This window comes from Rahnella sp. CFA14(1/10) (assembly GCF_004195095.1).
Taxonomy (GTDB): Bacteria; Pseudomonadota; Gammaproteobacteria; order Enterobacterales; family Enterobacteriaceae; genus Rahnella; species Rahnella perminowiae.
Genome location: NZ_SEWS01000018.1, coordinates 1 through 44,431, shown reverse-complemented (window position 1 = coordinate 44,431; position 44,431 = coordinate 1). Strand labels below are relative to the sequence as shown.

General features: G+C 47.9%; 27 protein-coding genes and 4 pseudogenes. 7 read left to right on the top strand and 24 right to left on the bottom strand.

The features are described from left to right. Positions 1 to 100: 100 nt before the first annotated feature. A pseudogene (locus EVX52_RS24535) lies at positions 101 to 600 on the bottom strand (transposase); the annotation flags it as partial. A gap of 78 nt (positions 601 to 678) precedes the next feature. Continuing rightward, positions 679 to 780, bottom strand: a pseudogene (locus EVX52_RS24530) (transposase); the annotation flags it as partial. A 233-nt stretch (positions 781 to 1,013) separates the two neighbouring features. Here EVX52_RS24530 and EVX52_RS25640 point away from each other — a divergent pair. Continuing rightward, positions 1,014 to 1,159, top strand: a pseudogene (locus EVX52_RS25640) (restriction endonuclease subunit M); the annotation flags it as partial. 343 nt (positions 1,160 to 1,502) lie between these two features. On the opposite strand, the gene EVX52_RS24525 reads toward EVX52_RS25640, so the two are convergent. The 10 genes from EVX52_RS24525 to EVX52_RS24480 form a co-directional block, all read right to left on the bottom strand. Then, on the bottom strand, positions 1,503 to 2,468 hold the full coding sequence (locus EVX52_RS24525; protein ID WP_129992321.1) for a hypothetical protein: 966 nt from the start codon (positions 2,466 to 2,468) through the stop codon (positions 1,503 to 1,505). Then, positions 2,459 to 3,265 (bottom strand): hypothetical protein, encoded by an 807-nt coding sequence (locus EVX52_RS24520; protein WP_129992320.1) that lies wholly within the window; start codon positions 3,263 to 3,265, stop codon positions 2,459 to 2,461. The genes EVX52_RS24525 and EVX52_RS24520 overlap by 10 nt, the downstream gene beginning before the upstream one ends. Positions 3,266 to 3,324: 59 nt before the next feature. Then, a complete protein-coding gene (locus EVX52_RS24515) occupies positions 3,325 to 4,398 on the bottom strand; it encodes a patatin-like phospholipase family protein (protein ID WP_129992319.1) in 1,074 nt (357 codons plus the stop codon). Next, positions 4,395 to 5,297, bottom strand: a complete 903-nt coding sequence (locus EVX52_RS24510; RefSeq protein WP_129992318.1) for a diguanylate cyclase regulator RdcB family protein — start codon at positions 5,295 to 5,297, stop codon at positions 4,395 to 4,397. Before EVX52_RS24510 ends, EVX52_RS24515 begins: the two co-directional genes overlap by 4 nt. Further along, positions 5,297 to 7,663 (bottom strand): dynamin family protein, encoded by a 2,367-nt coding sequence (locus EVX52_RS24505; protein WP_129992317.1) that lies wholly within the window; start codon positions 7,661 to 7,663, stop codon positions 5,297 to 5,299. Before EVX52_RS24505 ends, EVX52_RS24510 begins: the two co-directional genes overlap by 1 nt. Positions 7,664 to 7,804: 141 nt before the next feature. Next, positions 7,805 to 10,381: a DEAD/DEAH box helicase gene (locus EVX52_RS24500; RefSeq protein WP_129992316.1), complete on the bottom strand. Its 2,577-nt coding sequence runs from the start codon at positions 10,379 to 10,381 to the stop codon at positions 7,805 to 7,807. After that, on the bottom strand, positions 10,378 to 12,348 hold the full coding sequence (locus EVX52_RS24495; RefSeq protein WP_129992315.1) for a hypothetical protein: 1,971 nt from the start codon (positions 12,346 to 12,348) through the stop codon (positions 10,378 to 10,380). The genes EVX52_RS24500 and EVX52_RS24495 overlap by 4 nt, the downstream gene beginning before the upstream one ends. Further along, positions 12,341 to 13,432 (bottom strand): hypothetical protein, encoded by a 1,092-nt coding sequence (locus EVX52_RS24490; RefSeq protein ID WP_238485821.1) that lies wholly within the window; start codon positions 13,430 to 13,432, stop codon positions 12,341 to 12,343. Before EVX52_RS24490 ends, EVX52_RS24495 begins: the two co-directional genes overlap by 8 nt. A 149-nt stretch (positions 13,433 to 13,581) precedes the next feature. Then, on the bottom strand, positions 13,582 to 14,562 hold the full coding sequence (locus tag EVX52_RS24485; protein WP_129992314.1) for a YafY family protein: 981 nt from the start codon (positions 14,560 to 14,562) through the stop codon (positions 13,582 to 13,584). 32 nt (positions 14,563 to 14,594) lie between these two features. After that, positions 14,595 to 16,679, bottom strand: a complete 2,085-nt coding sequence (locus EVX52_RS24480) for an ATP-binding protein (RefSeq protein ID WP_129992313.1) — start codon at positions 16,677 to 16,679, stop codon at positions 14,595 to 14,597. Between the two features lie 595 nt (positions 16,680 to 17,274). On the opposite strand from EVX52_RS24480, the pseudogene EVX52_RS25635 reads away from it, so the two are divergent. Together EVX52_RS25635 and EVX52_RS25630 are read left to right on the top strand one after the other, a co-directional pair. Then, positions 17,275 to 17,785 (top strand): annotated as a pseudogene (locus EVX52_RS25635) (DUF4942 domain-containing protein); the annotation flags it as partial. Continuing rightward, positions 17,761 to 18,153, top strand: a complete 393-nt coding sequence (locus EVX52_RS25630) for a tyrosine-type recombinase/integrase (protein ID WP_370278372.1) — start codon at positions 17,761 to 17,763, stop codon at positions 18,151 to 18,153. The pseudogene EVX52_RS25635 and the gene EVX52_RS25630, both read left to right, overlap by 25 nt. Positions 18,154 to 18,177: 24 nt before the next feature. Here EVX52_RS25630 and EVX52_RS24470 read toward each other — a convergent pair whose 3' ends face one another. From EVX52_RS24470 to EVX52_RS24450, 5 genes are all read right to left on the bottom strand, one after another. Continuing rightward, a complete protein-coding gene (locus EVX52_RS24470) occupies positions 18,178 to 19,137 on the bottom strand; it encodes a 5'-nucleotidase (protein WP_119822454.1) in 960 nt (319 codons plus the stop codon). Between the two features lie 300 nt (positions 19,138 to 19,437). Further along, positions 19,438 to 22,566: a DEAD/DEAH box helicase gene (locus EVX52_RS24465; protein WP_129992312.1), complete on the bottom strand. Its 3,129-nt coding sequence runs from the start codon at positions 22,564 to 22,566 to the stop codon at positions 19,438 to 19,440. Beyond that, the gene (locus EVX52_RS24460; protein ID WP_129992311.1) at positions 22,563 to 23,891 is read right to left on the bottom strand and encodes an EH signature domain-containing protein; all 1,329 of its coding nucleotides are present in this window, start codon (positions 23,889 to 23,891) and stop codon (positions 22,563 to 22,565) included. The genes EVX52_RS24465 and EVX52_RS24460 overlap by 4 nt, the downstream gene beginning before the upstream one ends. Next, positions 23,888 to 24,751 (bottom strand): OmpA family protein, encoded by an 864-nt coding sequence (locus tag EVX52_RS24455; protein WP_129992310.1) that lies wholly within the window; start codon positions 24,749 to 24,751, stop codon positions 23,888 to 23,890. Before EVX52_RS24455 ends, EVX52_RS24460 begins: the two co-directional genes overlap by 4 nt. After that, on the bottom strand, positions 24,748 to 26,784 hold the full coding sequence (locus tag EVX52_RS24450; RefSeq protein ID WP_129992309.1) for a hypothetical protein: 2,037 nt from the start codon (positions 26,782 to 26,784) through the stop codon (positions 24,748 to 24,750). The genes EVX52_RS24455 and EVX52_RS24450 overlap by 4 nt, the downstream gene beginning before the upstream one ends. A gap of 367 nt (positions 26,785 to 27,151) precedes the next feature. Here EVX52_RS24450 and EVX52_RS24445 point away from each other — a divergent pair, with 367 nt between their 5' ends. From EVX52_RS24445 to EVX52_RS24430, 4 genes are all read left to right on the top strand, one after another. Then, positions 27,152 to 29,515, top strand: coding sequence for a class I SAM-dependent DNA methyltransferase (locus tag EVX52_RS24445; protein WP_129992308.1), 2,364 nt, complete (start codon positions 27,152 to 27,154; stop codon positions 29,513 to 29,515). Then, a complete protein-coding gene (locus EVX52_RS24440) occupies positions 29,515 to 30,810 on the top strand; it encodes a restriction endonuclease subunit S (RefSeq protein WP_129992307.1) in 1,296 nt (431 codons plus the stop codon). The genes EVX52_RS24445 and EVX52_RS24440 overlap by 1 nt, the downstream gene beginning before the upstream one ends. After that, complete coding sequence (locus tag EVX52_RS24435; protein WP_129992306.1) at positions 30,807 to 34,055, top strand: type I restriction endonuclease subunit R; 3,249 nt, start codon at positions 30,807 to 30,809, stop codon at positions 34,053 to 34,055. Before EVX52_RS24440 ends, EVX52_RS24435 begins: the two co-directional genes overlap by 4 nt. Positions 34,056 to 34,194: 139 nt before the next feature. Beyond that, positions 34,195 to 36,282 carry a DUF262 domain-containing protein gene (locus tag EVX52_RS24430; protein ID WP_129992305.1) on the top strand — a complete coding sequence of 696 codons (2,088 nt, stop codon included), beginning with the start codon at positions 34,195 to 34,197 and terminating at the stop codon, positions 36,280 to 36,282. A gap of 151 nt (positions 36,283 to 36,433) precedes the next feature. Here the strand turns inward: EVX52_RS24430 and EVX52_RS24425 are convergent, their stop codons facing one another. The 7 genes from EVX52_RS24425 to EVX52_RS24395 all read right to left on the bottom strand — a co-directional run. Further along, positions 36,434 to 36,952 (bottom strand): type VI secretion system baseplate subunit TssG, encoded by a 519-nt coding sequence (locus tag EVX52_RS24425; RefSeq protein ID WP_240783498.1) that lies wholly within the window; start codon positions 36,950 to 36,952, stop codon positions 36,434 to 36,436. A gap of 28 nt (positions 36,953 to 36,980) precedes the next feature. Beyond that, positions 36,981 to 37,496 (bottom strand): ImcF-related family protein, encoded by a 516-nt coding sequence (locus tag EVX52_RS24420; RefSeq protein ID WP_165385202.1) that lies wholly within the window; start codon positions 37,494 to 37,496, stop codon positions 36,981 to 36,983. A 1,197-nt stretch (positions 37,497 to 38,693) separates the two neighbouring features. Beyond that, positions 38,694 to 40,133 carry a hypothetical protein gene (locus EVX52_RS24415; protein WP_129992303.1) on the bottom strand — a complete coding sequence of 480 codons (1,440 nt, stop codon included), beginning with the start codon at positions 40,131 to 40,133 and terminating at the stop codon, positions 38,694 to 38,696. Then, positions 40,133 to 40,393 carry a PAAR domain-containing protein gene (locus EVX52_RS24410; RefSeq protein WP_129992302.1) on the bottom strand — a complete coding sequence of 87 codons (261 nt, stop codon included), beginning with the start codon at positions 40,391 to 40,393 and terminating at the stop codon, positions 40,133 to 40,135. Before EVX52_RS24410 ends, EVX52_RS24415 begins: the two co-directional genes overlap by 1 nt. Positions 40,394 to 40,405: 12 nt before the next feature. Further along, entirely contained in the window at positions 40,406 to 42,310 is a 1,905-nt protein-coding gene (locus tag EVX52_RS24405) for a hypothetical protein (protein ID WP_129992301.1), read from the bottom strand. Continuing rightward, entirely contained in the window at positions 42,303 to 43,070 is a 768-nt protein-coding gene (locus EVX52_RS24400; RefSeq protein ID WP_129992300.1) for a hypothetical protein, read from the bottom strand. Before EVX52_RS24400 ends, EVX52_RS24405 begins: the two co-directional genes overlap by 8 nt. Before the next feature lie 10 nt (positions 43,071 to 43,080). Beyond that, positions 43,081 to 44,431: type VI secretion system Vgr family protein (locus EVX52_RS24395; protein WP_129992299.1), on the bottom strand; the 1,351-nt coding region annotated here is incomplete at its 5' end.

The window sequence follows — 44,431 nt, the reverse complement described above, 5'->3', positions numbered from 1 at the left end:
CAGATGCTTGTTTTCTTCTGGGAAACATCAAGTCCAACGAAAGTTTTCATGGCAATCACCTCAGATATCACAGACTGGGATCGTATTAAGATTACAGCATGTGGTTCCAGACGTGCCCCTGCCTGCGAAGTACCTGAAAAAGCTTCTTAAAACCGTAGCGGGGATAGCGCTCAGCGACCTCGGTCAGCCTCTGGATCACCGCTTCATCACGTCGCGTATCCGGTTGATAACGAAACACCGTCCTGCTTAGCGATAACGTCCTGCATGCCTGGCGTATGCTCATCGTAAATTGCGTGGTCAGATAGTTGACGAGCTCACGCTTTATCGCTGGTTTTAAAGCTTTTTTTCGATGACGTCTTTCAGCGCCCGGCATTCCAAACTCAGATCGGCAAACATTTGCTTCAGACGACGATTCTCGTCCTCAAGGTCTTTGATTTTTTTGATATCAGCGGCTTCCATCCCGCCATATTTTGCTTTCCAGTTGTAATAGCTGGCTTCAGAAATAGCAGCCTCGCGGCACACATCTTTGACGGTCCTGCCAGCCTCGACTGATTTCAGGACGGCGATGATCTGGTGCTCAGTGAATCGGATCTTACGCATAGCGATCTCCTCAGGGGACATAATCAGTATGTCGGAAGATCTCTAAAAATGAATGGGCCGTTTTGGTGGGATACTTACAATATCAAGACGTGTTGCAACGCTGGAAACAGAATAACCACGATCAACAACCTGTTTGACTGCTTCAATTTTAAACTCTTCGGGATAATGCTTACCGCTCATGGGCACCTCTCTTTAAGTCATTTTAAATGACTCTGAGGTGTCTGTTAAACCTGTGGCGATTCAATCCATAGGAGCAAAGGCGAATAATTACCCGTAAATATTGAAGCGAAATAAATTTATTGAATCGAGCGAGAGGCTTCACGGCCTCTCGTTTTTTATTAGTTGCCATAAATGAATTTCATCCGAGTGCCTTATTGGTTTAACTCGTTTGCCTAAAGATACGGAAAAAAATTATGCGAATAGAACCTGAAGTACTAACTGACCATACTGAACTTATCTGCTCGACCAATATCGAGCGGATCGTGAGGGCCGTGATGCAGCACTTAAGCAAATTGGCACGTGGATTGAACAGATAAATCATATTTCAGTAGGGACCGCACATCTTGCATTCAAGCGACCTGAGAATAATATCATTACAAGGCATTATCCGGGTATGCTAGGCCAGTGATAATGGTCTGTATTTTCTAACAAATTTATCTGTTGGTATAAATGTTGGTACAAATTTTATCGAATACCTGTTTCTCCACGAAAAACATACTGATAACAATCACGCCCGAAATCTATAGAGACCAAACTCATATCAAGATATGTCGATTAACGTATTTTTATGCCTGTAATTCAATGAAGTAGCTTTCTTCCAAGCCTTCACATTCTACGGGAGTCTACCGACATCAACCTACATCAAGTGCTTTTTGTTGGTGTAATGGCTTTCATCTTATTTCCTATGCCGCCAATAACAGAATGTCATCGCTTTCCGCATTGATTACTTTGGTCAGTTCTGGCCGCTTCTCTGCTAGCATCAACAAGTTTGTCTGATACTCAATACCTGAAATACGCTCTTTTCGGTAATCGAGGAAAGAACGTATGCTTCCGGCATTGTGTTGAGTCAGTGCATGTATCGTCTCTGGCGATGAAGTTAATGTTTCAACGATAGTTTCATTAATTTCCAGCCAGTCGTGTTGCATTTTTTGCATTGTCTCTATGGCGTATTTTGGCGCATTGATTTTTTGCTGAATATAGCTCAGGCACATTCCGAGATGCATAAAGCGTTCCTGAAGCAGGGATAATTCAGGTAATGAAGTGAAGAAGGTCGGATCGTTTGCTGAACGAGCGCAATTTTTTAAAATCAGGCTGGTAAATTCGTACTGCTCATTGAAAGGACGTATCAGTGTTTTAAGCTGCTCGTAGTCATTCATCTCAACAAATTGTCGGGCAGTGGTGATTACAGCATTAAAACGGGCGGTCTGCTGGAATGAGGCCTTTAGTTGGGCATCTAAGGCTAATGAAAGTAGCGTGTCAAGTTTCTCAGTATGCTTATGCAGAATGGACTCGATATTATTAAGTTTCTTACAGACGATGGCGAAGCCAGCAGCTGATACGGCCAGGTTAAGTCCGGCAAGTGCAATATTGGCATACTGAAGATTTTGCAATGTCCCGAGAGAATTTTGCAAGGTGTCAATGCCGCCCTGGATATTGGAAAGTGAATATTTTAATTTCTCTATACTTTCTGCCGTTTGCTCTGCATTACCTGGAAATTTCAAATGAGCAATAATACTTCCCGCCTTGTCATTCCCTTTTGTAATGCGAATAACACCACCATAAATAGCATAAAGCCCGGTCTTGAGGCCTTCCAAAATTTCTGGTGATTGTTGGAACGTACGGTAAAGAACTTCTGGAATCACAGACATTTTTTAAGCTCCTGGCAAAATTTATCAGTTTCCTGCCTGATATAGGCCTGACGGATACACGCAATGCGTATCACCGCGGGAAGGGTGATACGAAAGGCGGGACCTGTGAGATCATAAGTGACCCAGGCAGCCGAAATGACTGCTGCTATTGGGTTCATCATCGCAGGAGCGCGGATCGCAATCGCTTTTCCAATCAGGGGGATCCCCGCTTTCGCTGCCACATTGAGTGCCGGAACCATCGCCGAGTTGACCAGCCGGGAAAGTGTATAGGGTCCGCAAGTGGAGTAAAGCCAGGAGACTAAATCAGCTGTCTTCCCCTTTTTCAATAATTGTTCAAGTTGCTGGTCATCAAACTTACAATTATGCGCATTAAATAACGCCTCGATTTCTTCCTTACTCTTTCCTTTAAAAGAGGTAGTCAGAATTTGTTTGATAATTAACTCCTCAATATCGCAGACTGAAGCATTTTTGGGAACTTTCACCCGCATTTTTTTGGCGACATCCGTGGCGACAGCAAGGTAAGAAGGTTGAGATGTTGAACGGAATGCATTAACCACGGTGTTTCCGCCAAACGCACAAATTTCACGCGCTAAATCCGCGCTAATAATGTGAAGTGCTCTGCGTCTCTGGTGTGCCAGAATATTTTTCTTACTGTTTTCAGTCAGTGCCAGACGACCTTTTCCTGAGTCAGTAATGATATCAGCCAGTTCAGAAAGTTGTGCAGGTGAAGCATAACGCAACAACTTATCAAGTGAGAGTGTCTTATTAATCAGAGGCATAGATTGTTCTGAACTCACTTTACTCTTCTCCCTAAAAAATGAAGTGACGTGATACTTCGTGTTTTTTTAAACTGACCTTATTTAAGCCGCGCCATGGCGCTCTGGAGCAGGGCATTACTCTTAGCATGATGTGACTCACTGTTTTCAAGCATTGATACCGATGTATTTAAAGCCTGTCGCGACTGTATTGGGGCTTTAATACGTTCCATCACGGCAACCGTGTCACGATATCCCTGGTCAATCCATGAGTCGATGTTTTCAGCCGTGAATCCCAGCAGGTCCTTCATTCCTCCGAGTACGCCTTCGTTACGGCTTAGTGAAGTTTGTGGCCGTATTTCCAGGACTGTGGTATCTGGAAAATGATGGCGATCCCATAATGAACCGTCGCTCAAATGCGTGACGATCACCATATTACAACCGGCATCAACCAGCGGGGTGACCGGCGTATTACCCTGCAGGGTTGCCCATCCACCCATCCCACCATCACTGTAGTGCTTGCCGTTAATTTCGCGGGATTGAAACAGCAGCGGCAGTGCAGCTGAGGCCAACAGGGCTTCTCTTTGCAGGGTTTGAGGTAAGGCCTGAATAAGTTGGAACTCCGAATCTTGTGTTTTACCTACACCAAATTCAGCCAGTGCGCAGCTTATAATATCGGAGAAGCCTCCCTCTGTGGGATAGAGCGAAGCATATAACGGTGTTCCGCTGGCTAATGCATCGGGATCCAAAAACTGGTTCATCAATTCTATTAACGGTTGGTCAGATAAAAGAGATTCATCGTCCTGCAGAGCAGAAAATGATCTTATTCCCAGACCGTTTATCAGAGCGCCCAGTAATGTTCCGGATTTACTAAGCAAGGGCGAAAGCCCCATTGCGAGGCCATATTGCGTCAGTATCCGCAGATAAGCCGATTTATTGAATTTAAGCACCTCATTAGTGCCCAGATGGTGCCATATCTCACCCATTCGGGCTGCACCTTGTTCCAGCGAAGCGGAGGATGAAAGAATGGCGCCATTCAGGGCACCGATGCTGGCACCAGCTATGCAGTGAATTTCCGTGCCGGACTCTGCAAGCGCCCTGATAACCCCAACCTGATAAGCGCCAATAGCTCCGCCGCCAGACAGCGCCAGGCCCACTTTTATGGGTTGATTCATTTTAGGTCCTCGCTAAACACTTCGTCGACCATCGCGTCTGCAATGCGTTCTGCTGAACAAATTCGGGGCATCCTGATGGGCAGCGTTTCATAGGATTGAGTAACGGCCCAGCTAATCGGATGACTCTCTTCCTTACACCAGTTAGCCATCCAGTTAATGACCGCAGGCCAGGCTGTGTCTTGTACTGCGCCAGCCTGCCAGGCCAACCAGTTACGGACGTCGTGACGCGCATTGGGTTTTGTCCCGTAATCCAGAGCCATCTGGGTCAGCGCCCTGTTTTTCAACATCTCAATAAACTGTTCAGCCTGTTTTACTTCAGCCTGTCGGATAACATCGCCAAAAGCTCCCCAGCGCAATTCTTCAAGTGCCACGTAGCAACGCCCGGCCAGCGGAAGCGCGGCATAACGTCCTGCACTCCAGTTAGAGAAAATACGGTCTAGATGCAACTGACCCTGTTGAAGGCTATCGACGCGCTGGAGCTGCTCTTCCAATTTGCCTACGCGTTGGTTAACGTGGCTGGCAAGCTCACGTAACTGTTCACGTGTGTCGGCGGAATATTTCGCAATTTTCGCCGTATCCTGCAACAACGCATTAACGCGTTCGTTGACCCGCGACACGGCTAAATTGGTGCCTGCCAGTGATGACGTCAGCTCGGTGAGCCAGGTAAGGGATGCCTGTATTCCGTCGTTAAAAGAAGCGTTTATCGCCTGTTGTCTTGCAGCTGATTGTCCACTCATGCCCTCTTTAATTCGCTGAAAGAATGACCGGTTTTGCGAGCTGCGCAGATGATCGTTTACAACATCAATACCGTTAGCAAAATCGACAACGAATTTTTCAGGAATACACTCAAGTACCTGGCAGGCTTCAATATCAGCAAAAGTCTCTTTAAAAAGTGTCATCAGAGCAGCGCCTCCAGTTCTTCTTTCAGCGCTTTACCGTCGAGTATCATTTCCGGCGTCAGCTTCTGCAATTCATGTAAACGTTCTGTGAGCTGTTCCTGCTGCTGCTTGTCACTTTTGTGATCTTCTGTACTTTGGATCAGAGTATTGCGGAGTTGCTCAACTTTACTTTTAAACTGCTGAAAGAACAGGTCGATCTCAGCAACGATGGGGTCTTTGATTTCTTCCTGAATAATTTTATTGAGTTGTTCGAAATGTTCCTTCCTCTGAACTTCTACTGCTGCTTTTATTTTATTGATATCAACCACTGATTTGACAACCTCCACACTGTAGTCCTCCCAACCCCAGTCGTTGGTGCTAAACCATTTGCATACAGATCCCCACATACTACTGGAGCGGCGATAATGCGTTTCTTTGAACGATTTTTCTTCTAGCAATGTGGTCATACGACTTCTGACAGACAAAGGAGCCTGCAGGTTTTTAACCTGGGGGAACGAGATCTTAATTGAGAATCCACCCTCTTCCAGGCGTGAATTGATCTGGTTAGCAATATTATCTATCGCTCTTAGCGCGTTACCGTGGAAACTCTCTTCAATCCCGGCAACAATATCCGTCAGGGTCGGCTTGATGTCCCCCTCGATTTCATCCAGAAGTGACATGACTGAATTTTCAATTTTAGCTACAAAGGCTTCCGCTGCAGCACGCTCTGCAAATGTCACTACTGGATTATCAGGATCAAAGTCCCTCGTTACCGGTTTGGATCTTTTCGCCAATACCCTGGGAAATTTGCCCAGTGAAGATTCACGTTTTTTTAGCTGCGAAGATTCAATCTCTTCTTTTTCCTGACGTTTACCGTCACGGAAATAATGTTCCATTTGCCCATCCAGTTTTAACTGAACCTGTGTCATTAAAACTTCAGATTCCTGTTTGACCCGCAGCATGGAAGCAGTGACTTCTTTATCTACCGATTTCTGGCAGCAATTGACATTTTCGATATCAGTAAGCAGATCATTAATCTGTTGCTGCAATGTAGTAATACTCGCCCTGAGTCCCTGATGGCGCACAGACAGGTATTCTTGGGCGTTTTCAGCGTTTTGCACCAGTTTTGATGCAGCAGAATCCACGGCTAAGGCAGCTGCTTTAGCATGCGCTGCATGAATGACTTCAGTGATCAACTTATCAAACAGCGAATGGCGCCAGATCTTTTCAGCACGGTTCAGGCTCTGGACTTTATCCTGCAGGTCGCTTTCATCCCACATTTGTCCATAAGCCAGTTGGGCAAAATCCTTTACCCATTCTTCACTCATTGGTAGCGCATCAGAATGGCTAAGGACGTTTCGGGCCCGGTTGGCGAGGTATGCGTGGCGGGAAGAGCCCGGATAAACCTGCTCTGCCGTCAGAACGTCACCATCGAGCATTGCCGGAACGTTTTGCTTAACCGTCGGTGCGTCATCGCTGTTACGATCTTTCTGATCGAACTTATTCACCAGAATAAACAGGCGTCCGGCAGCCACTTCGGCAATTGCATTAAGTTCTTTACGCACATTCTGGTCGGCCAGAGAATTTAACTGGGTGTAATCGAGAACGGCCAGAACCGCGGAAGCTTTCTGCAGTTGATCTCGCATCATCGCCTGCAAATGTGGCTGGCCTGCTTCGTTTGGCCCCGGGGTATCGAGCAGGGTTAACGTGCCCTGGCTGTCATCCATACTGGTCAGGTGGCTAAATTCCACTTCAATAACCGGGAGTTCATGGAATTCATCATAGGCATCAAAAGGGAATTCGACTTCAAGTTCGCTGGCAAGGCGCACAAGGTCGTTAAGATGGGTCAGGCAGGAGAAAATTTCTACCTCATCAAGATAGGTATCTTTCAACCATTCAACATTGCGGGTGATGGCCAGTAATTTTTTCTTCTCACTGTCCTTTTCCAACTGACGAACAAGATGTTTACCTTCTGGTGTGCTGATTTTCTTATTTAAATCAATCAGAAGGTTATGCAGGGCGTCAGTATTATTTAGCTGTAAATCCGGGATAAGCTTACCCGGCACATGGCGAATCAATGTCGGTATTGACGTCATCGGACGATTACGATTGGGCAGAATCTCTTTACCAACAATGGCATTAATGGTGGTGGATTTTCCCGCTTTCATGGTACCGACGACGGCAAGCACGATCTCTTTACGGGCGATTTTTAACCGCTCACCCTCAAGTTCTTCAACTCTTTTCTCTGCCTTATGCCGGGCAAATAACTGCCCCTGGTCATTGGCTAACACTTTCGGTTCGTTAATCATCTTGTGCAGCAATTCAATATTTAACTGCAATAGCCGTCCGGCTTCATCACAGAGTAAAGCAACATTGTTCTCGTGCATGATCATCCTTATTAAAATGTAGAAAGTTCGGTCCCTGACGTCTGGCATTGGTGTTAACTCACAAGGTCTAAACGGCAGAAGAAAAATTTACAATTTGATTATTAGTAACGGCACATGCCTGAAAACCTTCAGGCTAATTTATCAGTCAGATAATGACGGCCTTCTGTTTTGGTTCAGGGGAGAAAAGTTCGGTGCAGCATCAATCACTGACTGCATATTTTCCCGGTTCCCGACATTGTCCTGAAGCGTGTTGACTGAAAAGGGATTGCCATGTAATTGCGCACGAAGGTTATCCCAACGCTGGTTCAGAACTTGCCAGTTCCGCTCGTCGTAAGTGCCTTTGAAGATAACCGGCATAAAATCGATGGTCGGTAACGCATCGCCGCGTTCTCCAGCGTTCAGTGCTTCCTCAAGTTTTTTCTGCCAGAGGCTGTTCAACCGATCGACCCGGCCAATCTGTTGCTCTACCACGCCAGGGTTCCATTCCGGATGCAGCATGATTACCGTTTTGCAGGCCAGATGCAGGTTCAGTCCCTCTCTGGCGACCAGCGATTGAGCGACAAGAACAGAAGGGCGGCTGTATTGGCGGTTGAAGGCCAGGTTAATCAAGTTGCGACTGGCTGCCGAGGTTTGTCCATTCATTAGGCGTGCATAGTCACTTTCGCGACGGCTGTACTCTTCATGGAGCCAGTCCACAACAACTTGCCAGCGTTGCTCCGCAAATTGACTCTCCCCGTCGACTTCTTCGTCACTGTCGGGGTTATCACGATCACGCGTGGCATTAACGATATCGGTAAAAACGTCTGCCAGGCGCGCAGGGGAGCGTCGTTCTTCAGCTGTCCCGGTCAGCGAGTAAATAGCCCTGGCAACGATGACCAAATCTTCATTACCATCGCGACGAGGGGCACGTTGCTTAAAGACGTTAAACAGTGTTTTCACACTGTGGCTTTCGCAGGTCGATAATCCCTCATCAAGCCGTAAAATCAGGCTATTGCGAAATGCGATACGGCTGTTATCTAGCTCTTTGTATTGACTGGCAAGTTGTGCATTGATGTCCTTCTGGCTGGCCTCGCCGTCATATAACTGACGCCAGGCGCATTGAACGGCAGGCCACTCGGACACTGGCAACTGTTCATGTGGCCAGTAATTTTGTTTTGACTCCAGCGTTCGCAACATTTCGCGTGCATTAAGTAACTGTACCAGTGCGGTCATTGGTCGGGTAAGCCGGCCAAAAACCAACACTTTTTCATCGCGAGAGCAAACCTCCTCTACGGCTTCAACCGCAGCCAGGATTGCAGGATGGGTAAAGAGGGGGGTTTCTTCACCCGTACTTAGAATGGGGGTGAGTTGGCTCTGCCACCATTTGGCACGTTGCTGGCGCTTATCCGCGTGCGCCCTGGTTCCCGGTTCAGTGACTTCTTGCTGATCCGTTTCGAACGGAGGCATAACGTTTTCCTCCGGAGCATTCAACAGCGTGGCGATACCATGCCCGTTGCCAACCGTCAGTCTAAGTCGTTGCGCTGCGCTGTCTTCGTGCATCCGGGAAACAAACGACAGCGCTTCAGCGGCGCAGATCGCCTGTCTCCAACTCATCGGCAGTGAGAAGGTATCCACCACGATCTCTTTCTTACGACGATAGGGACGGGTTGAGTGCTGATGGAATTTTTGTACGGACTCGTCTTCGCGTTTGTCACGACGCAACAGATACGGCGAAAGTGCCTGCTCAAACGCAGCGGAAGCCTGGTAATACTTCTGTTGTGAAAGGCTGTTGGCATAGTTTTCCCTGATGTCTGCGACGGCGGCCTGGTAATGTTCTATGGCCTGAATAGCTTCGGGAGAACTGACCTCAATCCGGGCCAGCATTTGTGTCCATTGCTGGCTGTCGAGTTCAATGGGCGTAGCGCTGACGGCCAGTCGTCGGGTTTCACTGGCAGGCTGAATGATATTTTCCAGCAAACGATTCAGGCTGCTGCTTTGTCCCCGGCTTTTGTGCGCTTCATCGACGATAACAAGTTCAAACGTCCCGAGCCCAAGACCCACACTGGTTTCAAGATGTTCGCGTTGTGTTGAATACACGCCAAAATCTTTATCCGACAGAGCTTTATCCCAGTCGATTTTACGCGTCAGCGATTTGATCTGTTTTCTGGCTGGATGTGCGGCGGGCAGACGACGTATCGCCGCGCTGATTTTTTTAGCAGCAAGCTTGAGATGAGGCTCGGTTAATGAAGGGCAATCACATTTTTCAGACCACCGCCAGCAGAGTTCCGGGAGCAATCCCCAGCGCTGCGGATTATTATTTTTTTCGCCCAGTCGCCAGTTCGCCATGGAGTGGGAAACAATCAGACAATTTTCCTCAAACCAGGGGGCGGATGGTATGTCCGTTTCCCACACACTCATATATTGCTTAAGACTAAGCAGCGGTGCGGAAGGGGTGACACCTACCGTTTTTAGCTCCTCCCGCCAGTTGGCCGCCAGTCCACCCGGAATCAAAACGGCGACTCTGCCGCCTGCCGCAATGACGCAACGGGAAAGTGCTGCGGCGATGCGGGTTTTTCCCATACCCACTTCGTCCGCCAGGATAATGCCATGATGTTCAATGCGATCGGCAATTGCCAGCAAGGCTGCTTTTTGCCCGGCATTAAGCTCTACCTGTTCCTGCGTAACCAGTTCGCGTAATAACTCAGTGACGACTGGCCAGCCCTGAAAGTTATTCTTCATTTACACTCTCCGAAATTGCGCAGGGAATCAACACCCCATGCTTGTTCAATACGCATCAGCATCTGCAGATAATCCTGTCCCTTATCACTCTGATCGTCTTCGGCATACACTGGCCGGAAAGGTGCTTCTCTCAGCGGACTGAGTGGATTGATACCAAGATCCATAAAGCGGGTGATATCTCCATTGTCGCTTGCCTGAATCAGTGCCTGTTCGAGACTACGGCACCAGTAAAGCCACTGGCTTTCAGGAAGCGTGGTCTGGCGCTCGGCAATACCTTCGATTAACGCCATTACCTGTCTGACCGGCTGAAAGGAGACCGGCTGGTCGTCAGAATTTATCGTGAAAGAACCCGCTGTTGAGGTTGTCAACATGCTGGTTGGATCAGCAAAATCCACATCGGGTGTGTGAGGAAAACTGGATAGCTGCCAAAGCACTTCTTCCAAATCGAGCGGCCGCAAGGGCGTTGCTGCAATGCGGCCAAGCGCATCAACAACGGGAATTTTTGCACTCTGTGTCCCGTTATCTGCCGGCCAGGCAATGTCCACCCAGCGTGGCATTTCGCCCTGCCATAGAAACCCCTGCGAAACCAAGGGACAGGAAGTTCCGCCAGGCGCGAAAGCGGTGATGTTATTCTCGGGGGATCCAGAGTAATGAAGGGTACCCTGACCGTCTGCAAGGGGTGTCCATTTGAGCCAGGTTATGGGCGGTGCAAAGTAGGGAGTGCGTTCCTCCATCTCCTGTCCCGCCTGAAGGGGCATTTGCAGAGCATCACAATCAATCTCTGACTGGATGGGTAGCAACCATGCCAGGGTTTTTTCGGGAGCCAGCTTCCCAGCCGCGGTTCTCGCCAACCGTTCCGGTGAAAAAAATACTCCGGCTTCGAGATTTCCCACGCCTGTTTTCATTCGCTGCATAAAGCCAGGCCCGGTAAGATTTCCTGAGCCCATATAAAGCCAGCACTGAGTCAGCGTATCGCTGACATTGCGGTAGTTAGCACTGAAAATAAATTTGGCATGTAGGGTGCGTTCAGTCTTTGCCAACTGAGAAGGGGGTCTGACAGTGATATGTTGTTCTCTGAGCGTTGCCACATTATTGGCAACCGCCTGACAAGCCTCAGGATTAACATAGAGATCAATTTCCGGTTTTTTTGTTAATAAATCGTCGTCCTGTAAAAGCCGGACAATTTTCTGTGGCACCAATGATTTGTCGCCTTTACCCCCTTCATAGAAACCGGAACCCATCGCAAGATAATTTCTCTTTCCAGCAATGGCAGGCTGTTCCAGCCAGGATTTCAACTGATTAAAGAGTGACCTTTTGCGGTTGTCGACCAAACGGGGTTTACCGTGGGCATATTGTCGACATACGTTAAGCCATGCGTTGACATCCAGCCGCGCCAGTCCTCCGGTCGTTAGCCGGTCGTTTATTTCTAATGACAACAGGCTGGTGTCACACCAGGAGGAGATCTCCTCAAATAAATTTTGTGCGGCACGAAAATCCGCGCAACTTTGTTGAATATCTTTAGTGACGTTCTCCAGCGCATCACTGGAGAGATCCAGGCACCAGACCAAATCAAGGCTTTCAGTCAGTGTCTCTTTTGTCCAGTTTCCGGTGCTGACGACCAGTCGTAATCGCCAGGCATCTTCCGGTTGGTCAGGCTTAAATCCCAGCAGAGCGACTTTCGCATGAAGTAAACACAGCGGTGGAGCTGATTTCATCTGGCAATGTAATACGCCGGGGACATCAACGGTGGAAATAGGCTTATTTCCGGCATCAAGAAAGAGTGCCAGCTTTATTTGCCCGTGATGAGCCCGCGCAGCCTGATTAAGGCAGCTAAAGCGATCCACTGCATTTTCCAGAAAGTCATCCGTTGCTGAATAACCACATAGCCAGCCAAAATGCCCCTTATAACCCTCAGGCGCATCAAAATAGTCGGCCAGAGAGGGAGGCAGTTTTGAGAAATCAGCCATTATTCATTTCCTTCTTTAACCAATCCGCCAGTTTGCCATGTAGATCAAGGTTGAGCAGGAACAGGTTGTGGATCCGCCAGGATATTGCTGCAGGCCAAAAACCGGAGGCCTCTTCGGCATATTGTTCTTCCCCCTCGGTGTTCTGAGCAGATTGAGAGACCCCGCTATCAAAGGCCGGGCCAGGTTCAATCAGGTCGCCCTTTAGCTTGAGAATATGACCGTCACGGCTGACCAGTGCGTGCAATAAAGCCACAGGTTCCAGGGTACATTCGCTGCAAAACTGGTTTGCAGCCGCATCACTGTGTTTCAGATCCAAAAATGCTTGTGCGTCAAGCCTCAGCCTTTCAGCCGTGTCGCTGATTGCAAGTGGGAGTCTCTGATGCAATGAGAGAGCAGAGCCACGCTGAGCCATTTCATATTCCAGAAGATCCAGTAGTGCGAGTGCCGTGTTTTGTGTTTTGAAGAAATAGGCACCCGCCTGTAAGTCGTGCCAGTGATCTGATGAAATTTCGTCAGGGCGGTCTTTCCAGCTCAGTGGTTTAGGCGGGGACTGACGCAAACGATCCATCCATCGCAAGGCGTCCCTGCGACGCTTGCTATCCTCGTCGTTGCCTGCATTTTCCAGCTGGTTTCGTATCAGCAAGCAGGCATCTTGCGATAAGGAGATTAATGGCGAATTGATGGTTTTTGGCGGCTTTCTGTCAGGTGAGCTGATCCATTTTTTCAGCTCAGCCATTTGCAGCGTTTCAAGCCTGACAAGTTGTTCGCCCACCTGACTGCATTGAAAGGCGTTAAAGTTACGCTGAGCATGAACAAATCCCAGTGCGGGCAGTGTTTCAATCGTACTCATACGCATCGGTATTGTGACGTAGAAAGCGCGTCTTCTTGCGGCGTTGAAGGTCAGGCGGTTAGGTTCTAATCTGCGAATCTTACGGATGCCACGCAGGCGACGATCTCGGTTCTTCCCTTCATTCTCCCGAAAGCCCTGCCAGCAGCAAAGCGCTTCAATGGCATTCGCGGCTTCGATATTGCTGACGTCTTTGCCCAGCTGAGATGCTATCGCCACTCCCTGTAACGCCATCATCAGTTGGCGCCCAAACCAGACGCCGCCCAAACCTGGCACAGCCCGATGATGGAAGCGCGCAACAATTTCGCTAAGTTGTAAGGTACGTGTTCTTCTAACGGAAGGTACGGTTGCAGGCGCGCAAAGACCCCAGGTAATGTTGTTCAGACTCATTCTGTGGTGCTTCCTTCCACAACAGGCTGCCGTTGAACGTTACTGACGGCTTCCCCAAAGGCGGCTAAAAACCACTTAAGCATGGCGCTGTCTACCACTGTGGCGGAGAATTCCAGGCGTTGATTGCCGATTTCCCGATGGGTTTGATCCAGTGAAAGCGGAGATTCAATCAGATGGAGTCCGGCGGTACGGTCAATTTCAAACCTCAGATATATCTGGTGACCTTCACCAAAACCAAAGCGACCATCATCATCATATTTTTTCAGGTTAAATTCGGCAGGGCGCACAAAAGTGAATGTGCTGATGCTGGCTGCCAGAATACGATTTAGCGCCAGACTCCGTTCGTTGTTATACCCTTCAAAACGGCAGACCAGATACATGCGGGGCCCCTGCTGTGCGAGGCCCAACGGCATCACTGAGTTTTCACTCTCTTTGCCACTCGCATTACGATAGGTGATCTTCAGCCAGCGGTTGAGATAGAGAGCTTCGCTTACCGATTCAAAAATACCTTCCGCTATCGGGGGAGGCAGCAAAGGCTGACTGGTTGCCACGACCCTGACCTTATCCGGCCACTCCGCCTCGAGTCGGCCGGTTCCAATGTCGTGGAGATTTCGATGAGCCTGAGTAAAAAAGCCCGTCATTGATCTTATTAACCTGCTGGGCAGAATCGGCTTGAGGTGTGCTTCGGCCATGGCCAGAATCAGAGATTCCTGCGGCGTTAGCATGGGAAGGGAAACGCCTTTTGATCCCTCTAACCAGCGATATCCATACGGGCGACTGCGTAAGTCACATTCAATATCAAAATGAGTGCAGAGCATTTCCAGATGACGCTGGATGGTGCGCAAATCGCGCTCAATTCCCGCATGAAGCAATTGTTCATGTAATTCTTTGGCGGTGGTTTTCCTGCCGCGCGGAATTCGTCGTAACAATTCAAGAGCAAGCAGTGTTGTTTCTATTGTTTCTGGTCGTTTGGCCATGGTTTATTCCCTTTCGGTCCATACGAAACTGATTAATGCATAAACCCAATTGCGACGTCTTCTCGTTTTTTTACCCGGCATTCCGCTTTAAGAGCGGTAACAAATGCATTAGCGGATGTCAGTGGTTTGAATGCATGTTGGCGTGATACGACGGAAAAATCCCCAGGCGTCAACAAGGACAATCTCGCTAATTCATTGATAGCCGAAGGTGAAGGCTCACCGAGTTTCAGTTGCTTGCAGTAAAGATTCAGTAGTGCAATTGCCTGATTATCACACATAAAATTAAAGCGAATTTTCAGGTCAAAACGGCGTAATGCTGCTGCATCCAGCACATCGAACCTGTTCGTGGTGGTAATAAAAATTCCGTCGAAATGTTCCATCTGGCTGAGCATTTCATTGACGCAACTGATCTCCCAACTTTGCCGGCACTCTTCCCGGGCGGTGAGAAAACTGTCCACCTCATCAATGAGCAGCACGGCGTTATCCCGTCGGGCCTGCTCAAAAGCCGCGGCAATATTCTGCTCGCTTTCACCGACATGCCTGCCGAATAGCTGTGACGCTTTTTTTTCAATCACGGGGAGCTTCAACTGTTCTGCCAGCCAGTAAGCCCAGGCGGTTTTACCTGTACCCGGGGGGCCATAAAGACAAAAGCGGGCTGAATCGACGGGTGACAAGGTAGCGGCAATCTCGCCAAGCGGACAGTCACTGTTAATGAATGCCATGTTATAAAATTCAGATGATTTGACTTTAGTTTTTAGCTTTATCGGCAAATGTCCCTGAGCCTTTAGGGTGCTATTAATTAAAAACATTAAATAGTGAGTATGCCTCTCTTCATCCAGTTTATCTTTGATGGAATGCAAAATTGTCCCGGCTCGATTTACAACGGCAGGTGCCAGATAGGGGATGTTGGCAAGTTGTGAAATATCATTATTCGAGAGTGTTGCCCCACAAGCTTCACGCAGAATCGTTTCCCGCTGTACCCGGGGAGGGGCGGTTAATTCTAAAACGATATCAAACCGGCGGATGTATGCGGGATCCATTTCGCGGATCTCATTAGAGACCCAAAGGGTGGGCACCCTATTTTCTTCAAGCAGGCGATTAACCCACGCTTTTGGTACGGGCTGGGGCGCCGTTGTTAGCGATCCCTGGCTTTCACTAAAAACATCTTCTGCTTCGTCGAGCAGGATGAGTGCTTTTTCCCCACCAAAAAATCGTTGCGCTGCCCGCCATGCGCGAAGACGGCGACTGCCATTGATGGGCCTTGCAGTTTCATTTTCGCTGGTAACTTCATAAATTTCGCTGTTTAACTCTTCGGCCAGCAGTCGGCAAAGCTGGCTCTTACCAGTTCCCGGTTGCCCATAAATCAGGATATTCACACCGATACGACTGGATTGAAAAGCATAATGAAGCCACTGCCTCATCACATTGATCGCTGGAATATGCTGGTAATCTTCAAATTTAAGATGTGCTGGTTCACACCGGGAAATCATCCCCCCCAGTAGCCTGGCTGGGTCTGTTTCACCCGCAGACAGACGCTCATAAAAGGTCGGAGAAAATGGCTCGAGTTTATTGCGTAATGTATAGGCGCCATTGGTTTCCAGACTCACAAGACCGGTTTTTGTTAATACGCTTAATGGTCCTAATGCGAAGCGAACATCGTCCTCCGTGAGATCCAGTACTGCAGCCAGAGCCCTGTAAACTTTGGCTGAAGTCATCGCTCCAAGGTAGTCAGCGGTATCATCAAGCAGTTGCTCTTGATGGAGTTGCAAAGTGAATTCCAGAATTAAGCTTTCAGCAGGGCTGAGTCCAATTCGGTGGGCTAAGCTCTCTAAAGCCTGTTGAAATTCAGAAGGCGTCGCCATCGGGATTTGTCGTTCAAGCTCTGCATGACGCAGACGTAAAACCCCCAGTATCGATTGCTGTAACTGATGATTGAACTCCTCGTCTTCATATTTAGTCAGATTAAGATATCTAGCCAGAGGCTGATTATTGAATCCGTGCTGAGTCATGAATTGTTTATGTGCGCCTAACCGGAAAAAAAGACGCAATATCCACAGTTGAAGGGGATTGTCACGCTCGTATGATTGAACAAGTTCAGAAGTTTGAGTGTTTTTCATGTTGTTCTCCTCTAAAAATTCTATTTTCATCCATGATCATGACAAGTTGTGTCGCAATGTATTTTAATTAATATTATTTTCTCCATGCGTTTGGTGCGACATACTCTGTCACAGGTCCGTGTTATAGCAAGAGGATGATAAAGTGAAATGGTGAAATATAATGCCATTGGCTAATTTTCTGCGGAATTAAATCTAGCATGAGTTTAATTCATAATAATAATTTAATGAATTTTAGGTGGGTAATTGTCTAAACAAACCCGACAATTTGTTAGAGATATACTAAGCAACACTAATGAAGTAAGAGTGCAAAGAAAAATGTTTACCCATAAGTTCAAACAGGAATACGTCAATATTGTTCTTCAGCACAAGTAACTGATTACCCAGGCTGCTGAAATGATGAATATCGGCCTTTCAACATTTCAACGCTGGTTGCGCCAATATCAGCAATGGCGACAATAGCCTGTTGTTCCATGTTTCCCATCAACGGGATGAGTACGGCACCGCACAAATTTTCGGTCATACCTCACTAGAAGTACCACATAACACCCGCCCTCATCCGGCGGGTGTTTTCGTTTATGGAGAAAAAAATTATACGGCAATGCAACAAAGGCATCGTCATGATTGCAGGCTGACCAAGCCAGTGAGTGAAGCGATGCCCACCATTACTCGAAGCATTGATTGTAGTGTCTGGCGTGATCTGATGTTGAAGTCTGGTATGTTGGCATTAATGGATGCACAGGCTCGCGACCAATGGCGAAAAAATCTGGAAGAGGGTGATTTTCCTTCGATTAGTGAAGAGAACATTCTCAGCACATTCGAGCAGCCACATCACAGTAAACTGGAGGTATTTGAGCGGGGGATTATCAACGTCTTTAAAGGGCTGTCATGGGATTACAAAACTAATAGTCCGTGCAGTTTTGGAAAGAAGATCATCATCAATAATCTGGTGACTCACAATCGTTGGGGCTACGGCTTGAACTGGGGCTGGCGACGAGATCAGTTGGCTGATTTGGAAAGGATGCTATTTCTGCTGGACCGAAAACCGATCCCTGATAACCGGTGTGACATAACCATCAGACTCATGGAACATGTGCGTGATAAGCCGATGAGTGAGAACACCGTGAATAAGGCGCTGCGGGTTATGGGCTACGATACGAAAGTTGAGGTTTGCGGCCATGGATTTAGAACCATGGCATGTAGCTCGTTGATTGAATCGGGGTTGTGGTCGAAGGATGCGGTAGAAAGGCAGATGAGTCATCAGGAGCGTAATTCTGTGCGTGCGGCCTACATTCATAAGGCCGAGCATCTGGGGGAGCGCAGGCTGATGGTGCAGTGGTGGGCGGATTATCTGGATGCGAATCGGGAGAAGGGGGTTAGCCCGTTTGATTTTGGGAAAAAATTTGGGGTCCGAAATAAACAGGATCTATGGGAACTTGAATCATTGACTATAAATAATATCAACCGGGAACCGTGATATATTCCCGGGATTTTGTATCGGTCATGAAGCGTTAAATAGCTCTGAATTGCTGGCATAAGGTACTTTGCCGGATGGGACAAGTTTCGCTGCGGCATTTAAATGTATATCTTGATCGTCAAAGAAAATGTGAGGTTTAAAGGCCTGAAGTACCTTGGTTTTTTCAACCCCGCCAAGGAAAAAGGCTTCGTCAACATACACACCCCAACTCCTGAGAGTTTTAATTACCCTCATTTCTGAGGGGCTGTTTCTAGCGGTAACTAAAGCAATACGCACAGGAGAATATTCCATTCGAGTAGGTAGACGGTCTTGAAGTTTCGCTAGTTTTTTTAGCAGAGTAGCGTAGGGGCCTTCGGCCATTGGGATATCTTGTTGAGCATCTTCTTGTGCGTGGAAAGCTGCCATACCCTGAGTTTTGTAGACCAGCTCACTTTCATCTGAGAAAAGGACTGCATCACCATCGAAAGCAATGCGAACTTGCCCTTCAGGGATTTCGGAAGAGCCTGAAGGTGGGTCTTTTAATATTGCAGCGGCACAAAATCGAGAGTCGATGACTTTTTGTGCATCATCTACGCTAGTTGTTAAAAACAGATCAACATCGAAGGCGTCAAGATAGTCAGCGACCGTTTCACCGGCTGTGAAGGCAGAGCGGGTGATATCTAGCTTGTCGTGGCGAATTGTATTTAGAACTCGGATACCGGTGTCGGGGCTATTGCGCGACATAACGACGACTTCAACCAGAGATGATTTATCATTCGGTTGACGATACTGGTTCAGACCCAGAAGCGCCTTGATCAAAGGATAACCTGTTCCAGGTTGTAGAGGTTGATTCTCGTGTTCCAGCATGTAGGCTCGATACTTTTCAATGGCGCTGTCAGGGTCGGTCACATAGATGTTACGAAATATCTGATCAGATTCGCTCATATCAAAAAGAGCCGTGGCACTAATGCCAATTACAAGCGTATTACTCAAGTCTAGAGGCATTTTTTACTCCTGCTGGATGTGACATAGAATAATTAATTATTTGCCCAATGTTAAATGTTGAGAAGCAGTACTGTATATTTATTGGGTAAGCAAATTAAATATAGTTTGACTAACCGGTTCAAGCCTTTAAAAAGGCTGTGCGTGGGCCAAGAAACAGAAATTTAATCTCAGAGGCTCCCCTGCTTTAATTAATGGCTTGCTTCTAATTGATAAGCGGAATTTAACATCTATTTTACTTGTTAATCACCGGTTAGTGCCCCATTCTTATCACCCACTATCATGATTTAAAAATTATGGAAATTAGCTTATCCGATAGGAGCCATCGCTCATTGGCGCACCATCAGTTTCTGCATCTCTTTCAAACATCATTCTAATACTCGTTTCAAGAACATCTCCATTTGCCTCACTTTGTTCCTTTTTCAAGGCCGCTTGCAGTTGCGATATGTCACCTGCGCAGTCGCCCATTGGCCAGAGTGCTGCACGCGCTAAATTTCTCTTTCGTGACATGAGTCCTTGAAGCAAACAGTCAAAAGAATGCTCCTGATAACCTGCATGGATCGCCATGGGCATATGGATCTGAACTGGATACTTTTGTCCGATGCGGTGAACTCGGTCATTACATTGCTCTTCAACAGCAGGATTCCACCAGCGAGATAAATGAATAACGTGAGTGGCGGCAGTTAATGTCAAACCTGTTCCTGCCGCTTTGGGACCGAGAACTAATAAGTCAAAGCCCCCATCCTGTTCAAGATGACGCTGGAATTTACGTACAATAGCCTGACGCTTTTGGATAGGTGTATCGCCATTTATGTGAGCAATTTCCTCAAGGCTAAACTCTTGTCTTGCTAACTCCATAAAGCGGAATTGCATCTTTCGATGCTCAATGAAAACCAGGACACGTTCACCTTTTGATCTAATTTGATGCAGAATTTTAAAGCATGCAGTCAGGCGAGCAGAAGCATCGATAAAACTCTGACTGTTCCCACTCATCTCCATCGCCGGGTGAACCGAAACGCCACGTATATGCTGGAGCATTTTCAATGCGGCGCCAGGACCACCTTGAGAAAGTTTGAGCCGGGCAGTTTCGTAGGCAATTGCCTGCCCTTCAGGCATTAAACGAGGATGCAGAAAACGTGTTTTAGAGGGCAGCTCTTTCGCAACATCTTCTTTTAAACGACGAAACGCTAAAGGCGGTAGCTGATTACGGGGTTCAAAAGCCTGCTGATAAAGTTGAAGCATATTCCGTTCATCAGGTTCGCTGTAAAGGCTGTTGAAATTACGTAAGGTATCCAGAGACCCAGGGGCCAGTTGATCCATGATCGCCCATAAGTCACTTGTTGTATTCTCAATAGGTGTGCCTGTAAGGCCAATTCGATAATCAGCATTGATGGCTCGAGCGGCACGTGCGCGAAGCGAATCAGGATTTTTTATTGCCTGGATTTCATCAAAGACAACGGCTGAGAAATGAATTTTCGCAAGGGAATGCTGATAATTGGTGAGCGTTGTGTAAGTTGTTAATATCCAGAAACGGTGGCCTTTACCTTCTTCAATAGCTTCGTGAAGCTGCCGAAAATTCAGTAAGGGAGTACCATCTTTCGTTTCGATACCTTTAGCATCGAAATTTTTATACTGACTTAATGATGAACCATATAGTCGGAGCAAATGTCCGAGCCCTTCGCCATCGGTATGCTGTGCTACCTCTGCATTCCAATTTTCCAGCAGGGATGTGGGTGCCACAATTAATATCGGTCCGCGTTCTTTATTGCTGGCAGTATTGACTTGGTTGTTCTCTTTCAACCAGCGAAGAAATGCAATGGTTTGAAGCGTTTTACCTAATCCTTGTTCATCTGCGTTCAAGATGCCAGGCATCCCTGACTTCCAGGAAGTAAGTTGCAGGCTAAAGCTTTCTAGCTGATGCAATCGCAATGCGGTTTTAACGCCTGTAGGCAATTGTTCGTCGATAAATACAGGACGTTCTGTAAGGTCCGGTCTCCAGGATATTTCCTCAAAATTATCTTTGGTATCCAGGATAACCGTAGCAGCAGGTAGGTTATCAACTGTGGGCTTATCTTTTTTTTCTGTTATTTCTGTCGAGCCTTCCATCTCTTTAAGATCAGCCAATCGTTTTTCAAGTGCGCCTAACGTGTCTTCGGCAGCTTTGATTGGATAAGAAGCGACCTCAATTTCCTGTTGCGATGCATCTATGGCAATACGTATTTGCTCGCAGACATTTGCCAGCGCCTGGCTATCCATCGCATCAATAATTTTGGCCAGGGCGTCGGGGATTACCTCTGGTAACCAGGTTGTTTCGCCAGTCATGTGAGCAGAAACAGCGCCTTTTTGATAAAGCAAAATACCTTTAACGCGTTCGGAATATTCAACGGTTTCAATAAAAGCGGGACCTGAAGCGGCTTCAATAGCTTCTTCCTCGCCGACCTCATCGAGCCCATCCAGCTTACCTGATTGCCTGAGATATTTTTCAACAGCATCGGTAATTGCAGGTCGTGGGTTTGCTATAAAAGCACGTCGTTCTTCAGGTGCAGACTTTTGTTTCTGTACCATGATGTCAAGAATAGGGCGTGCGCTTCGGTCAATGACCAGATAATTACCTTCACCAACACGATAAGCGGAAAGAGTCCCTTGAGTTCTGACACGCTGCTGGAAACGACGTAGAGTTTGTTCACGTAACTCACCTGCAGCTTCGCTGACAGCTTCTCCGTTATTTTCAAGTTCTTCTATGTTCCTGCCAGAAAAAGGGACTATCTCGAAATCGTCAGCGCCATTTGAGCTGGTGGAAATAGAAAAACGATCAGCAATGCAGACTTCTAAACCTTGCATAAAATCGGTCATCGATACCCTAACGGCATTGATCTCATTTCCCATCTGGATGCCGGGATCGAGAGATTGCCTGAAACGAGCCAGTGATTCCCAGTCGGATGCTTCACCGCCGCCTGGTGTAAATTTTTCCGCGACTTCAATGGCCTCCATCATCCACAATGGCAACCGGCGTAACCCCTGAGATGTAGCTAAAATTGCCCCTGTTCGTTGTGGTATTTGGCGAACACCGTTGCGTAGCCATTCATACTGTAAACGAAAAGTATCGCTACCTAATGAACCTTCAATGTCGGTTTTTAATGTCAGATCGACAAGAGGGGGTAAGCACAAATTCTGTGCTGTTTCTGAGTCAAGCAGGCCAGCCAGCCGATGACTCATTTGTATAGAGTCGTGACTTATGTACAAAGGTTCTTCAAATTCTTCCGCCAGGGCTTTCAGATCAGCTATAGCGAAAGCTAAGGCGCGATCGTTATGTGTGAGGCCAGATAATGTTGCGGATTGCTGCCGTTTAAACAGACGGCTGATTAAACTCTGTTTTTCTTCAGCGATATTCAGAGTGATCGTTTCTGCATTATGATTGAAGGTAAATGTCATGACAGATACTCAATTTGTTCACGCACTTTATCCTGCCAGCCGCTCAAATGTGGAATAGCAACTGAGTTCGGTAGCATACGGATTTGTTCGCAATTGTATTTTAATTGGTACAGTTCTGGGCTGTATTTATTAGCACTTCGGAAAATATGAACTTTATAACTGTGTGAACCTTCAATGACGATACATTTACCAATTTGTAAAATGAGCAATGAGGTTTTATCACGATTACCAAGTGCCGTTTGAATTCCGAAGTTCAGCGTTGAAGAGTCCCTCATAGAACCTTTCATTTCTTTTGCTTTTAAGGAGGCCATGCTGCTAAATGCCACCCACGCTGCAGTGATTTTCCCTTGGTTATAAAGCCCTAACCAAAATTCCCGCCGTGGTTCCCACATATGGCTGTCTTCAACTTTCGAGACCACATCCAGGAAGAACAAAATGTTCTCACGTGTCAGCCAATTGATGATGAGGTTACGGCATTGTTCATCTACGCTACCCCATACTCCACCGCGACTCAGGCGTGGATCTTGGTACAAAGCTACAAGTGTTTCAGTCAGAAAACGTGAAAGTTTTTCGTCGGGTTGCTTATACAGCCAATGTGATAACAACGCATTGATGGCCTCAGAAGCACCATCCATTAACGCGTTACTTTTGCCATCGGGTTTCAACCAGGAAAATAGCTTCTCAATAGCTGCTTTTTCATGTAATTCAGGCCTAAGCAATGCGATATACGCCAGATGAGCATGCGACATTAAACCCGGCTCGTGCGGGCGGGCGATGCCAAACTGTTTGAGCTCTTTCCACGGTGAGTCCATCATCACCATTTTTTCGGCCAGCGCTTGATGCGCCTGCTTAGCATCAAAGAATTGAGGCAATTGTTCGATAACATCTTTCCATTTATCGCTCATGTGCTCGCTGGCGATATCAAGACAGTTTTTAATTTTGGTTGTGTGCGCTGAACCAGGTTCATAGCTGCGGATGTATGCCGAAATCATTGCGGAAATAAAAGATGATGAGTCCGTAACAATGGTTTCCCGCAGATAAAACTCTTGCAGTGCGGTAAAGTCGTCTTGAGTTCTGAATTCTTTATCAAAAACAATCGGTGCGCCGGAGCAAATGAATGACATTTTCACCTCATCCCATTGCCAGCTCTCTACATACGCAAGCAGCTTGCGTAAAACCTTTTCACGATCGCGTTCGGCAATATCTTTGACTACGTCTGGCCAGCGCTCATGAATGGCTTGAATCTTGGCCGATAAACCTTTTGATACCGCTATTGCTGGCTTGAAAAGTGCGACTGGCTTCAGAAAAATATCGCTCAATTTCATGGCATGCTCTTCTTCAACGGTTCAATCAGACGCTGGCGAATGTCTTCAATTTCCGCAGCATTGGCTGGAGTATGCATAATAATGCGAAGATCGATGCGGCGATTCATGGCCATATTCTGTTGTGTGTCGTTAGGGCGAACAGGGCGCATTTTACCGTACCCCGCAACCGAAAGAACTGGCTGATGCCGCATATTGAAATGTGCGACCAAATCCGGTGCAGCCGCAAGCATGCTGGTAAATGTCGTTATTGCACGATTAGTCGAAAGATTCAGGTTATAAACATCATCACCTTTCGAGTCAGTATGGCCTTCAATCTGGACTGCCTCAATGATGGCGAATGAAGGATTACAGCTTTTATTCCAACCCGCATTCTGGTTAAAGGTATAGCAGGGCAAGAGTGAGTCGAGGGTTTTTGCCAGCGCTTCGACAATCTTTCGCTTGTCATCGCTTAAGGCAAAACTATTGCTGATAAATAGCCCTTCGCCCTGGAAGCGCAGAGTTCCTTCCTCAGGAATCACATCAACTGGCAACAATGGGAAAGACTGTTTGAGATTATCGCGTAGCTGATAAAGCAGGTTAAGGCGAGCTGTTGCTGCGCGAGACATATACTGTTCCAAAGGATCGACTCGCTTCAAAACTGCTATTTCAGAGCGGAGATCTTCAATCGTTTTATCGCGTGATTGAACCGCGCGTTCATATTCGTCGCGGGGAACAGTATTTTTATCGTTATACCGGCTGGCAAAGAATGCGAGCAGCACCATAACAATAAACAGGAAGCTCACCGTCATGTCCGTCATTGAAACAAAGACGGATTCTTCTTCCTCTTCATTTGAACGCTTACGGTTGGCGTTCCCTCTCATGACATGCGTCCCTGTTTAGGTGCAAAGTTTTCCGCCTGGTCGACAATACTCTGCATGGTATCCAGTGCTGGCATTAACGCGGACTGCATAGTTTTAACGTGATCGAAAAGTGTTTCTACAGACGTTGCAACTTGCTCCTGATAAGAGTCGAACGCCTTGCCGAGTTTCTCATCAATACTATCCAGTCGTTCGCCCTGGCTACGTAATGCAGTGATCAAAGACTGAAGGTTCGTCAAAGTGGATTCAACCGCACGCTGCTGTCCACCCAACGTCTCTTGCGCTGCCGACAGAGTCATAGCGGATTGCTCTGCATTCGTTTTCGCTGCGGTGGCAATAGCTGAAAGGCTATTCTCGCTGCTCTCACGCAGTTGACGCGTGCTGACTTCAATACGTTCCATCATCGAGCGGATCGGATCGGCTGCGTCAGTAAGCGATTGAGCCGACGAGCGGAAGCTACCTGATGCATTTTCAGAGGCAATGGCTCCCTCTTTAATACCCTCTGAAGCACGACGTAAAGCGGTACTTGTTTCGTCAAGCATGCCCATGACGTCTTCCAGTTTTTCCGCAATGGTGGAAAGAGGGGAAAGAAGTTGGCTGCTGGCGTTCTGAGTCATCGTTTCTGTCGCTTTGGTAATTTCTCCGGCTGTATTACCAAATGCGCTCAGAATGTGTGTCGCAGCCTTGCCGATGGCATCGCTCGCTTGTGAAGCTGATTCTGACATGCGAGCTTGCGCGGCTTCTGCGCCCTGTTTTGCTGCGGTTTCCAGTTCTGTACGGATCCCTAGAGCGGCGGCCTTCATATCTGCAGCTGCTTCGCCCATCGCTCTTGCGCCATCACCCGTATTGTCTTTAATCCCTTGTAGCGTTGAGTTCATGGTTGCGAGTAGATTTTCGGCACCTTGATTGAATGCAGACGTTGCCGTTTCCGCTGTTTGTGACATGCCTTCCCGCAGCGTTTCAACTGCCAGACCTAAGCGTCCAATAGCGCTTTCCATTTCGTTGCCCATTTTCCCTGAGCTTTGATCCATTCTTTCCGCGAGCAATTTGATTTGATCGCCTGCCAGCGAAATGCGTTCACTGGCTTGCGTTAAGGCCCGGCCAACATCTTCAGAAAAACGCGACGAGAGGCTTTGTACCATTTCGCCGACACCATCATTGCCTAAGCGGCTAACTTGTTGGATGACGGGGGTAATTGCGGAGCTGATGGATTCTGATATCGCTCTTGGCAGATCTTCGCGAAGTGGGCGACCAATTTCTGCCACCATCTCAAGTCCCAGCTTGCGGAAATGTTCTCGACTTTCAATCGTAGCCTTTAGCTGACGAATGGATAAATCTTCCAGACTGATAAATGTCAGGCGTTTTTCAATCAAACTATTTAGGCTATGAACCCTTTTTTCCAGCTGTGACGTGCCAATACGCAAGCCTATGGTAAAAATTATTGAGCAGCACAGGCCCGTCAGCGACATGATGAACTTCGCTGAGGCGATGGTAAGTAAACCTTCTAATGCCGCGCTGCCGCCATCGTCTAGCGAGGTGCTCATCGAATTAAGTGCAGAAATCAAGCCGAGGAAGGTCAGAGACAGACCAATAGTCACAAACAAGCCCGGAACGATGCGCCAGAAGCCCTGTGTGAAATGCAAATCATCCAAATTAAAAAACTGACTAGGGCGAACGGCATTGCGCACCACAAGGGTACCGTCTTGATCGTCGACAATATGGGTTTCCCGATATTCCTTCCATGCCTCGGCTACATTTTGCTGTTCTTCGGTCACGTTTAAGTCGGCGATAGCGGCATCGATATTGGTAACATGCAGGCTAAATTCATCTTCGGGGGTTTTGGAAATAATGGAATGGATGCTGCCAAGCGCAGTAAGGCGACGTTTAACCAGTTTTCGCCAGCGTACAACGGTAATACAAAGTGCGACGACTAAAAAGATAGTCACATAGCCGGGAGCCGCATCATTCTTCAATATTGAAGCAAAATACAAAATGCCATTACGCACCAGCACGCCGGGGGCCAGCAAGATGTCCATTTTTTACACCATAAGTGACAAGGAGGGGAGAATATTCTTTTATGAGATTACTCTAATTGATTTCCTGGATCTTATCTATGCTTCAGCGGCGCACGGTAGTTAGGCTTATTTGAAAATTTAGTTCTAAAAATCAGAGGATTGCGTTGGTTAGGGTTTTCTCTAAGAAAATTGGTCCGATATAACTCATAAGCGTTCTCAATGTTAATGACACTTTCTCAGTCATTTACCTAAGGCATTTGGTGCTTGTACTCATTCACGTGCGCTGTATGATTTTGCCCATCTCATTATTCCATCTGGCGTTTGCCGTATCGATAAGGTTGTCGATCGCAGACGGTAGATCATTCATTAAAGCTTTCTTGGAAACACTATGTCTAACACTAACTTCTCTCAAACGGCTGCCTTTATCTGGTCAGTTGCCGACCTGCTTCGTGGGGATTTTAAGCAGTCCCAGTATGGGCGCGTGATTCTGCCGTTTACGCTGTTACGCCGTCTTGAATGTGTGTTAGCACCCACCAAAGAGGCTGTGGTTGCGGAAGCGGAGAAGCTGAAGGCCAGTCCATTGCCGGAAGAAGGACGAGAGAAGTTCCTGTTACGTGCCACCAAAGGCCTGTCGTTCTTCAATACCTCGCCGATGGATCTCGGCAAGATGGGGCAGAACGACATCAAAGAAAACCTCGAGAACTACGTTCAGTGCTTCTCAAAGGATGCGCGTGAAATCTTCGAGCATTTCAAATTCAACGAATTTGTTGGCCTGCTGGATGATGCAAACCTGCTGTTTAAAATCGTTAAGAAATTCGCCACCACTGACTTGAGCCCGAAAGCTATTTCTAACCATGAGATGGGGCTGGTGTTTGAAGAGCTGATCCGCCGTTTTGCGGAGAGCTCAAACGAGACTGCCGGGGAGCACTTTACCCCACGCGATATTGTGCGTTTAACCACTTCGCTGGTGTTTATGGAAGATGATGAAGCGTTGTCTAAAGACGGCATCATTCGCACCATTTACGACCCAACAGCCGGTACGGGCGGCTTCCTCTCTTCTGGTATGGAATACGTGCACGAACTGAACCCGAATGCGGTGATGCGTGCGTTTGGCCAGGAGTTGAACCCGGAATCTTACGCCATCTGTAAAGCCGATATGCTGATCAAAGGCCAGGATGTTAGCCGCATCAAGCTCGGCAACACGCTTTCCAATGACCAGTTACCACAAGACCAGTTCGACTACATGCTTTCTAACCCGCCGTTTGGCGTGGACTGGAAAAAGATTGAGGGCGAGATTAACGACGAGCACCAACAAAAAGGCTTTAACGGGCGTTTTGGCCCAGGTCTGCCGCGTGTGTCTGATGGCTCGTTGTTGTTCCTGATGCACTTGATTAGCAAAATGCGTGATAGCGATAAAGTCGATGGCTCGGTGAGCAACGGTGGGCGTATCGGGATTATCCTCAACGGTTCACCACTGTTTACCGGTGGGGCAGGTAGCGGTGAGAGTGAAATACGCCGTTATATTCTGGAAGCCGATTTGCTGGAAGGGATTGTCGCGCTACCGACGGATATGTTCTACAACACCGGCATCGCGACTTACGTATGGATCCTGTCGAACAAGAAAGCCGCCGAGCGTAAGGGCAAAGTTCAGTTGATTGATGGCACTAACCTGTGCGGCAAGATGCGTAAGTCTTTAGGTTCTAAACGTAACCTGATGGGCGATGAAGACATCAAGCTTATCACCCGTACCTTTGGTGAGTTTGAGGTGGTGGATGCAACTTCTCTTGAAGAGTTGGGTCTTGAAAAAGCACCTGAACAAAAATCTAACCGTGGTCGTCAATCTGCAACTGCCAAAACCGAAGCACCGAAAACCTTCGCCAGCAAAATCTTTAACGGCACTGATTTTGGTTACCGCCGCCTGACCATTGAGCGCCCGCTGCGTTTGTCAGCACAGGTGACCGATGAAGCTATTGCCACTCTGCGCTTTGCCACCAAACCACTGAATGCACCGATGGAACGTTTATATGAAGAGTTCTCCGCACAGTGGCAAGACGATAACTATGGTGACTTTACCGATATTGAAGTTGAAGCGCGCGCCATTATCAAAGCTGAATTTGCCGAGCTGAAAGAGAAGCAAATTAAAGACCTGCTCGATAGCAAACTGTGGCTGGCTCAACGTGCATTGATGAATAAGGCGCAGCAAATCCAGACGGCGTTGGCTGCTAAAGCTGGTGGTAAAGCGCTGGTGAGTAATGACTTTAATGAGTTCCAGCTAACTCTGAAAGGCGCGATCAAAACCGCAGGGATTAAGCTGGATACCAAAGAGAACAAACAGTTTATCGATGCCATCACCACTAAAAACCCTGCCGCTGAACCAGTGGTAAAAAAAGTGCTAAAAGAAGCCGCGCAGCCGCTGTATGGTGCGTTTGAGTATAAAGGCAAAGTGGTGGAGTTTGAACAAGACGGCGATTTGCGTGATAACGAAAATGTGCCGTTAAATCCTGCCATTGCCACCAGCGATCTGATTGAAAATTACTTTAAAGCAGAAGTGCTGCCGCACGTTGCCGATGCCTGGATTAATGCTGATAAGCGCGATGCTAAAGATTGCGAAGTCGGTATTATCGGTTATGAGATTCCGTTTAACCGCCATTTCTATGTCTACCAGCCACCACGCCCATTAGAAGAGATTGACGCCGATCTGGATGCGGTGAGTGCTGAGATTATGAAGTTGCTGCAGGAGGTACATTCCTGATGGCTAAATATAAGGCGTATCCGGAGTATAAGGATTCTGGGGTTGAGTGGTTGGGGGATGTACCAGAGCATTGGATTATTTGTAGATTAAAAAATCTAGCAACAATAAAAAACGGCCACGATTATAAATCTGTTCAAGCTGAACAAGGGTACCCTGTAATGGGCTCTGGTGGGCAATTTACGTTTGCTTCAAAATTTATGTACAATAAAGCATCGGTATTGCTTGGTCGTAAGGGAACAATAGACAAACCATTATATATAAACGAACCATTCTGGACTGTTGATACAATGTATTACACCGAATTACATAATGGTGTAGATGCAAAATATCTTTATTACCAAGCACTGACGATACAATTTTCTCGGTACTCCACAAATACTGCATTACCTAGTATGACGCAGGAGCATTTAAGTAATTATTATTTTACAGTTCCTAATCAAAAATTAGAGCGTAAACAGATTGCAGCCTTCCTCGATCACGAAACCGCAAAAATCGATAACCTGATCGAGAAGCAGCAGCAACTGATTGAACTATTAAAAGAAAAACGTCAGGCAGTGATTAGCCATGCTGTGACTAAAGGGTTAAACCCTAATGTGGCGATGAGAGATTCTGGTGTTGAGTGGTTGGGGGAAGTGCCGGAGCATTGGGACGTTGCAAAATTATCCTTTAACTATGAAGTTTTGTTGGGAAAAATGTTGGATGATAAAAAAATCACTGGGAAATATCTTGGTCATTACTTAAGAAATACAGATGTGCAATGGGATCAAATTAATACCGAAGAGCTTCCGACTATGGATTTCAAACTGGAGGAACGTGAACGGTATAGCGTAAAAAAAGGTGATCTTCTCGTTTGCGAAGGAGGAGAGATTGGACGTAGTGCAATATGGAATAGCGAAACACCTTGTTTTTATCAAAAAGCATTACATCGGCTGAGACCATTAAGCAATAATAGCAAAACTCGATTTATGTTTTACGTGCTATATGATGCAGTAAAGCAAGGGAGATTCATTAGCGGAGCAGGTAAGGCGACAATAGCACACCTTCCAGCAGAAGCATTCAAGCAATATAAATTTGCTTTCCCTCCTCTAGCAGAACAAATAAACATAGCTAAAGTTTTAGATAGTTATTCTGAGTTATTTAATGAACTTGAAGAAAAAACGACTCAACAAATATCTTTGCTCCAGGAACGCCGCACCGCCCTTATCTCCGCCGCGGTCACCGGCAAAATCGATGTGCGTGATTGGGTTGCGCCCGACACCAGTCATATCGAGGAATCAGAGGAAGCTACCGCATGAGTATGGATACTACCAAAGAGCTGATTTTCCAGGATGAAATGATTGCTCAAATGGAAGACAAAGGCTGGGTTCGTGGTAAACCAGAAAGCTATGACCGCGAACGTGCTTTGTACTCGCAGGATGCCATTGCCTTTGTGCAAAACACTCAGCCGCTGGAATGGGAAAAGTTCTCGAAGATTTACCCCACCGATACCGAACGCCATTACCTCGATTTGCTGGTGGCGCAACTTAAAAAAGCCGATAACAACGCCACCGACCAACTGTCGCGCACTTACGGCACTCTCGGCGTATTGCGCCACGGTATCAAAAGCCATAATGCGCGCTTTTCGCTATGCCAGTTTAAGCCCGAGCATAATCTCAACCCGGAAACCCTGGAGCGTTATAAACAGAATATCTGCCGTGTGGTGCCGGAGCTGATTTATAGCCCGCATGCCACCAAAACGGCACTGGATGAAACAGGTTCAATAGCTAAGAAATGGCGTATCGATCTGGTGCTGTTTATTAACGGCTTGCCGATAGCCACCCTTGAGCTGAAATCTGAGTTCAAGCAAGCGGTACACAACGCAATTAAACAATATAAGAAAACGCGTTTGCCGAAAGACCCGGTAACCAACAAGCCTGAGCCGCTGCTCACCTTTAAACGTGGCGCTCTGGTGCATTTCGCCGTCAGCCAGTATGAAGTGTTTATGGCCACCAAACTGGCGGGAGATGACACCTTCTTCCTGCCGTTTAACAAAGGCACTAAAGAAGGCGGTGCGGGTAACGACATTCCTGAAAATGAAAACGAGTACGCCACCAGCTATTTGTGGAATGAAGTCTTGCTACCGGACAATCTGCTGAAAATCCTCGCCAGTTTTGTGCATCTGCAAATCGAAGAGAAAGAGGACTGGAACGGGCTGAAGGTTAAAAAAGAGAGCCTGATCTTCCCGCGTTACCATCAGTGGGATGTGGTGAATAAACTGATTAGCGCTGCCGCAGATGAAGGCACTGGCCATAAATATCTGATTCAGCACAGCGCCGGTTCCGGTAAATCTAACTCTATCGCCTGGACTGCCCACCAGCTTTCCCGTCTCTATGATGAGAAAGGCGAGAAGCAATTCCATTCGGTGATTGTGGTTACGGACCGTACCGTGCTGGACGATCAGCTTCAGGACACGATTTACCAGTTTGAACATGCGGATGGCGTGGTCGGGCGCATTAACAATAAAGAAGGCGATGGCTCGAAATCAGAAAAGCTCGCCAGTGCCCTGGAAAACTCACAGCCGATTATCATCGTTACCATTCAGACCTTCCCGTTCGTACTGAAAGCCATCGAAAACAGTGTCAGCCTCAAGCAGCGTAAATATGCGGTTATCGCCGATGAAGCACACTCATCACAAAGCGGTTCTACGGCTCGTCAGCTTAAAGAAGTGTTGATGAAAGATGAGGCTGATGACGATGTGGAGCTGTCGTCGGAAGATATCCTCGATGCCACCATTGCCGCACGTAAAAACAGCAGTAATCTTAACTACTATGCTTTTACCGCCACACCAAAAGCCAAAACGCTGGAGCTGTTTGGCCGCCGTCCTAATCCTCTGGAACCCGCATCAAAGACCAATAAGCCGGAAGCCTTCCACGTTTACTCCATGCGCCAGGCCATCGAAGAAGGCTTTATTCTTGATGTGCTGAAGAACTACACCAACTACAAAGTGGCGTATAAATTGCTGCAAAAACTGGACGACCCTGACCGGGAAGTGGACAGCAAAAAAGCCAAAATCAAACTGAACCAGTGGGTCGTGCTGCACGAACACAACGTCTCGCAAAAAGTAAAAGTGATTGTTGAGCACTACCGCAAACATGTCATGCATTTACTGGGCGGGCAGGCCAAAGCGATGGTTGTCACCAGTTCACGCAAAGCGGCTGTGCGCTACAAACTGGCGTTTGATAAATACATTGCGGAGAACAACTACCAGAAGATTAACGCCATGGTCGCGTTTTCTGGTGAAGTGGAATTTGTGGAGAGTGACCACAATAGCCTCGCACTGCTGAATCAGAAGTTTACCGAAACCAATATGAACCCGGGGCTTAAAGGCCGGGATATGCGCAAAGCCTTCGATAGCGATGATTATCAGGTAATGCTGGTGGCGAATAAGTTCCAGACCGGTTTTGACCAACCGAAGTTGTGTGCCATGTATGTGGATAAAAAACTGGGTGGCGTGGAGTGCGTACAGACATTATCTCGTCTGAACCGCACCTATCCGGGTAAAGCGCAGTCGGGCACTTTCGTCCTCGATTTCTACAACGAACCCGACGACATTCTGGGAGCCTTCCAGCCTTACTATCAAACGGCTGAACTGACCGATGTCAGCGATCCGCAACTGGTCTTTGAGCTGTTCCAGAAGCTCCGCACCAGCGGTATTTTCCAGTGGAATGAAGTCGAGCAATTCTGCGAAGCCTTCTTTACGAAAAACAAATCCAACGCCGCGATTAGCAATATCTGCAAACCTGCCGTTGAGCGCTGGAAGAAGCGTTATAGCTCTGCCGTTGAGGCTTATAAGCTGGCAAAAGAGATCTTTGAGCGCACGAAAAAAACCAATGATGTGGTGCTGATCACCAATGCGGAAAACAGCTTCAAAGACTGCAAACAAGAGAAAGACAAGCTGGATATCTTCAAGAAAGATCTCGGCAGCTTTGTCCGTTTCTACGAGTTTATGTCGCAAATCGTTGAGTACGATGACAAGGAGCTGGAGAAACTCAGCCTGTTTGCCCGCCATCTGCGACCGTTACTGCATGAGCAGCGCATTGAAGAAGACGAGATTGATTTAAGCAATGTGGAGATGAGCCATTACCGCTTATCAAAACTTCATGAACAGCATCTGAAACTGCAGGAAGATGCCGAAGAGTACAAAATCGAGCCGGGCAATGACATTGGCACAGCCAAGCCGAAGGATAAGAAAGAAGAGTTTCTGTCCAATATTCTGGCGCGACTGAATGACCTGTTTATTACGGATAATCTTAGCGACAAAGACATGATCAACTATGCCTTTACCGTGCGCGACAAGTTATCGGAAAACCAGGCAGTGATGACGCAGATTGCCAATAACACCCGTGAGCAAGCCATGCTGGGGGATTTCCCAAAAGCGATTGATGATGCAGTGATGGACAGCAGTGATGCTCAACAAGAGATGATGATGCAGTACCTCTCAAATCCAGAACTGGCGAAAGGGTTTGCGCGAGTTGTGTTTGATATGTTGAAAGGGGCTTGAGTTTTTGGACCGACGCGCAGCAGGGCGTTTAGGCGATAATCAGGAAGGTATTTCCCTTATCATTTTTCGCGTCATCTGTCGCAATGGATAAATGATGGCCATCGTTTGTAATTCAGATAGTTAACAAGGAAATTAAAGGATGAAGGCTAAAGAAGCCAAGTTGCTCAACTTTCTGCAGACTGCACCTCAGTTGGTCATCCCGATCTACCAGCGTATTTACTCCTGGAGCCTGAAAGAGTGTGAACAGCTGTGGGATGATATTCTCCGTTGTGGATTGGATGAGAACAATCAAGGGCACTTTATCGGTTCCGTGGTTTATATCGAAAATGGGCTTTATTCGGTGACCTCTCAATCACCCTTGTTGATCATTGATGGCCAACAGCGCGTCACGACAGTGTCATTGTTGATAGCTGCTTTAGCCGAAGCCGTGGGCGAGCAAGAGATTATTGAAGGGTTCAGTCAAGCCCAGTTACGTGGTTTCTATTTGACTAACCCCTTATTGTCAGGCGAGAAGCGATATAAACTTATTCTGTCGCAGACGGATAACGAGACGTTACGTGCAATTATCGATGGAAAATCTCAGCCTGAGAATTACTCTTTACGTGTTACGGAAAACTTTGAATACTTTAAAGATAAACTAAAAAATGAAAAATTGTTGGAGACTGTCTGTAAAGGGCTCAGCAAATTAATCGTGGTGGATATCTCTCTCCAGCGCGACCATGATAATCCTCAGCTTATATTTGAAAGCATGAACTCAACGGGTAAAAAATTAAGCCAGGCCGATCTTATTCGCAATTACATTCTCATGGGGCTGGAAAATGAGCGCCAAACGACGTTGTATAATGATCACTGGCGTAAAATGGAACTTCTGTTTGGTCAGGAGGCTTACTCCGAACAATTCGATGCTTTCATGCGTCACTACCTGACAGTAAAAACCGGTGACATCCCTAAGATTGATGACATTTATGAGGCGTTTAAACAGTACTTTCGTCGCAATAGTCAATCTGTTGAATCTGCTGTTGCTGATATACATAAATATGCCATCTACTATTGTGCCATTGCGTTAGGTATTGAAAAAAATAAACACCTTAAAGAGATATTCCATAATATCCGCGAGTTGAGAATGGATGTTGCATATCCGCTGATGCTGGAGCTGTATGATGACTACCAGCTGGATATTCTGAACCTAAGCGACTTCGCCGAAGCCCTGCGCCTGATGGAAAGCTATGTATTTCGTCGCGCAGTATGTGCCATACCAACCAACTCAATGAATAAAACCTTTGCCGGGTTGAGTAAAAGTTTTGATAAGAACCAATATTTGGAGAGCCTCAAAGCTGCGTTTACGTTGCTGCCATCTTATCGTCGTTTCCCGACAGATGAGGAGTTTAAGAGGGATATTCAGACCCGCGATCTTTACAACTTCAGAAGTCGTAGCTATTGGCTCAGAAGGCTTGAAAATCATAAGCATAAAGAGCCGATCCCAGTAGATGAATACACTATCGAACACATCATGCCGCAGTGCGATAATCAAACAGAGAAAGTGCCCGCTGCATGGAGAGCTGAGCTAGGAGATGAATGGCAGCGGGTATGGGAAACATGGCGTCATTCGCTGGGTAACCTGACATTGACGGGCTATAACTCGGAGTATAGCAATCGCTCATTTGCTGATAAGCGCGACATGGAAGGTGGTTTCAAATACAGTCATTTACGCCTGAATGACGGGCTTTCGCCTCTTGATAAATGGAGTGAGGAAGCCATTATAGCCCGAGCAAAAAAAATGGCAGAGCAGGCAAGCAGTGTCTGGCCAAGTGCCAATCTTCCCGATGATATTCTAAACAATTACCAGCCTAAGAGTGAAGGTAACCTCACTTATGGATTTGAAGACCATCCCTATCTGGCTAAAGAGCATGTTCAGGTGTTGTTTGAAGCGTTCCGTAAAGCAACGTTGGCCCTTGACCCTTGCGTCACAGAGGTCTTCCTGAAGCTTTATATTGCTTATAAAGCTGAGGTGAATTTTGTGGATGTTGTACCGCAAGCAAAGCGGCTGCGTCTTTCACTGAATATTTCGTTTGCTGAAATTAATGATCCGCGTGGATTATGCAAAGATGTTACCAGTTTGGGTCGATGGGGAAATGGCGATGTTGAGATCGGATTCGAGAAGCTAGAAGATTTACCTTACGTTATGTCATTAGTCACACAAGCATTTGAGCGACAAATGGATAATTAGTCTTTAATAAATGCAAGGGCTGAAAATAGCCCTTGTATTTATTATATTCGAGGAAATAAAGGCTACTGTATAAACTCGTCGAAAATACTCGGTACAGATAGTCAATAATACCTATCCGGATTTTCTTGCTCTTGGATGTAATTCACTCTATTTAACGATGATCACCGGCTTTTTTATCCATTTTTTGGGCCCTAATCCTTCCCAATTTCATCGTCACTTCTTTCGGCATTTCATCCCGATTATCCTCCCGCAGACCCATGACGACGTTATACCCCATCAGCAACGAACGATCCCCCAAGCGTGGCAGTGGAGCCAATTCTATCGGGATGGTCAACTTCAGGCTGGCGTCGTAATCACACCCCAGATACACGCGCAGCAGTGTAAACACATCCTCCCGCAGTTGGCCGCCGGGCAGCCAGCCTTTGGCCTCTGCCGCGTCTTCGGTAAACATTTCCACGCCGATGCAGTAGTTGGCGTCCTCCGTATGATTGCCAAGAACCAGATGATCGCCCAACCTTTGTTGTTCTGAAAAAGAGAATCTCGCTCGTTTTCCAGCGGGCATCCGCGTGACCTTGTGCGGTTTCACGGTGGCCTGCGTGTTGGGTGCCTGCGTGCGGATCACGCTGACAATGCCTTCCGCTGTGCGGGTGGTTCTGACCAGCGGCTGCAATAACGCCAGCAATCGCGAGGCGGGTACTTCACCACTGTCGGTGATACCGGTCAAGCAGCTGCGTCAGCGACAAAACCGCGAAGTTGCGGGAGGTGCGGTAAATCAGGGAACCATAAAGTTTTTGTTCTGCGTCCGCGCCACTCATGGCATTCAGCAAGGCCGCCCGTGCCTGCGTGACCGCAGTTCTATCTGGGGTAATTTTCCAGTCAGGATGCCGGGCAAACTGCGCGGCCATAAAAGCGATATCCTGCGGCGCGACGTTTTTCAGCAACGGCGTCAGCTGCTGCGTTAAATAGTGCTGCGCCTCCGCGCCGGTGGTTTTGTCGGGCTGGACCAGCATCAGGTAGGTTTTCAGGGCATCGTAGGACTGCGTGGGGGATACCAGCGCCGCACTAAGCTGCATTTCGGCCGGTTGAACGATAAGTCGATGGGCCAGCGCCGAGTATTGCGGCCAGAGGGCAGGAAGCAGCGAATCCGTCACGTCCAGACCGAACCGGCGATACAGCGGCGTGCCCTGTTCCTGCTGAGCCAGTAAGGTTTGCACCCTCTGTCGCAGTGAAGACAAGACTGCAGGCGAGGGGGGAGATTTTTGCCTGCTGAACCTGTTCTGCACTGCCGGTCACCAGCCGGTAATTACTGACGCCGGACACTATCGTACCGACCGCAAAAATCAGTATCGCGGTGGCGGCACACCACTGCGTAACGGTACGCACCGTCATCCCAACCGGACGACCGGCGCGGCGATGAATACCCGCAGACAACTCCCGCCAGACCGGAGAATCCGCGCGCTCATGCGGGCCGTATGCCCGAAACACCAATGCCGGTGAAAACACCACGCCGTACAGCGGCAGCTGAAAATAGCCACTGAGCAGCGGTTTGAATGCATCTGCCCAACCGGACAGGCGGGCTTGTAAATCACTGACCAGTTGCAGCAAAAACGTGTGACGCATATTTTCACTGATTTGTGCCATGCCCTGCGCGCGCAGCTCCGGGAGCAGGGACTCCACGGAAGACGATAAAGACGCCGGCGTCAGCCTTTTGTGCTCCAATACACCGATCAGCTTTACCGCAAGTTCAGGCTGCGGCCAGCTCAGTTCACGCCGGTCCAGCAGATACACCGGCAGTTCCCAGCGCAGCCGGTGGCGGACGATTTTATAACCGCGAAGCACGGGATCTGCCTGCTCCGCCTGGGTATAGTGCGCCTCATGGCTCACCCAGATCAGCGCATCGGCAGGGGCGTGAGGACGCAGACGGCGCAATGCATGAAGGTCTGCCGTATTGCCGCCCGCCGCCAGCGACCTGCCCCATAACAGCAGGGTATTGCCGACCGTCATCCAGCCAGATCCCGTCAGCCCCGGCGCGACCGCTTCAATATCCGTCGGTTCACCCATCACCAGCAGCCAGGAGAATTTGCGCTTCCAGCGCAGGCCGTAGCGATGCCTGAGGGCTGATTTTAATCGCCCAACATCAATGGACGGCTGAACGGGCCGCTCTGATTCTGTACCCTTCGATGCGAATTTGGGGCGCACAGGAACCCGCCAGCTGGCCGATGTGGTGACGAGGGTAAATGACAGGGCAATAAGCGCGACAATCAGCGTGATGATCAGAACGATCATTAAAATGCCGGAGTGCTTTGAGGACGAAGAAAATACGCCGTATTGCCGGAACACACTGATAATCGCGACTGCAACGGCCAGCAGCAGGAACAATATTCCCAGACGTGTAATGATTTTCTTCACAATCAGCTTCCTTGCTGCGCAGAACGGATAAAGTGCGGTTCAAGCAGGCGATTCAATATGATCCGCAGGCCTACGGCGCTGCCAATCATCGTGACGACCAGCGTCAGGATCAGCGTGATTGTGCCCCGGAAAGAAAACAGCCAGTCCGGGAAGGCATGGCCGAGGGACCAGAACAACACCAGATTGAACAGCAGTGAAGCGACCAGGCATCCGGCAGGGTAGACATCGCGGGGTAACTGGCTGTGATAGTCAGCCTGAACCGGCGCTTGAGTCCCGACAACCACCGCCCAGGCTGACTCTTCTGCGGCGGCCAATACCCACTGGCTGCCCTGCCCGCGCTTAATCATGTCGGCAGCGGCCCCCAACATCAGCCAGCCCGAAAGAGAACCATACCCTCCACAACCTTTGTCGAAATCCAGTTGCCCACCCATAGGGGCTTCCTGGCGCAGCGGTAATTTCAGGTCATGAACAACGGCATTAAGCTTTTGACGCAGGATGTCGGTCAGCCCGGAGAACCACACCAGACGAAGAGACTCTGCCGGCTGCTGTGTCATGTCTCGCAGTTCCAGCAAATCTTCCGGCAGTGTATTCATGTTTAACGGCATGGCTCTGAAGAGCTGAGGTGAAACTTTTTGTGTATCAGGTTTGAGCAGGCGAGCAGGGGATAGCAGCAGTGAGGTAGCGATCTCGGGCAATTTATCGTCAGGTTCACGGTAATGGAACGCCAGAATTAACACCGGATTTTGGGTATTGATTAACGGGTTATTCCAACCCTCAAAGGGGAGTTCTGCCGGAAGTAAGTGCAGATCGAGTTGGGATGTTAATGGCAGGCTTTGCCAAATTTTCTCAAGGCATTGTGCATGTTCTTCTGACAAATGCCGCGTAGTTTGCACCACCAAACTCAGTATCTTATGGTCAGATAACCCCTGCATGGCAGGAATCATTCCCATTAGCAGGAACCGACTAAGGGCCTCAAAACGGAAAATCCCCGGTACCAGTATTCCTCCTGTGGGGATATTAATGCCGACAGTCTCTTGTGCAGATACATCGTGGTCTGCGGGCTCAAGGCCTGCCAGACGAAAAAGCAGTTCTGCATCGGGACTGAAGTTTTTGGCCTCGACAATGCACAAATGTTGATGAGTCCATTTCTGCCAGACTGCATGCGTATTTGCCTGCCAGTGCGTCCAGTCGAAATACATAAGTGACTGGATTTCCAGCGGCAGAAGATAGCCTGTGAGGCCAAACAGGATAGCGACCACAGTAAAACCGGTCAGTGGCAGATAATGGCCTGAAGCCAATGAATAAAGCCCCGTCGAGGGAGTATCAAATACTACCCAGACTAATGCACAGAAATAGGCGATGGCAAAAATGCACACACAAACCCAGGGCGACCATCTGGCTGGTCTTTCACAGGGTGCAGCCTGCGGCACTGACCAGCCCATCAGTTGAAGTCCACGGCTTGTGTGCTGGCAAATACCTTTGCCCCGCAGGCTGTTTTACAGCCATGTACCACAATGCCATGCCCGCCTTCTTCATAGCCCATATCGCACTCAACAATAGCGTTACTGCCATGTTCAGGGCAGGAGAACGTATCGTTCAGCAAGGCGGCTTTTTTACCATCAATTTCAAAGGTTGAGGAGGCAGAAGTCACACGACCTCCATATGAACTGCTGTCACCCTGTACCACGACTTTTTTGCTCATATTCAGTCTTCCTTAACGGCCACCGTGTTTGTAGATTTCCATTTGCTTCATTTTGGCGAGTTCGTCTGGTCCTATGCCCCCCGCGCTTTCGGCAACGACTTCTGCCGGGCGGGTATAGCGAGGATGTTCACCGCTTGAGAAATAAGGATCCGATATTTGCCAGTCAGCAAGCCTGCGGTATTTTTCCAAATCGCTTTTATTGTTTGAGCATTCACAAATACCGATCGGTAAATCGTAGGCAACCACCTGAGTCATGAAATTCTGGTTTAGCGGTAATGTACTGTGGTCGCTGGGTTGTGAAATAAATTTGCCGATACGGGCATCTTTTTGCTCGCGGGTTTCACGACGTCGTGTGAATTGGCCCCGCGTATCATCGTGAGAGCTGGGTAAAGACCATGTAGGTGACGAGGGTACTGATATCCACTGCTCTTCATATAGGGAGGCATAGTAAGGAAAAGTGTCATCGTTAATTTTTCCACTGGAATATTGCCCCCAGCCTTTTCCGTCGGTTCCGTCAGCGGGTTTATCCCCAACTCGCGTACCATCAAAACTCAAGGGTATATCAAAAGATTCGGGAACCTTTTCACCGTTGATAAATAGTGTCTGATTTGCTGGGGGAGCAGGATAAATGAATTCACCGCCGTCATCCCAGAACGGTTTACCTGCGGGGGGAAGCGTTCCAAAAGGAGTGTGAACCAGAGGGGCTCCGCCACAATGCAGGCCTCGGGCCATCATCCGTTGGAACAGATGACCCTGGTGACCTGTAAGCAGCTTATTGATGTTGCCATCAGGAGTATTGGGGATGCCTTGCCAGCCGATACTACGAATAGCTTTCATTCCCATAACACGGTCATGAGCATTACTGTAAACCCAGGTGCGGCCATGATTGTCGCGCTCATAAGTACCGTTTGGTCCCATCCCTGTTGGCTTCCAGCTCTTATTATCAGCATCGACTCCGACAACCAGACGGCTATAGTCCGCAGATGTCATCCTGTTAGCTTGCTGAGCAACTTTCTTAACTACATTCTCAAACGTGGCAACCCTGGCTTTAGTCGATATGCATTCATTAAACGGGTAGGCGAACCTGTCCATTGTTTTATGTTCAAGCGCATAAGGTGAATTCATCACAAATAAAGCATCAGGACCGGTTTTGGCAAGCAACGTTGCCGCCATTGCAATCATCGTGCCTTGGCTGTGGGACATCAGCGTAATGGTATCTTTAGGATAATCATTTCTGATGGTATCCATTAAATTAGCCAGCCTTGTTGCAGCGTGGGCATAATATTGTCTCGCAGGAGCGTCTGAAACTAACCGGTCTAACTCAGTATTTGCGGCCTGAACGCTGAACGGGATCGGCATTTCCTTCAGCCATTTGCTAAAACCTTCTTCACTCCATAAAGACACCAACTGGTCGCAGCCATTTTGAAATGCGCCGCCGCCCCAATAGAAAGGCCCCTTAGCTTGTAATTCATTGTCAGACAGTTTTTGGTATTTTTTCAAATCGTGATAATCATCGCCTTCAGCATTTCTCAAAGGGATCTGATATTTAACATCAGCATTCTTTCCTGCCGAATAACCCCAATAAAAGCGGATGACTGGTGAACGCCCTAATTCAGTAATCTCTCGGGGTTTAGATATACCACTTGAATATCCATTTTCCAGCAATTGAAATTCACTAGTAAGGTTTAATCTATTATTCAACCCCTCACAGATGTGCTTTTCTGCATCCTTATACCATTCACCTTCAGAGTTAACTCCATGCACAAAAATAATAAGCCCAGGAAGCTGAATCGGATAGTTACAAGCTGCCCTGACTTTGTTATTGGATGGAGAGCACATGCTAGCCCATACATGCTTACCATTGTCGTCAATATGTACTGGAGCAGTTCGAGTTGGCTCTTGTGAACTATCAGTCATTTGTTACTACTCCCGTTGCTAAAGGTGAGTAACTCTGTTTTTTTGAATAAGTCACAGACGAAGGTTTTATCGAATTTGAACACGAAAAATATCTTGATATGGATTTTTTATTTATAGCTGGCATCTCATTTTTTTCTATAATAACCCCAGAGCCTTCTGGATGACTGTCCAAAGAAAGAATGTGTGAGTAATATCGGCTATTATGAGAGTTTTTTACGTAAATATTATTATTGGTTATGATGATACTTTTGTCCGATGTATCATCTCCGGTTGTAGTGCCCAATCTTAGTTTGTTTTTATTCCCATCAATGCTGTATGCCAACTCTGCACTGCAATCCATGTGATCACTAGCGCAGTACATGACGAAAAATGGATAGGCAATTATATTTTCATCGGCTGAATAAATAAACTCTCCCTGCCATTTCATAGTGGGGTTTTGTGTTAAAATATCATTACTACTTGAACCTCCGCTGATATAAATTTTCTTACCAAGCTTAGTGTCGTTATAATAGACAATGCCTCCATGATCGCAGTCTTTATAATTTTCTAGCGTGAAAAATCTATGGTCATCAATCCGATAAACAACTTGTGGTGGGACATTGTAAATCATGTACTCAACCTGCCCGGACTGCTCAGTTAGTCCTGCTCCACCGGTTGTCATAGCAAAGCCGTCTGCCGCCGTGGGGATATGACAGGCGGTAATTAGCAGGCAAGAAAAAATTGTGGCTGAAGCACACGCAAGCTTGTTCAGTGTTTTCATTCTTTCATCCTTAAAGTAATTCAAAACTCATACCGTCGAGTAGTGTGCTCTGAACAAGAGCCGTTTTTCCTGCAGCGTCAGTCACGCCTTCCTGCACAGAACCGTCGGGCAATGTCATCCGGTATTTGGCGTTAGGGATAGGTTCACCGCTGAGAGGATGTACGAGTGCGAATTTCTCATCGAAATTCTCTGGCTCGAAGGACTTCATGGCACCCTGCATGCTGCCGGGACCGTTTTTACTGATACCCTGATTTTTCACCAGCAGTTTCCCCGGCCCGCCAATTTCAACGTTACCGCCTTTCAGCTTGATGTAGGCTCCGCCGCAGACCAGAACCAGCTCGTCCTGTGCTGTCACCGTCATTTTTTTTCCGCTGGCAATATGCGTATCGTCCGTTGACCAGGTGGTGAATTTCCCGCCCTGCGCCTGAACGTCGATGTCGCCTTTGGCGGCAAACATTTTGGTTCCCTGTCGGCTGTAGAGGCTGATTTGCTCACCGGCGGCGACGGTGAATTTCTTCGTCGCGCCGATATCCACCTGTTTACCGGCGGTCAGCGTCAGGCTGTCTTGCGCGTACAATTGCATACTGTCCCCGCTGACAATACCGACGCCTTTTGGTGCGCTTAAAAGCAAAACGGCTCGCTGAAGTTTGTCGAGTTTCTGCTGTAACAGCGTCTGTTGCCGGTCGATGTCTGCGGCTAATGCCTGGGCCTGTTGAGCACTGGCCGACAGGCTCTGCATTTCTACCATCGCACTGGAAAGAAGTGCTTTGGCCTGTTGCATGTCCAGTTGCTGACCTCCGGCACAAGCCTGCACATCGGCGGAAATAAACACACCCTTGCCGCCACGAACGGCCACCCAGTCGTCGGTGCGCAGCTCGGCGCCGTGACCGCGGTCTTTACGCTTGTCATCGACCAGCGCACCCAGGTTCAGCTGGCTTTTGCCGCTGGCCGGTGTGGAAAGCTTGATGTGTTCTTTCCCGCGCGTATCGTCCAGTCGCAGTTTGTTATTAGCGGGAGTACGGATAACGTTCCGCTTGTAGTTCGGTAACGCCACAGGGTCCGGATGCCGTGAATCGTGCAGCGCATAAGCAATGTACGGCCGGTCAACGTCGCCGTTCTCGAAGGCAATCGCCACGCCGGTGGAATCCAGCAGCGGCATATGGAAGCCGCAGGTATCCCCGGAATAGGGTTTTGCCAGGCGCAGCCAGCAGCTCTCAAAGCCTTTCTGCCATTTGGTGCGGTCGAAACCAAACCGGGCGCGGTACAAACCGTCGGCGCTGATATGGGCATAAGGCTCATCCGGATGTGCGCTGGAGATACGGGCGGGCAGCGTGCCGGCGACGCTCGGCCACGGCAGCAGA

What these genes read in the sequence shown, in the direction of transcription:
- EVX52_RS24525 (WP_129992321.1), bottom strand. Translation starts at nt 2,468, where the DNA reads ATGTCTGTGATTCCAGAAGTTCTTTACCGTACGTTCCAACAATCACCA.
- EVX52_RS24515 (WP_129992319.1), bottom strand. Translation starts at nt 4,398, where the DNA reads ATGAATCAACCCATAAAAGTGGGCCTGGCGCTGTCTGGCGGCGGAGCT.
- EVX52_RS24510 (WP_129992318.1), bottom strand. Translation starts at nt 5,297, where the DNA reads ATGACACTTTTTAAAGAGACTTTTGCTGATATTGAAGCCTGCCAGGTA.
- EVX52_RS24505 (WP_129992317.1), bottom strand. Translation starts at nt 7,663, where the DNA reads ATGCACGAGAACAATGTTGCTTTACTCTGTGATGAAGCCGGACGGCTA.
- EVX52_RS24500 (WP_129992316.1), bottom strand. Translation starts at nt 10,381, where the DNA reads ATGAAGAATAACTTTCAGGGCTGGCCAGTCGTCACTGAGTTATTACGC.
- EVX52_RS24495 (WP_129992315.1), bottom strand. Translation starts at nt 12,348, where the DNA reads ATGGCTGATTTCTCAAAACTGCCTCCCTCTCTGGCCGACTATTTTGAT.
- EVX52_RS24490 (WP_238485821.1), bottom strand. Translation starts at nt 13,432, where the DNA reads ATGATGGCGTTACAGGGAGTGGCGATAGCATCTCAGCTGGGCAAAGAC.
- EVX52_RS24485 (WP_129992314.1), bottom strand. Translation starts at nt 14,562, where the DNA reads ATGGCCAAACGACCAGAAACAATAGAAACAACACTGCTTGCTCTTGAA.
- EVX52_RS24480 (WP_129992313.1), bottom strand. Translation starts at nt 16,679, where the DNA reads ATGAAAAACACTCAAACTTCTGAACTTGTTCAATCATACGAGCGTGAC.
- EVX52_RS25630 (WP_370278372.1), top strand. Translation starts at nt 17,761, where the DNA reads ATGGAACATGTGCGTGATAAGCCGATGAGTGAGAACACCGTGAATAAG.
- EVX52_RS24470 (WP_119822454.1), bottom strand. Translation starts at nt 19,137, where the DNA reads ATGCCTCTAGACTTGAGTAATACGCTTGTAATTGGCATTAGTGCCACG.
- EVX52_RS24465 (WP_129992312.1), bottom strand. Translation starts at nt 22,566, where the DNA reads ATGACATTTACCTTCAATCATAATGCAGAAACGATCACTCTGAATATC.
- EVX52_RS24460 (WP_129992311.1), bottom strand. Translation starts at nt 23,891, where the DNA reads ATGAAATTGAGCGATATTTTTCTGAAGCCAGTCGCACTTTTCAAGCCA.
- EVX52_RS24455 (WP_129992310.1), bottom strand. Translation starts at nt 24,751, where the DNA reads ATGAGAGGGAACGCCAACCGTAAGCGTTCAAATGAAGAGGAAGAAGAA.
- EVX52_RS24450 (WP_129992309.1), bottom strand. Translation starts at nt 26,784, where the DNA reads ATGGACATCTTGCTGGCCCCCGGCGTGCTGGTGCGTAATGGCATTTTG.
- EVX52_RS24445 (WP_129992308.1), top strand. Translation starts at nt 27,152, where the DNA reads ATGTCTAACACTAACTTCTCTCAAACGGCTGCCTTTATCTGGTCAGTT.
- EVX52_RS24440 (WP_129992307.1), top strand. Translation starts at nt 29,515, where the DNA reads ATGGCTAAATATAAGGCGTATCCGGAGTATAAGGATTCTGGGGTTGAG.
- EVX52_RS24435 (WP_129992306.1), top strand. Translation starts at nt 30,807, where the DNA reads ATGAGTATGGATACTACCAAAGAGCTGATTTTCCAGGATGAAATGATT.
- EVX52_RS24430 (WP_129992305.1), top strand. Translation starts at nt 34,195, where the DNA reads ATGAAGGCTAAAGAAGCCAAGTTGCTCAACTTTCTGCAGACTGCACCT.
- EVX52_RS24415 (WP_129992303.1), bottom strand. Translation starts at nt 40,133, where the DNA reads ATGGGCTGGTCAGTGCCGCAGGCTGCACCCTGTGAAAGACCAGCCAGA.
- EVX52_RS24410 (WP_129992302.1), bottom strand. Translation starts at nt 40,393, where the DNA reads ATGAGCAAAAAAGTCGTGGTACAGGGTGACAGCAGTTCATATGGAGGT.
- EVX52_RS24405 (WP_129992301.1), bottom strand. Translation starts at nt 42,310, where the DNA reads ATGACTGATAGTTCACAAGAGCCAACTCGAACTGCTCCAGTACATATT.
- EVX52_RS24400 (WP_129992300.1), bottom strand. Translation starts at nt 43,070, where the DNA reads ATGAAAACACTGAACAAGCTTGCGTGTGCTTCAGCCACAATTTTTTCT.